Below are 57,671 nucleotides of genomic sequence, written 5' to 3'. Positions count from 1 at the left end.
TTAAAATTTATAAGGAATTGATTTTTCATTTTATTTTCTATATCCTTAATTACTTCTTTTAGATTTTCTTTTGCATTAATTAAGTCTTTTTGTTGATTTAAAATAAAATCCAGTCTTTCTTTCAAATTTTTATATTCCTCTATGGAACTTAAATTAACTGTACCTAGTTCTTTTATTTCTACCTTTAATCTTCTTGCCTCCACTATTGCCTCTTGAGTGTTTTTTATTTCATCTTCATAGACCAATGCTTCTTCATAACTTAATTCATAATCATCGGCTAATTTTTTATGATAATTTTCAAGTTGTACAGAAATTCTAGCTAATTTGACTTCATTAGAATTAATATTTTTTTCAGTATCCACAATTAATTTATTAATTTCTTTTAGCCTATCCTGTTCAGAGTAAAAACCTTCCATAAACTTATTTTTGTCAGATATCAAACCTTCTAACTCCTTCTTTGTATCTCCTTCTATAATATTTAATTCTTTTATCTTTTCATCTAAAGTAGCTCTATTCTCTATTATTTCTTCAATATTATCTTTATTAGATATTATTAGTTCATCTTTTTCTTTGATTGAATTATTAATGTTTTCAAATTCTGATTCATTTTTAGTTAGTTTTTCCTGTAAATTATTTATTTTACTATGGATTAAATTAAGATTAATTTTCATATCTGTAACAACTTTCACTTTATCTTCCCTAACTAACTTCTCCTCATTATAATGATTCGTTAAATCTTTAATTTTTTCTTTCTGATTTATACTGTCTTCATCTAACTGAGCTAATAAAGCAAGTAATTCTTTCTTTTTATTTTCATAGTTATTTATTTCAACATCTAGACTATCTATTTCTTTCTTAGACTTGTTTATAATTTCTTCTAGTCTAGTTGCTTCATTCATATACTTTTCTTTTTGATTCTTTACATCAATTATTGAGTACTCCGTATCTTTAATAGATTCTTCTAATTTAATTTTCTTTTCTCTAATATCCTTTTGTTTATCTAAAAATATATTTCTTTCTTCTTCTAAGCTTTCTTGAATTTTATTTAATTCATTAATATCCTCAATTAGTTTTTGTATCCTGCCTTTTCTGCTAATTATGCTTATTCCACCTGTGTTATGACTTCCTCCAGTCATAGAGCCACCTGGATTTAGAACTTCTCCTTCCAAAGTGACGATTCTATAGGAGTGGTTAGATTTATTTGCAAACTTAATTCCATAGTCTATATTTTCAATTACTATAGTCCTTCCAAGTAAAAATTTAAATATATTTTCATATTTTCTATCAAATTTAATTAGTTCAAATCCTAAACCATGAATCATAAAATTATTTCTATCTTGAGGATTTATATCTAAAGTATTACCTTTAATTATATTAAGTGGTAGAAATGTTACTCTTCCAAGTTTATTATGTTTTAAGTACTCTATTATATTTTTTGCATCCTCTTCTGTTTTAGTAACTATATTCTGTGCATTAGATCCTAATGCAATATCTATAGCTCTTTCAAATTTTTCATCTACATTTATAAGCTCTGCTACTACCCCCATAAGTCCTTCTTTTAATCTTATTTCCTTTTTGGCAGCCTTTAGTAAAGATTTAACACCTTTATAATATCCTTCATAATCTTCTTCCATATTTTTAAGTAACTTAAAGCTAGAAGTTTTAGACTGGATCTCCATATTATTAGTATTTATCTTTTTATTAATAATATCTAAATCATTGCTATTATCTAGTTCTAATTTCTTTATATTCTCTAGTTCATCTCTTAAAGTACATAATTGTTTTTTTAGTTCATCTTCCTTATTAACCAAATCATCATACTTTTCTATATTTATCTTCTTTTCAATATACATACTATTTATCTCTTTACTTAATTGAGATATTCTCTTCTCGATATTTTCATTAAAAGAAATAATACTATTTAATTCCGATTTTTTATCTGATGAATTATTATATATTTTAATTATATTATTTTTTTCAAGTTCAATCTCTCTCTCTTTCTCTTGCAGGACCTCAAAACTTTTTTCTAGTTCCAATGTTTTTTTATTATATTCTTCTAGAAGCTTATTATATTCTTCTTGAGTTATGTCTTTTTCTCTTGCTAAGTCAACATTCACCTTTTGGATATCTTTTAATCTACAATTTAAATTGTGCTTTTCTTCTTTTAATCTTTCTAAATCCTTATTAAAAAATTTATCCTTTTCTTCAATTATAGCAAGTTGATTTTGATTTTTATCTAACTCATTTATAATTCCCAAACTTTTATTTCTGCATATTTCAATTTTTGATTCTAAATCTTCAATAGTTTCTTTAAGTAAATTGAATTTATCCTCAATCTTTTGTCTCTCATCTGTTTTTCCAGCAAGCTGTTCTTCTAAATTAAGATTTTCCTTGTTTATTTCCTCTATCTGTGTATTAATTTTTTTATATCTTTTATAAATAAATTAATCTCTAATTTTTTAATCGATTATATAATTCAGTAAAGCAATTGGCTTTATGGGACTGTACCTCTAATGTCTCTAATTGACTAGATAACTCAAATACTAAATCCTTTATCCTTATTATATTTCCTTCTGTTTTCTCTAGTTTTCTTTCAGCTTCTTCTTTCTTTGATTTATATTTTACTATTCCTGCTGCTTCTTCAAAAATACTTCTTCTATCTTCAGGTCTATTGCTAAGTATTTCCTCTATTCTGCCTTGTCCAATAATTGAATATCCATCTTTTCCTACTCCTGTATCCATAAATAATTCTCGGACATCTTTTAGTCTACAGGAATTTTTATTTATATAATATTCCGATTCTCCTGATCTAAACATCCTTCGTGTAACTGCTACTTCAGTATAATCTATAGGTATTTCTCCATCCTTATTATCAAATGTAATAGTAACTTCTGAATATCCTAATGCTTTTCTCTTGCTTGTACCAGCAAAGATTATATCTTCCATTTTACTACCCCTAAGATTTTTTACACTTTGCTCACCTAGAACCCATCTTATGGCATCAGATATATTACTCTTACCACTACCGTTTGGCCCTACTATAGCTGTAATTCCATTTTTAATTTCAATTTCTGTCTTATCAGCAAAGGATTTAAATCCCTGTATCTCTACTTTTTTTAGTCGCAAGCAAAACACCTCTCTTATAACGAATAGGAAAGTTCTACTTTTGTCTTTTTCATGTTTAGAACTTTCCATAAATGAGTTTTAAGCAGATTGCCAAAATCTTTCATTTCGTGCAAGTCGCTTATGAAGTAACCAAGAAAAGCTTCCTTTATACCTTACCCGAAGCTTTTCTTATAATTAAAGGTTTCCTAGGCTAAAGGAAACCTTTAATACTAATCTAAATAATAGAACCGTCCTTTAAATAGGACTCCATTAACAATTTCATATCTATTTTATCATAAAATTCACCAATTGTAATGTCAATATAATTTGTATCTATTTCTTTTCTATATATTTTTATATTACTAAACTTATATCTATCAGTAAAATGCATTACATTACTTGACCTTTGACCAGCAATAGAGGATATGTTTTTACTATTAGAGTCTATAGTTAGTTTTTTATCTTCGGTTTTAATGTTATTTATATCAAAATAATACTCTAATAGAAGTTTAAATATATTTGATTCTACCATCTGCCTAAAAGCAGGATGAAATGGTCCTGAAACCACATCTTTCCCTAATTGAATATTTTCCGTAGGCTGTAACCCAATTCTAATAACATCAATGCTATTTATCTCAAAAAGCATAAGAAGTATAGAGCATGTATCTACTGCTTCTTCAAAAGATACAGGTGAATATTTCTCATTGAAAAATTGTCTTTCTAGATAAGTATCCTTTATTACTAAAGTTGGATATATCCTTACACAGTATGGATTTAGCTTTATAAATTCTTTACAGGTGTATATTGTCTTTTCTCTAGTATCCTCTGGAAGACCTACCATCATTTGCAGTCCAAGATTAAATCCAAATTCCTTTATTAAATCCGCTGCTTTATATACATCTTTCGAAGTATGTCCCCTTCCACTTGCAAATAGTACTGAATCATCTAAGGATTGAACACCTAGTTCAATAGTATCTACTAAATAGTCCTTTAAATTTCTTAGTATTATTTTATCTATACAATCTGGTCTAGTAGATAATCTAATACCACTTATCTTTCCTTCAATCTTATACTGGTATGGAATAGCTAGTAACTCTTTTTGAATATCTATATCTATTGCAGTAAAACTCCCTCCATAAAATGCAACTTCTATAGTAGACCCAGGCTTAAAAGTAACTAAATGTTCCTCAATGATATTTTTCACATCTCTTGGTGTTACATTAGTTGATAATCCAGTGATTTTTTTCTGATTGCAAAAAACGCAATCATGGGGGCAACCATAATGGGGAACAAATATTGGGATTATATAATGTTTACTCATCACCAGTTTCCCCCATTACTAGAAGTGCCTCTTTAGCAGCCATTTGTTCTGCTTCTTTTTTATTACGTCCTGTTCCTGTCCCAACAGTTTTATTATCAACTATTACATCCATATAAAATATTTTATTATGATCTGGACCTTCTTCCCTCACAACCTTATACTCTATTTTAGCTCTAGTTATTTTTTGAAGATTCTCCTGCAATTCAGTTTTATAATCAATAAATAATGCTCCTTTTGCTACTGCATATACTATATCAGCTTCAAAATTTTCAAGTAATAGTTTGTTTACAACTTGAAAGTCACTATCCATATAAACAGCACCCACTAATGCTTCACTGGCATCAGCTAAAATCGAATCCCTATCACGTCCTCCTGTAGCTTCTTCGCCTTTGCCTAATAGAAGATATTTGCCTAAATCAATCTTTCTAGCTGCAAACGCTAGAGAAGATTCGCAGACTACTTTTGCTCTGATTTTGGTTAATTCCCCTTCTGGATAATATGGATACTTTTTATATAAATATTGACTTACTATTAAGTTTAAAATAGTGTCACCTAAAAATTCAAGTCTTTCGTTATTATCAGTTATTTTCATCTTATTTTCATTTGCATAGGAGCTATGAGTCAGTGCAGTTTTCAATAAATTAATATTCCTAAATTTATAATTTAAGTTCATTTCTAAGGGTTCTAACCATTTAACTCCTTTAATATTTTCTTTCACTTTAATACCCCCAAATTTTCAAGAGTAATCAGGGCCAAACTTAGCCCTGATTATTATTCTTCTAGAGCATTTGTAATATATTCAACAGCATCTCCAACGGTTTTTATATTTTCCATTTCTTCATCTTCTACTTCAAGACCAAACTCATCTTCTAGTGCCATTATTAACTCTACTAAATCTAGTGAGTCAGCATTTAGTGTATCTTTAAAAGAAGTATCCTTTGTAATTTCATCCTCATCAATATTAAATTGTGTTGCGATTATAGTTTTTATTTTTTTATAAATCATATTATCTCCCTCCAAAATTATTATTTATTATCTAGTACATGCATATTTTCTTCTATTATTTTTATTACATCTTTCTCTATAAATTTTTTTAATTGATTGATTGCATTCTTAATAGCAAAAGCATCCGAACTTCCATGGGCTTTTACTATAGGTTTGCTTATGCCTAATAGTGGCGCTCCACCTTGCTCTCTGTAATCCATCCTACCCTTTATATTTTTCAATTCAGGCCTAAGTAGCATGGCACCCAATTTTGCTCTAAAATTCTTCGTAAATTCTTCTTTTAATATTGAAAAAATTGAAATGGCCATACCTTCAGTTAATTTTAAAACTACATTTCCTACAAAACCATCAGATACAATAACATCTACTATTCCACTAGGTAATTCCCTAGCTTCCACATTTCCTTTAAAGTTTAAATGTGATTTTTCAATAATATCATATGTTTCCTTAGATAGGGCATTTCCCTTTCCCTTTTCTATACCTATATTTACAAGACCTATAGTCGGAGATTTTATTCCCATGACCTTTTCCATATAAACAGACCCCATTAAAGCAAATTGATATAAATACTCTGGCTTACAATCTACATTTGCACCTGCATCCAGAAGCAATGAAAATCCATTTTTAGTAGGATATACAACAGATAATGCTGCCCTATCAATACCATCTATTCTTTTAACGATAAAGATTCCTGATGCCAATAGTGCTCCTGTACTTCCAGCTGATATAAAACCATCACCTATTCCATCTGCCAAAGCCTTACATCCCACTACCATAGACGAATCTTTCTTTCTTCGAATAGCTATAGCTGGATCGTCATCATTGGTTATTATATCACTAGCACCTAAGATTTCAACCTTATCTTTTGGATAGTCATATTTTTTTAATTCATTTTCTATTATATCCTCTTTACCAACCAATATAACATTAACACCATATTCATTTACAGCATCAACAGTTCCTTTAATCACTTCAATCGGTCCATTGTCTCCACCCATAGCATCAATAATAATTTTCATAATTACCCTCCAATGCTGTGTATTTTAAGACTACTGATATTAAATATATATTAGACTAAAATAAAATGCAATATTAAATTAAAAAAAGATAGTGATATCACTATCTTTTTTATTATTCTACTGCGATAACTTCTCTGTTTTTGTAATATCCACATGATCTACAAACTCTATGTGGTTGTTTTGGCTCATGACATTGTGGACACTCAACAACTGTAGCTTTGTTTAGTCTATAAGAAGAAGCTCTTCTCTTGTCCCTTCTAGCTTTAGAAGTTTTTCGTTTTGGTACAGCCATTTAAAACACCTCCTTAATTCTTAGGAAAAAAATTCTTTAGTTTTTCAAATCTTGGATCAATATTTTCTTGAATACAATTACATCTTGTATTATTTAAATCTGCTCCACATGTAGAACACAATCCTTTACAATCAAAGTTGCATAAGGATTTCATTGGTAAAGAAAGAATTACTTGGTTTAAAATATGTTCTCTAATATCTAAGGTATCATCTTCATAGTAGAAAACTTCATCATAGCCCTCATATTCCTTATCAGTTTCTTCCTTTCCCTTTACAAGTTTTCCAGATAAAATAGTTTTTATTTCATTAGTAGCAGGCTTTAGGCATCTATGACATATCTCATTGTAAACATAAGATATTCTAATATCTATAGCCTTTTCCCCGTCTATTTTAAATACTTCACCTTCATATTTTATAGGTTCAACTATTGCAATGCCTCTTCCATTTAAGTTTAAACTATCTATTTCTAGTTCTCCTTCAAAATGCAAAAGGTCATTGATCCCATCAAGAAAACTTGATAAATCAATTATCATATTTTTCACCTCTTAGACTAACAAAGATAATTATATAAAGGAGGCATCAATTTGTCAAGAATAATATTATTTAGATACTAAGCCTAATGTATCTCTAGCTATCATTAATTCTTCGTTTGTTGGAATAACAAGTATAGAAGCAGAAGTCAAATCTTTGTTAAGTTGAGCTTCTTCACCCCTTACGTTATTTAATTCAGTATCGATTCTAATACCTAGGCATTCTAATCCTTCACAAACTTTCTCTCTAATGTAACTTGAATTTTCTCCAATACCTGCTGTAAATACTAAAGCATCTATACTGCACATAGTAGCTACATAAGCTCCCACATATTTTTTAACTCTATTAACAAATACATCTAAAGCTAATTTAGCTCTTTTATTCCCTTCTTCCATTGCTATTTCCAAATCTCTAAAGTCGCTACTAATTCCAGATATTCCTAGTACACCAGATTGTTTGTTTAACATACCATTTACTTCTTCAAATGTCATATTTTCTTTATCCATGATAAATGGAATTATAGCTGGGTCTATATCTCCCGATCTAGTTCCCATTGCTAAACCTTCTAGAGGAGTAAAACCCATACTTGTATCCATAGATTTTCCACCTTGTACCGCACACACACTAGAACCATTTCCTAAGTGACATGTAACAATATTTAAATCCTTAATATCTTTGCCCAATATTTCAGCTGCTCTTAATGATACATATTTATGTGAAGTTCCATGGAAACCATATCTTCTAATTTTATATTTTTCATAGAATTCATAAGGAATAGGATATATATAATTATCTGCCTCCATAGTTTGATGGAAAGCCGTATCAAATACTGCAACCATAGGTGTATTAGGCATTAGCTCTTTACAAGCTTCAATACCGGTAATGTTTGGCGGATTGTGTAAAGGTGCTAATTCTATACACTCGTCAAGAACTTTCATGACTTCTTCATCAATAATAACAGATGAAGCAAATGTTTCTCCTCCATGTACAACTCTATGTCCTACTGCTCCAATTTCATCCATGGATTTTATTGCTCCATGATTTTCATCAATCAAAGCATTAAGTACTAAACCTAGAGCAACTTTATGATTAGCCATAGGCTCTTCAATTATTACTCTTTCTTTGCCAGTAGTATCATGCTTTATTCTAGAACCTTCGATGCCAATTCTCTCTACAAGTCCTTTACATAATACTTCTTCTCCATTCATATCTATAAGTTGATATTTTAGTGAAGAACTTCCACAGTTAATTACAAGAATCTTCATATTTTTTATTCCTCCTAATTTAATTAATTGTTCTTTTGTCTATAATTCATAATATTACATTTGTGTTAAAAAATCAACATGATATAATTAAAGAAAATATAATTTGGAGGTTATTATGACAGTTGTTGGATTCATTACTGAGTACAATCCCTTTCACTATGGTCACAAATACCACCTAGAGCAGTCTATAAAAAAAACTGATGCAGATTATTCAATTGCCATAATGAGTGGATCTTTCCTGCAAAGAGGCGAGCCATCCTTTATTGATAAATGGACTAAAGCCAAAATGGCCATAGATAACGGCATAGATTTAGTATTAGAATTACCCTTTATTTTTTCATCCCAAAGTGCAGAATTATTTGCCTATGGAGGAGTGAAGTTGATGGATAGCCTAAATATTGTAGATTATTTAGCATTTGGCAGTGAGTTAGGAGACTTGGAGCCATTAACCCAAATAACTTCTGTACTATCAGATGAACCAGAATACTATAAGGAAAAATTAAAATACTATCTATCCCGTGGACTATCATATTCAATATCAAGAAGCAATGCATTAGAAGAATACATTAATATTATTTCTCCAAATAATTATTATAATTATAAGGAAATAATTGGTAAATCTAATAATATATTAGGCATAGAGTACCTAAAAGCATTAAATAAAATTAATTCTAAGATAGTTCCTATAGCTATAAAACGTTCTGGTAGCAATTATAACGATTTACATTTATCTGATGGTTTTGCCAGTGCTACTGCAATAAGAAATTTAATAAAAAATAGCACCCTATGTTCTATCAAAAACTTAGTTCCTATTGAAACTTATTTTTGTCTACAGGAATATATAGAAAAATATAATCATTTTAATTATCTAGAAAATTACGATCAAATATTTCTTTATCTAATCCGTACCCTAGATAAAAGTAAAGTTAAGAATCTATTAGATATTGAACCTGGTCTTGAAAATAGGATGATTGAACAAGGATATAAGAATAATAGTATCAAAGAAATAATTGACAATATTGTAACAAAAAGATATCCAAGAACTCGTATACAGAGATTATTTGTTCATTTGCTAAACCAGCTTGATGGCAATACTTTCAAAGAGCTTTATGATCTTTATCCATCCTATATTAGAGTATTAGGTGCTAATAAAAAAGGGTTATTCCTATTAAATGAAATCAAAAAAAATTCTTCCTTACCTATTATAACTAAATTTGCTGATTATAAACATTTTAATAATGAGTCTTTAGAGAAAATTCTTATGTTCGATAAAAAAGCAACAGATATATTTTTTATTGGATTAAATTCTTCAAATCCACTATCAAATATGGATTATTATAATTCTCCTTATATTAAATAACACATCATATTAACCTCCTATAGTTCATAATATAAATTATAGGAGGTGCAAATATGAAAAATAAAAATGGGCATAAAACATTTAACTTTACATTATTTTTTCTATTAATAGTTATTATAGTTTTAATCGGAATCATAACTAACCCAAAACTTTCTTTAAGCAGTGCTGCATCTGGCATAGCAGTATGGTTTAATATTATTTTACCTTCTCTTCTACCTTTTTTTATTATATCTGAAATACTCATAGGGTTAGGATTTGTTGATTTTATTGGTAAATTGCTACAACCATTAATGAGACCTATCTTTAACGTTCCAGGAGAAGGAGCATTTCCATTGACTATGTCTATATTATCAGGATATCCAGTCGGTGCTAAATTAACATCTAGGTTACGAGAAGAAAGACTAATAACAAAAGATGAAGGTACTAGACTGATATGCTTTACTAGTACTTCTGGACCTCTTTTTATGCTAGGGGCAGTTAGCATTGGAATGTTAAATGACTCTAAACTTGCGCCACTTATCATTGTTCCTCATTATTTATCTGTATTAGTTTTGGGATTATTATTTAGCTTTTATAAATCCAATAATAGAAGACCTATTATCTCAAAAAAAAGAAATCTATTTGAAGAAGTTCAAGAATCCTATGTTACATGGATAAAAACAAAAAAATCCATAGGTTCTTTGATAACAAAGGCTGTCAAAGAAAGTATGGATACTATTATATTGATAGGTGGTCTAGTAATTTTCTACTCAGTAATAGTTGAAATATTATTTAATATGGAATTCTTAAATAATATAATCTATCATTTAAGCAATTTATTATCTATAGATATAAAATTAATAAAAGGTATAATTATAGGATTTTTTGAAGTTACTATAGGATGTAAAAATATTGTAGCTTCACAGTCAAGTTTGATTACAAAAATATTAATCCTTAACTTTACGATTGGGTGGAGTGGTTTCTCCGTTCATAGTCAAGCATTCAGCTTCATCAACAATACAGATATAAATACTAAGCTATATATAGTGTCCAAATTCTTACATGGAATATTATCAGTTTTATTTGGCTATGCACTATATCTCTTAAAATATCAGAACTATATACAGCCTACTATTTACTATCCGATGTATTATAATAATCAATTTAATTTGTCTAATTGGATTTATTTACTTACTAGTTCAACAAAACTTGCTTTAATTATGATTATATATATATTCTTATTATCAATGCTTGTTTCAACAACATTCAAGACGTTAAAAGGTTCTAATTAGAGCCTCTTAATTCTTTTCTATTTTCATTTAATAATTGAATTAACTCTTTCAGATTTTCTTGAGTCTCTTCTAGAAGACTATCAGCATAATCCATGGCACCAAGTCTAATTTCTTTGGCATTCGTTTGGGCTTTTGTAATTATTTCTTCTGCCCTGGAATTTGCTTTTTTTGTAATCTCATCTTCATCAACTAATTCTTGCAATCTGTATTCTGCTTCCTTTAATAATGTATCTGCATCCTTTTGAGCTTCTGCTAGAATTCTTTGTCTTTCTTCTTTTATCCACGTTGCTTGCTTGATTTCATCCGGTAACTTAATTCTAATTTCTTTCAATATTTCTAAAATTTCAAATTTATCCACCATAACTTTCCCTGAGAATGGTAAGCTTGTCCCAGCTTCTACAATATCTTCAATTTCATCAATTAATTTTAAAACTTCCATAAGTATTATAGCCCTCCTCTAAATTTATTCTTCAAAGCTTGTTCAACAACTTCAGGAACAAAACAGAAATATTTCCACCAAACATAGCTACTTCTTTAACAATGCTTGAACTTAAATATGCATATTTACTGCTAGATACCATGAAAAGAGTCTCAAGTTCATTGTTTATTTTTTTATTCACTAAAGCCATTTGCATTTCATATTCAAAATCAGAAACAGCTCTTAGACCTCTAATCATAGTTGTGCAATTCCTTTTTGTTGCATAATCAGTAAGAAGTCCAGAAAAATAGTCTATCTCCACATTAGGGAATTCTTTTGTAACTTCCTTCAACAATTGAATTCTCTCTTCTAATGAAAAAACACTTTTTTTTGATGGGTTATTTAATACAGCCACAATAAGATGTTCAACTTTTTTAGAAACTCTCTCTATAATATCTAAATGACCATAGGTAACTGGATCAAAGCTACCTGGATACACTGCTTTCATAAAATTTCCTCCTTAGTCCATTCTCTTATAAAATGATAAAGATTTGCTGCCATATCTTCTAAAATCTGATTTTAAAAATCCAGAAAAATTGTCTTCTAAATCTAATTCTTTTTCATGTTCTATTATTATTATACCATCATTATCCAAAATGCTTTCTCTATTAATTACCTCTAGCAATTTTTCAATTAAACCATTCTGGCGAAAAGGAGGATCCAAATAAATATAGTTAAATACCAATCGTTTTACACCAAATTTTTTTACTGTGGATAGAATATCAGATTTAATTACAATGCTTTGTGATAAAAACTTTGTATGCTCCAAATTTTCATTGATAATATTTATACTTTCTATAGAATTATCTACAAAATAGCAAGTCTTTGCTCCTCTACTTAGAAACTCTATACCTATAGAACCAGAACCCCCAAATGCATCTAATACTACACTCTCTTCATCAATATGTCCTAATATATTAAATAAAGATTCCTTAGTTCTATCCTCGGTTGGTCTTACACTCATTCCTTTAGGTACTTTTAATTTATGTCCTTTTCTTAAACCTGATATAACTCTCAAATATTTACCTCCTTAAAAACTATATCACTAGTATTTTATCATATATTGCCAATATTAAAATAGAAATTAATTAAATGTAGAATATTCTCTTAAATTTGAAAACATTTCTTGTATTTTTTTCTTTAATTCTCTGTATTTTTCCAGTTCTAAGTTTGGATCTTGATTTACTATATTTATAGCTTCTTTTTGCGCTACTTTTAAAATATCCATATCTGTAAATAAATTTGCAACTTTTAGCTCAGGTAATCCATGTTGTCTGGTTCCAAAGAATTCTCCAGGTCCTCTAAGTTCTAAATCTTTTTCAGAGATTTTAAATCCATCAGTAGAATTTTGTAATACTCTCATTCTCTCCCTAGATATTTGATTATTGCTTTCATTTATTAATATACAATAAGATTGATGTTCACCTCTACCAACTCTTCCCCTTAGTTGATGTAATTGAGCTAATCCAAACCTCTCTGCATTATAAATAACCATGATATTGGAATTTGGCACATTTACCCCTACCTCTATAACAGTAGTAGATACAAGTATATCAATTTTATGATTTTTAAATTCTTCCATGACTAAATCTTTTTCCTTAGGTTTCATTTTACCATGTAGTAGCCCTACTTTAAATTCTTTAAAAATATTATCTTTAAAATCCTTATATAGTTCTTCCGCAGCATTAACAGTCAAGGTTTCACTTTCCTCAATTAAAGGACAAACTATATATGCCTGCCTACTTTCTAAGATTTGTTTTCTAATAAAATTATTAATCCTTTCTATCATCTCAGGCCCAACAGCATATGTTTCTATTTCCTTTCTACCTGGTGGCAATTCATCAATAATTGAAACGTCTAAATCTCCATATAAAATAAGGGCTAAAGTCCTAGGAATTGGAGTTGCAGTCATAACTATTACATCTGGATTATTACCTTTCTGCGATAAAATAGCCCTTTGTTTCACACCAAATCTATGTTGTTCATCTGTTATAGCAAGACCTAATCTATTAAACTCTACATTTTCTTGTATTACAGCATGAGTACCAATTAATATATCTATTCTTCCCTCTTTTAAGTCCAGTAAAATTTCTTCTTTAGCTTTGGGAGAAAGACTTCCAACCAATAGTTCCGTCCTAATATTATAGCCAGAAAAAAACTTTCTAATTGATTCAAAATGTTGACTGGCTAATATCTCTGTAGGAGCCATCATGACAGCTTGATATCCAGAAGATATAGCTTTAAACATTGCAAGGACTGCTATTATAGTTTTTCCTGACCCCACATCTCCCTGCACTAATCTATTCATTTGAATGTCATTTTCCATATCTGCTTCAATTTCTTTAAAAACTTTAATTTGTGAGTAGTTTGTAAGTTTAAAAGGTAGTTTTTGGATAAAATCATTTATTTCTATAGTTTTATTAAACCTAATACCTTTATTATTTGTAAAATTTCTATTTTTAATAATAAAAAGTCCCATTTGTAAAGTTAAAAGTTCTTGAAATGAAAGTCTCTTCCTAGCCTTTTCCAATAGCACACTATTCATAGGAAAATGAACATTTGTGATAGCACCCCTTATATCCATAAGATCATATTTATTTATTATTTCCTGTGGTAAAAACTCTCTAATCTGATCTATATATTCTTTGATAGAATAATCTATTATCTTAATTATTTCGTTATTAGTTAATCCTTCAGTTAAAGAGTATATAGGAGTTATTCGGCCTACCTTATCCATAGTTCCTGATTTTTCGAAAACAGGACTCATTATTTGAATCTCCATACCTACCTTATTTATTTTACCATTTACTATTATTTTTTCACCAACTATAAATTTATCTTTTAGATATTCTTGATTGAACCACACTAAATAAGCATTATGAGAACTATCTTTGACGGGAACTTTTATAATAGATAAATTTCGTCTAGGTCTAAGTATATTGGCTTTACCAATTATTTCAACCTCTAAACTTACTTTTTCACCTATCATACATTCTCTCAAAGTCTTAAATTTTGATCTATCATCATAATCCCTAGGTATAAAATACATTAAGTCTTCTACAGTATTTATATTTAATTTTCTTAATCTAGAAGCTCTTTTGGGACCTACACCTTTTAAATATTGGATATTTACTGCCATATATGATCCCTCCAAAATTAATTATATTAAAAAACCCCACCAAAGGGCAGGGTAAATTATTCTACAGAAAATATATAGTAGTATATAGCTGACCACCAAATATTAATTCTATATCTATATCATTATAAGCACTAGATAAATGATTTTCTAAATCCTCAGCTAACTCTTCAGTTAAGTCACTTCCGTATAATATTGTAATTAGTGAAGTATCCTCGTCAACCATATTATCAAGTAGTTTTATAGCAACTTCATTTATATCCTTACCATTTGCTATTATATCTCCTTCAGCAATTCCAATAATATCATCTTTATATATTTTTGTATTATTAAATTCTGTATCCCTAACGGAATAAGTAACTTGGCCTGTTTTAACGTAAGCTATGGACTCTTTCATACTTTCTGTATTTTCATCTACAGATTTAGACTCATCAAAGGCTAGTAATGCAGCGATCCCCTGAGGTATAGTCTTAGAAGGAATAACTATAATATTTCTAGAACTAAGTTCCTTGGTTTGCTCTGCTGTTAAAATAATATTACTATTGTTAGGAAGTATAAATACATTTTTACCTGAAGTATTATCAATGGCCTTAAGTATATCCTCCGTACTTGGATTCATTGTCTGCCCACCAGAGACTAAATAATCCACATTAAGTCCCTTAAATACTTCATCAATTCCCTCCCCAATAGATATTGCTACAAAAGAATATTCCTTTTCAAAATCCTTATTTTCTACATTATTAGACTTAGATAATTCCGATTTTAATAAAATCTCCTCATGTTGATACCTCATATTATCAATTTTTATATCTGTAAGCTCCCCAATACTAAGAGCTTTTTCAAGTACTACTCCAGGGTTATTTGTATGAACATGTACCTTTATTAGACCCTCCCCACCTACTACAAGTAGTGAATCGCCTTGTAATGATAATTCATTTCTAAATAAATCAATATCCTCATATTTAGTATTAATTATAAATTCTGTACAATAACCATATTTAATATCATCAGTATCTATATGTTCATGGTGGATATATTCCTTCTGTTCCACCTTCTTCTTTTCTGGGGTCTTAACTTCGATTTTATCAATACCTGCTAAAGCATTATATGCACCCGTCAATACATAAATTAAACCTTTGCCTCCAGCATCTACAACCCCTGCCTGCTTTAAAACTGGAAGCATTTCTGGAGTTTTATTTAAAATTATTTCTCCATGATTTATTACTTTTTTAAGAAAAACTAAAATATCCCTTTCTTCTTTGCAAATAGAAATAGCATATTCTCCACACTCTCTAGCTACTGTTAATATAGTCCCCTCTGTTGGCTTCATAACAGCCTTATATGCTGTATCAGCAGCCTGTTTAAAAGCCTCAGCAAGTGTTCTAACATCAGCGGTATCTTTTCCATTTAAACCATTTGCGAATCCACGAAAAAGTTGTGATAAAATAACACCTGAATTACCCCTGGCCCCCATTAAAGATCCATGTGAAGTGGCTAATGCTATTTTAGAAACACTATCTTCATCGAGGTTAAGTCCTTGCTTTATAGCAGAATTTACTGTAAGCGACATATTTGTACCTGTATCTCCATCAGGAACAGGAAAAACATTTAAGGAGTTTACCTCCTCTTTATTATCTTCTAGGAACTTTGCTGCACCAGCTAAAGCTTTTTTAAGCATTGCCCCGTCTAGAATTTCAATTTTCAATTATAGTACCTCCTCAAACTACTTTTCAACTCTTATTCCTTGTACATGTACATTTATTTTGTCTATTTTTAGACCAGTTAAATTTTCAACATTAAACTTAACCCTATCAATTATATTTTCAGCAACTACAGAAATCCTTACACCATATTCCAATATAACATGTAAGTCAATAGTCAATTTATCATCCTTTGTATATACTTTTATACCTTTAGATAAATAGTCCCATTTCAATAGCTCAAATAATCCATCTGTCGCATTCTTTGAAGCCATACCCACTATACCATAACTCTCCATTGCAGATATTCCTGCAAGAGTGGCTATGACATTGTCATCTATACTAATTGCTCCATATTCTGTATTGGTCTTGGCTGGCATGTATAATCGCCTCCTTCTTTTCAATATACCATATTCTATATTTTACCCTAAATGTAAAAATAGTTCAACTAAATCCTATGATTATAATAAGATAATAATACATTTTGGTTGCATTTTTACTAATTATTGTGTTAGAATATAATGTGTTATTATTGAAATGTAGAAAATATACTTTAAAGTATTTTCAGTAGTAGATTAAGGAGGTGTTTTTCATGGCGAAAGTTTGTGAAGTATGTGGAAAGGGAAAAGTATTTGGTAACAAAGTTACTTTCTCAAATAAAAAGAGTTCAAGAAGTTGGTCACCTAACATTAGATCAGTTAGAGCTGTAGTTAATGGTGGAACAAAAAAAGTTAATGTATGTACTAGATGTTTAAGATCTGGATATGTTGAAAGAGCACTATAATTATGTAATAAAATAAGGCTTCCATATAAAAATGGTAAGCCTTATTTTATTTTTAGGATCAATGCTCCCATTATAAGTAATCCGATTCCAATTAATATTAGAAGTACTTCTATAGGTATAAACTTAATAATTATTAAAAAACCAACTGCAGCTAAAGTTATACCTATTATTTTTCTCATTTTTTGTATATACCTATAGTAAAACCTCTTCATAATCAACACCCCTATAATACTTTATTATATTGTATTCAAACATTAAAGAAATAGTTACAAAAAGCTTAGGATAATTATCCTAAGCTTTAATCTTTTGAAATAAATACTAATGCTTTTCCCTTATGAATTTCAATTATTCCAATTTCATCAATAATTTTATTGCTAATTCCATGAGTAGATCCAAATTTAATAAATTCTCTATCTAAATTATAGAAAAAACCCTTTAAAGATATAACTATTCCCTCTTCTACTATTGGTACAATAGAGACATATTTATCTTCTAAATACTGTAATTCCATATAGTTGTCTATTAAATAGATAATATTATTATCATCTATGATTTTTCCCTTAATTCCTTTATCATGTAAAGTGTTTAGCAGAAATATATTTGCCATGGTATGGTCTTGTCTAGTTCCTGTCACTCCCATTAGTATAATTTCCTTATACTCTTTCTCTATTAAATATTCCATAGCAAGAGCAGTATCAGTTGCATCTTTAATAGATGAATACTTTTCCACAGTTATATTGTTATCTCTTATATAATTTAATGCAGATTCGCTAATAGAGTCTAAATCGCCCATTACTAAATTAGGCTTTTTATTGATTTTTGCAAGATGATTCATTCCTCCATCTGCACATATAATAAAATCAGATTCCTTAACTACTAACTCTAATATACTATAATCTGTAATAGTCCCACTTGAAATAATTAACCCTTTCATTTACATCATCCTTTTTTATAACGAATAGGAAAGTTCTACGTTAATAGTATAGTATTAAGAACTTTCCGTCAATGAATTTTAGGCAAATTGCCAAAAATCTTTGATTTCGTGCAAGTCGCCTATGCAGTGGCCAAGAAAAACTTCCACTAATTTTCATTTAGAAGTTTTTCTTATTTTGCTTTTATTGCCTTATTTAATGGTTTCCAAATAATTGCGATTACAATGCAAGAAATAATTAATTCTGGAACTAAATAATAAGCATTATATTCAATTGAGTAAATCCAAGGATTTTTATCTCCAGCATATTCAGCAAAAAAAACTACACCTGATAAAACATGTGATATCATTCTTCCCAATATCCCTATAAATGCAGCTAAAAAAACATTTAAATATCCTTTAAAAGAATTCTTGTCCTTTATATAATATGCAATGCCAGCTAAACCTAGCAAACCAAAAGCTAGCGGATAGTCTAATACAAATTGAATTGGATGATAGAAATAAGGTTTTAAGATAAATTGTAATATACCATAAGTACTTCCTATGGCTAATCCCGGTATTAAACCCCAACGAATGGCAAATAAAATAATTGGAATCATACTTCCAGCAGTAACTGATCCTCCCATAGGTGCCTCATAGACTTTAATATAACTTAGTATAGTAGCTAGAGCAATCATCATACCACCTTCTGTCAACATCTTTACATCCCATCTTTTCTCCATAAAAACTCTCCTCCTTTAAATTAATAAACCCATTACCAACGTAGGCAATGGGTATTTAAAGGCTAATACACACTTCCCTACGCTAGCATTACCTAGGTCAGGTCATAAGGGTCGGGATAAATCCACTCTCAGCCAATTGGCTCCCCTAGTGTTAATCTTCTTCAATTAATTCTATTATAGCATACAATTATTAATTTACAACTGTTTAAATTGTCTAGTTCTATGTTCTATATCTTCTGCTCCAAATACATCTGAACCTGCTACTAATAAATCAGCACCACAATTTAAGATTTCCTTGGCATTATCTAATTTCACTCCACCATCTACTTCAACAATAATATTTAGTTCTCTTTCATCAATTATTTTTCTTAGTCTTTTTATTTTTCCCTTCATAGACTCAATGAAGGATTGTCCCCCAAACCCTGGATTCACTGTCATAATAAGAACTAAATCTAAATCCCCTAAAACATACTCTATAGACTCTAATGGTGTAGCAGGGTTTAGTGATACGCCTGCCATGATGCCATAGGATTTTATCTCCTGTATAGTTCTATGAAGATGAGTAGTTGCCTCTTGATGTACAGTTATTAAATCAGCACCTGCATCAACAAAATCCTTAATATACCTTTCAGGTTTATCTATCATTAAATGTACATCAAAAGGGATTTTAGTAATTTTCCTCAGTTTCTTTATTACTGGAGGTCCAAAGGTAATATTAGGTACATAGATACCATCCATTACATCTAAATGAAGATAATCGGCACCACCATTTTCTATTTTCTTTATTTCATCCTGTAAATTAGCAAAATCTGCTGAAAGTAATGAAGGCGCAATTTTAGCCATATTAGTACCTCCTAATGTTTTTTATTTCTTCAAGGAAAAGTAAATAATTTTCGTATCTCTCCTTAGCAATATTTCCTTCTTCTACTTGTTTCTTCACTTCACAATCTGGTTCATTTCCATGTAAGCAACTAATAAATCTGCAATTTTCTCCATATTTATATATTTCTTTAAAATAATTTTTTAATTGAATCTCTTCTTCAATAAAATCTATATTTAAAGAACTAAAACCTGGAGAATCAAGAACAAAGGCATTATCGTGCAATTCTAAAAGTTCAACATGTCTAGTAGTATGTTTACCTCTTTTAGTCTTAGTGCTTACATCACCAGTCTCCAGCTTGAAATTCCTATTAACTGCATTTAATAGAGATGATTTTCCAGCACCTGAAGGACCAGCAAATACTGATATATTATTATCTAATGCAATTTTTAATTCATCAATACCAATTCCCGTTAGTACGCTAGTATTTATCACTCTATATCCTATATTTTCATAAATAGTTTTCAGTTCTAATGCCTTTTCTGGCATTAAATCAGACTTATTTATACAAATCATAATTTCCAGTTTTTCATGCTCAGCCATTATAAGAAATCTATCTAATAGCCAAGTATTAACATCTGGTTTTTTTATGCTCATGACTATTATAGCTTGAGTAATATTTGCTACTGGTGGCCTTAAGAGCTGAGATGTTCTTGGATATATTTCTTCAATATATCCTGTATTATCTTCACTGCTTATCCTAATCTTTACTTTATCTCCTACGAGAGGAGTTAATTTCTCCTCTCGAAAGATACCTCTTGCTCTACACTCTACTATACCAGATTCTGTTTTTACATAGTAAAATCCACCAATACCTTTTATTATTATCCCATTTACCATAAAAGCCCCCTATTCATTTTTAGAAATTGTCTCTCGATGTACAAGCACATCATTATAATACACTTCAAACACAGTACCTATTTTTCCGCTAAATGTTTCATAAAATGATACCTCACTAGCTTGGTGTTTTTTATTATATACTACATCTGTTACACCATCTTGAATTCTTAAAATCCTAATTGCTGTCTCTTCTACCTCTGGCAATGGAGTCAATGTAATAGTTACTGGTATTGCTTTATCACCAATATTAGTATTTTCTTCATTATTTTCAGGTTTTTCACTTGGTCCACTACTTATAAATAAATCAACAGCTGTCTTTGTCTGTAATTCCGTACCTAATTCATAGCTTTGCCAAGTTACCTGATCCTTCGGTATAGTTTCGCTTGGATCGGGTGTTACATCTCCAACCTCAAGTCCTAATTCAAGTATTTTCTTCTTAGCTTCTTCAATATTAAGTCCAACTACTTTTATCATCTTTACATGTTTGATCTCTTCACCTTTGCTTACAACTAACTTTATTCTCGTACCTGGTTCTACAGAGCCACTATCTGGATCTTGACTAATTACTACATTTTCAGGTATAGTATCTGAATTCTCATAATCTACTTTTGTCTTTAATCCAGCATCCTCAAGGAGTTCTTGTGCATATTCCAAATCTTTGCTTACCACATTAGGAACTTTTACAAGATTATCCCCTTCACTTATGGTTACTCGAATAGGATAACCTTTCTTTACTTTATTATCTTCAGCTTCACTCTGAGAAATAACCTCACCAACTTTGAATTCACTACTTTTCGCTCTACCTTCAACTTCAAATTTTAAACCTAAATCTTCTATTTCTTTTCTAGCTTGTTCTTCTTGCATTCCAATTATTTTAGGAACAGTGATCAAATCTCCACTGGCAAAGAATTTTTTTAATTGATAGGCTCCTAACCAAATACTAGTTGCTAATAGAAATGCTAAAAATATTCCTAAGAAAATAATTTTTCCGCTACCATCTTTCTTACTTGTCTTCTTTGTCTTCTTTGTATTTTTTACCTGTGCCTTGCTTTTCACAATTTCATCATCCTCTACATCAACTATAGGAATTATTTTAGTATGGGAATCATAACCATTTATATCTTCAAAATCAGCATCCTCTATATTGTCTCTTACTTTTTTTAAATCCTTTATTAGTTCAGTAATATTGCTATATCTGTCTGCCTGCCTTTTTTGGACGCATCTTAAAATAATATTTTCAAAGCCTATAGGTATCTGACTGTTTAACTCTCTAGGAGGCTTTATATCTTCTTGAACATGTTTTAGTGCAACAGTTATTGGACTTTCCCCTTGATAAGGTAATTTTCCTGTTACCATTTCATACATAACTATACCAAGAGAATATATATCAGACTTTTCATCAGTATATCCTCCTCGAGCTTGTTCTGGAGAAAAATAATGAACAGAACCCAAAACATTAGAAGTGGTAGTCACTGTAGAACTTGTTGCTGCTCTAGCTATACCAAAATCTGTAACCTTAACTCTATTATCATCTGTAATCATAATATTGTGTGGTTTTATATCTCTATGAACTAAATGGTTTTTATGAGCATGTTGTAAAGCTTCTGCTATTTGATAGGAATAATCTAATGCATTCTCTATAGATAATTTACCTTTTTCTTTTATAAGTTCTTTTAATGTCTTGCCTTTTATATATTCCATAACAATATAATAAATCTGATTATTTCCATCGCTTTCCACACCAACATCATATATATTCACTATATTTGGATGAGAAAGACTAGCAGCAGCTTGAGATTCTCTTCTAAACTTTCTAACAAATTCTTCATCATTTACAAACTCATCTTTTAAAACCTTTATAGCTACAAATCTATCTAATAGCTGGCATTTTGCCTTATATACTAAAGCCATGCCTCCGCCTCCGATTTGCTCTATTATTTCATATCTTCCACCTAAAATCTTGCCTATCATCTTTTCACCTCATCTAATTAAATTTAATAGCCACTATGGTAATATTATCAAAACCACCTTTATTGTTGGCCATAGCAGCCAGAGTCTCACAGGCTTTTTGAACATCATTTTCTCCCATAAAAACATCCCTAATTTCAAATTCCTTTAACATATTAGAAAGGCCATCACTGCACAATAGTAATATATCATTTTTATTACATTCTCTAATTATCAAATCCATTTCTATAATGCTGCTAGAACCAACGGCTCTAGTTATCATATTTCTTTTTGGATGGATCTTTGCTTCTTCTTTTGTTATGCTACCAGTTTTTAGAAGCTCATTTACAAAGGAATGGTCTTCTGTTATTTGGCATATATTCCCTTCTCTAATCAAATAAGCTCTGCTATCTCCAACATGTCCTATACAAATTTTATCCTTAAATATGTAGGCCAACGTTATAGTTGTACCCATACCTTTATATTTTTCATCTTGTAGGGATTTAAGATATATTTTTGTATTAGCTTCTTCTATTGATTCTTTTATCAACTTGATTATTATATTTTCATGTAATAGATTATCTTTTGCCTTCAAAAAGTTACTTTCAATAATACTTCTTGCCATAGTACTTGCTACTTCTCCAGCTTTATGTCCTCCCATTCCATCGGCCACCATATATAAGGGAAAATATAAATCCTTAGATGCATAAAAAGCATCCTGATTATTTTCTCTAATCTTACCAACATCAGAAATAGAACCTATGACCATAATACCACCCCATTAAAATCTTTTATTATCATTACTTTGAGTAACAGTACGTCTCAGCTGTCCACATGAAGCACTAATATCTCCACCCATTTCTCGTCTTATAGTTACAGTAATATTAGGCTTACTTAATATTGCCTGCACTCTCTCAATATTTTCTCTACTTGGCCTGTCCTTTTTAAACTCTTGAATGGGATTTAAGGGAATTAAGTTAATGTGACAATTTAAACCTTCAAGAATTTTAATTAGCTCTTTTATATCCTTATCTCTGTCATTTACATTGTTAATTAAAGTATACTCAAAGGTGATTCTCCTATTAGTCTTTTCCGAATAAAATTTACATGCCTTTATTAATTCTTCTATAGAATATCTATTAGCTATAGGCATTATTTTTTTTCTATCATTATCAAATGGTGAGTGTAATGATATAGATAAAGTTATTGGTAAATTTTCTTTGGCTAAATCATAAATTCTAGGAACAACACCACAAGTTGATAAAGTAATATTTCTTAAACTAATATTATGCCCCTTTTCATCATGGATAACATCTATGAACTTCATAGTATTATCGTAATTATCTAGAGGCTCTCCACTTCCCATTAATACAATATTAGAAATACTCTTCCCTAAATCTTTTTCCATCATATAGATTTGATTTACCATTTCTGCTGGAGTCAAATTTCTTATTAGCCCTTCTTTAGTGGAAGCACAGAAAGAACACCCCATTTTGCAGCCTACTTGAGTAGATATACAAGCAGTTAATCCATGATTATATTCCATAGCTACTGATTCAATAATATTCATATCATCTAATAAAAATAAATATTTTTTAGTATTATCGATTTCTGAAGCAAAAACTTTGTAAATATCTATCTTGTTTGTTTTTGTATTTTCAATCAAATACTTTCTTAGTTTTTCAGGTAATATTTTTAAATCTTCAATAGCTAATTTTTTATTTCTATTGAAATATGAAAATACTTGCTCTCCTCTAAAGGCTTTTTCTTCTATAGAAATCATATATTTCTTCAGTTCCTTCAAAGTTAAACTATTTAGTTCAATCTTATTCAAATAATCACCTCAATGCTATCCTAATATAATATTATACATAATTATCAAATATATAACCACACTAATTTTTTTAATAAGCTCATTTAATATCATTCTTAATCAAAATAGATAAAATATACACTTATATAGTATGTTAGTTTTATATCTTTCTCATATTATATCATATTTATAAATTTATTTTTGACGATTTTTTGACGTCAAAAGAAATAGGACCTTAAATGGTCCTTTTCTATAAACAAAGCCTATCGTCTCAACCAATAATATTATGGCTACATTCCTCCAATTAATTTTCATGTAATCATCCCCCTAGAAATATATTCTATAAATCTTTAAAAATTCCTTCAAAAATAAATCATGACCACCCGTAAAACGGGTGGTTTGCTCAGCCCTATAAGGGCATGGTACTTGCTGTGTCTCAAGACACATTGAAAGGTCTGCCAACCGCTTTATTTTCTCAAGCAACCCCTAAAGGGGTTCTTCTTATATCTAGTTTTTTGTTTTCTCCCCTGTAAATGGGTCTACAAACTCTTTCATACTTAATTGGTCATATGCTATATCTTCTTGTAATTGTTTCTTTATATATTCTTCTATTACCTTTTTATTTCTACCTACCGTACTTACATAATATCCTTTACACCAAAAATGCCTATTCCCATATTTATATTTTAAATTGGCATGTCTATCAAATATCATTAGGCTACTTTTTCCTTTCAAATATCCCATGAAACTTGATACACTAAGTTTTGGAGGAATAGTTACTAGCATGTGTATATGATCTTTACATGCTTCTGCTTCTATTATTTCTACTCCTTTATACTCGCATAACTGTCTTAATATCTTTCCGATATCTGTTTTTATCTTTCCATATATTATTTGCCTTCTATACTTCGGTGCAAAAACTATATGATATTTACAATCCCATTTCGTATGTGATAAACTATTATTATCCATTATGGATACCTCCTTCGATTAAGTTTGGTTGGTCAGACCTAACTTTATTATATCAAAGGAGGTTTCTTATTTTCTGCTCACCGCTGAAAGCTCTTTGGAACCACCCGCTTAGCGGGTGGTATTCATAAACAAAAAAGACCAGGAAATTAATCCTGGTCAATATTCTTAATACTTTATGCTTAATTAAGGAAAAAAGAACTTACAGTCCAGTCTCCAACATATCTCTTTATAGAGACATATTCTTCAATTAATTTATTTAAAATACTAATAAAAAGCAAAACTAAAACGATATTGTTATTATCTTTTTATATATCTTAAAGATTATAAAAAACATTGTAGCTACTTGCCAGTAAAAGTGTTTGAAGCTTTAAAAAAACTATTGTATATTAATAGGATATATTTATCGATCCCGCTTCAACTGTAAATGGACCAAGGTTAGTCAACACCAACACATAATATCCTGATTGACCTACAGTCCCTGACATTTTTCCTCCCGATTTAATTACCTCCCCAACAGCACCACCAGTTTTAGTATTTTTTAATGAAAAACCAAGTTTAGAATCTTCTGGAAACCAAGAGCTACTTGTTATTTTGAATGTATCTCCTGCCCTTAAATAACCTAGGTCATATAACTCTATCTTTGCATCTACAGAAACATTTTCAAAAGAGCATACTTTATTTGCGAATAGCCCTATATCACGTTCACTATTTGCTAAAGATACAGTACCTACTAGCAAAATCAATAATCCTATTAATACTCCTATTATTTTTTTATTTTTATTCATAATATCTCTCCTTTCAAATTTGAAAAAACAAATTAAAACTTTAAATCGTTCTAGTTTTGCTTTATAAGCACCTCCTTCTATTTATCTAAATATAATATTCTACATGAAACATGATAATCCCTTCATTTTCTCATAAGAAAAATCCTGCAAACTATACTATAATTCATTAATTTTTTACAATATAACATTTTTTTAGAGTATAAATATAATTAAATGTCATAAAAAAATATAAAATATAGTATTTTTTCGTCGATTTTTTCCCATAAAAAAATACCTCCAAGTAGATAATCTAATTTTAATTAATTAAACTGTCTACTTTGAAAGTATCATATCATTTTTTACTCCAGGGTTTTTTCATATCTATATAATATTGTAATAAACCTTTCTAATGTGATAGGTTCCTTAGAATTAGATCCATCAGTTAGACCTAATTTTATAGCCCACTCCATTGCATCAACTGCCCATGGGCTATATACTTCTTCAATTTCTTTCTTATACTCAACACCAAAATACTTACATATGCTTTTCACTAAGGCTCTAGCACATTTCATCTGATAGTTTTCATCTAGCATTAGCTTAGCTTCTTCTAAATTATCCATAAATCTACATTCACATAAAATAGTAGCCATATTTGTTTCTCTTAATGCTTAGAAATCAGCTGATTTTACCCCTCTATTTCTTAATCCAGTTTCTTTAATTAACTCCTCCTAGACTAAATCCGCTAATTCTTTACCCTTAGTTGAGTTTGGATAATGGTAAGTTTCTATGCCTCAATAACTTCCCCATGTTCCCTGATATGCATTGAAATGGATTAAAATATAAGCATCTGCCTTTATATCATTAGCTCTATCAGTTCTAATTTTCAAAGGAGTATCTTCTTCTGTATCACTTACATATATGATATCTATCTTTCTTTAATTATTTTTGCAATATAAAATCCATCAGTATTGTGAATATGAGGAAATAACTGGATATACCCACTTTTTAAAGTTGTTATATCCTGCTTATTCTTTATTTTATCTTCTATATTAACTAACTTAAAATTTTTATTTTTCTCTAAAAACTTATTAATCAAATTAATATTTTCATCTTTTTCTATAGTACAGGTGCTATAAATTAATATCCCACCTATTTTTAAATAATCCTTTACATTATTTAAAATATCATATTGGAGCTTAACTAATTCATCTATATCTTCTTCTCTTCTATTTCGTTTAATCTCAGGTTTCCTTCTAATTAGGCCTAGACCAGAACAGGGAGCATCTAATAACAAATAATCTGCAATATTTACTAAAGATTCATCTCTTTTAGTTGCATCGGAAATAGAAGTTTCAATAATATTAATATCGAGTCTCCTTGCATTTTCTTCAATAAGCCTAATCTTATGTTCATAAATATCTCTACTCAATATTTTTCCTTTATTATTCATTATCTGTGCCAGATGTGTTGCTTTTCCTCCAGGGGCACTACAAAGATCGACAACTGTACTTCCAGAAATAGGATCCATGATTTGTCCCACTAAGGTACTACTCTCATCTTGAATAATAAAATGTCCTTTTTTAAATTCGGGAAGTTCAGTTATTCTAACAGGATTTTCTATGATTAAAGAGTCCCTAGCATAGATACCATCCTTAACTATAAATCCATAATCTATTAATCTTTCTTTTAACTCATCTTTATTAGTCTTTAAAGTATTTATTCGTATATTTAACTCAGGGGATTCATTATTTTTTCTACATAGTTCTTCAGTAAATTCATCACCATAATCTTTTATCCATCTTTTTATCATCCATTTGGGATGAGAATATTTTATCGAAATATAATCTATCTTATCTTTCACTTCGATTTTCATAAATTCATCTTTATTTCTACTTATATTTCTTAAAATTCCATTTACAAATCCAATAGTCCCTTTATGTCCATGCTTCTTAGCCAAGTTAACAGATTCATTAACTGCCGCACTAGGAGGTATTCTATCTATAAATATAAGTTGATATACTCCTATCTTAAGTATAATTAAAATAACCGGATGAATTTTCTTCAACTTTATTTTTGATGCTTTTGATATTATATAGTTTATGTAAATATCATTTTCCAAAACTCCATATACAATTTCTCTAATTAATCCCTCTTCCTTATGATCTAATCCTTCAACTAAATGTTTTTTTATAGTTATATTAGAGAATGCTCCATTTTCAAAGATTTCGTATAGTATATTTAATGCTATTTCTCTAGCAGATAAATTCATTCTAACACCTCTGTATTTTCTAATAATATTCAAAAAAAAGGGGGACTTATCCCCCAAATTCCTAGTCTCTTCTTCTACTTGTTAATGCTAATAACCTAAGAAGTTCTCCAATAGCCACTAATGTTGCAGCTACATAAGTTAATGCGGCAGCTTTTAATACATCTTTTGCTGGTTTAATCTTATCTCTTTCCATAATCCCATTTTCCAATTGAACTAATGCTCTACTACTTGCATTAAATTCTACAGGTAGTGTTACAATTTGGAATAGCACTACAGCTAAAAACAAGGCAATTCCAAGCTCAATGAAAAATGGAGATATTGCAAATCCAATAAAAATAAATAACCATACAAGCCTTGAACCAATATTTGCAATCGGTGCTATATTATTTCTAAGAATTAATGGAAAATACCCTTCAGCATGCTGAATAGCATGACCTACTTCATGGGCAGATACACTCATAGAAGCAATACTATTTCCTCCATAAATAGAACTGGATAATCTTACAACCTTAGTCCTAGGATCATAATGATCTGTCAATTTCCCCCCCACTTGTTCAACTCTAACATCGTGGAGTCCATTCCTATCTAATATCATCCTTGCAATTTGAGCACCAGTATATCCTGTTCCGCTAGAGACTTTAGAATATTTATTGAATGCTGAGCTAATCTTAAGCTGAGCATAGGAAGCAAATAGCATTGCAGGAAGAACAAATAATATCCATGAACTATAATATTCACCACCATAATAATTTCCTATCATTCCAATTCTCCTCTCTTATCTATTTTAAAATAATACCTTCTTCTATAGAGTTTCCTCTCAAATATTCTTCTACTTTTAATTTCTTCTTCCCAGGAAATTGAATTTCTTCTAAGATAACAATTTTATCCTGTGTATTTACATATATGCCTTCTTTGTCTACCTTTATTATCTCACCATTATTTCCTTCTTTGACTTTATCTGTTAGACTTGCTTTGTGTATCTTTATAATTTCATCTTGGTATTGTGTATATCCAGAAGGCCAAGGTTTTAGTCCTCTAATTAAATTTATGATATTTTCCCCTTTATCATTCCAATTTATTCTACCCATATGCTTATCTAACATATGAGCATATGTTGACAAACTATGATTTTGAATAGTCTTAGTTAATACTCCATTTTTAATACCTTCTAGAGCTTCAACTATTAAATCTCCTCCTAATATAGATAATTTATCATGTATACTAGGAAAATCATCATCTGAAGTGATTGGAATTGATTTCCACAGTACCATATCTCCAGTATCTAGTCCTTCTTCCATTTCCATAATAGTAACTCCCGTTTTTTCTTCACCATTTATTATTGCCCAATTTATAGGAGCTGCACCTCTATATTTAGGCAATAATGATGCATGAACATTGTAGCATCCATATTTAGGAATTTCTAGAATATCTCTTTTTAATATTTGTCCATAGGCAACAACAACAATGAAATCTGGATTTATTGATTTAATTTTACTAATAGCTTCTAGATCGTTGATAGAATCAGGTTGATAAACTTCTAATCCTAGTTCTAATGCCTTTTCCTTTACTGGAGTGTACTGAACTTTCTTTCCTCTCCCTTTAGGTTTGTCTTTTTGTGTTATAACTAATTCTATAGAATATTCTTTTGAAAATAAGGATTCCAAAGTAGGTACAGCAAAATTAGGAGTTCCCATAAATATAATCTTCATACTTACACCTCATTACTTAAATCTTCATCTTCTTCTATTTCTACTTCTTCAATTATCTTATCTGTATATAAAATCCCCTCTAAGTGATCAATTTCATGGCAGATAGCTCTTGCTAATAGTCCTCTTCCTTCTAATATTTTACCTTTTCCATCTACATCTGTATATTTTATTTTAACCCATGCTGGTCTACTTACTGTACCAGAACGACCAGGTACAGATAAACATCCTTCTATATCAATCTCTTCACCTTGCATTTCTAGTATAACTGGATTTATGAGTTTGATTGGACCTTCACCTACATCTATGACTACTACACGTCTGAGAACGCCTACCTGTGGAGCCGCTAATCCAACTCCTTCCGCCTCATTCATTGTTTCTATCATATCATCTAAAAGAATTTTTATTCTATCTGTAATTTCTGTAATTTCCTTAGATTTTTTTCTCAAGATTGGATCATTATATAGTCTTATTTCACGTAATGCCATTTGTATTCCTCCTATAGTATAGAATTTGGGTCAATGTCAATGCTAAATTTTACATCATCTATTTTTAATTTATATTTATTATCTATACATACCCTTTTTAAAAGAGTTTTTAAACTATTTATATCTTCTTTTTTAGATTTAATGAGTATTTGCCATCTAAAATTATTTTTAATCTTTTCTAAAGGCGCAGGATATGGCCCGATAATATGATTATTTAATATTTCTCTTTCAATCCACTTCGATTCTTCAACAAGTAAATTATATACCGCCTTAGCTATAGATGCAACTTTATTATTATTTTCTCCATATATAAGCAAACTAATAAGGTCTAAAAAAGGAGGATATAAAAACTCTTGTCTCAAGGATATTTCTGTATTATAAAAACTTTTATAATCATGTTCCTTAGAAAATTGGATACTATAATGCTCGGGATTATAAGTTTGCAGTATGACCTTACCGTTATAATCTCCCCTTCCAGCTCTTCCAGCTACCTGTGTAACCAATTGAAAAGCACGTTCCGGCGATCTAAAGTCTGGCAAATTCAAAGTGGTATCAGCAGCTATTATGCCTACTAAGGTTACATTTTCAAAATCTAATCCTTTTGAAATCATCTGTGTCCCAATTAGAATATCTATTTTACCATTTTTCATATCTTCTAAAATTGATTCATGGCTTCCTTTTCCTGTCGTAGTATCCATGTCCATTCTAGCTATTCTAGCATTTGGAAATAACTCTTTTGTAAGTTCTTCTACCTTTTCAGTCCCTATACCAAAATATTTAATATAGTTAGATTTACACACAGGGCAAATGTTTGGAGGTTTATAGCTAAACCGCAATAATGACATCTTAATTTATTCATATTTCTATGATATGTCATTGATATATCACAATTATCACATTTTACCACATATCCACAATTTCTGCATGATACAAAAGTAGAAAATCCTCTTCTATTTAAAAACAATATGGTTTGTTTTCCATTTTTTAAATTTTTACATATGGAATCATATAATTCTTCACTAAATATAGATTTATTACCATTACTTAACTCTTCTCTCATATCTACTACTATTACCTCTGGCAATGCATATTTATTTACTCTTTCTTGTAATTCTAAAAGCCTTAAATTCCCATTTAAACTATTATAGTAAGTTTCTAAGGAAGGTGTAGCTGAACCCATTACCAAAAATGCATTTTCAATATCAACTCTTTTAGCTGCAACTTCAACAGTATTATATTTAGGATTTTGAGATGATTTATATGTGGCTTCGTGTTCCTCATCAATAATTATAAGTCCTAGTTTTTTAAAAGGAGCAAATACAGCAGACCTAGCACCTACAACTATTTTAACCTTCCCCTCTTTTATTCTTCTCCACTGGTCAAACCTTTCTCCATAAGATAACCTACTATGTAATACAGCCACTAAATCTCCAAACCTACCAACAAACCTATCAATAGTCTGAGGAGTAAGGGATATCTCTGGAACAAGTATAATAGAACCCTTTTCATTTTTTATCATTTCTTCAACGAGCTGCAGGTATATTTCTGTTTTTCCACTTCCTGTTACTCCATGAATTAAAAACTTATTCTCCTCGTTCTCCTTATTAAATGATCTTACAATTCTATCAAAAACTTTTCTTTGGGCAACTGATAGATCATGTTTTTTATAATCACTAATATCCTTTTTTATTGGATCTCTATTAACTTCTTTTTCATATATCTTTAATAATCCTTTCTTTTCTATTGCTTTTATTGTAGATAATGTTGTATTCATCTTCTCTGAAAGTTCCTTAAAAGAAATATCTTTTACTTCATAGAGAAACTGGATTATCTCTCTTTGTCTAACAGCTCTTGTTCCAATACTATCATACATCTCTAGCAAAGAAAGTTCTCTTTGTAAGAGTTTAACCCATTTTTCCAGCTTCCTATCTATTTTTGTTTTTATATCTATTGTAGTTTCTATAATCCCTCTATTTTCTAAAGAATTTAATGTTTTATTAATATTAGGAAGCTTTAAGTTTTTCTTTAAATCTTCTAATAATATTTTTCCATTAATATCTAAATAAGAAATAATCTTTAATTCATCCTCATTTATATCCTTATTATAGTAATCTTCTACTTTCTCTACAAATGTATTTACTTCTTTAAAGTCTCCCGGAGGCAGTACTGGCTGAAAAGCATCTATATAGGATGATAAATAGTATTCCTTCATCCAAGTACTTAGGTCTATTAGTTCCTTCGAGATTAAAGGCTTATCATCTAATACATCAACAACTTTTTTTAGACTATATTCATCATTCCAATAATCAATAATTTGAACTACAATTCCTTTTATTAGTTTATTCCCTTTCCCAAATGGGATTATTACTCTCATACCTTCTTTCACAATATCTTTTAAATCATCATCAACAATATATGTATATGGTCGATCAACCTGCGATGCTCTATTATTTACTATAATTTGTGCATATTTCTTATTCAAATTAATCATTCCTTTTGTAGTGAATATTAAAAGCTAGATAGTGCAATCTAGCTTTTATTATCTAATATATATTTTACCTTATCCACTATGACTCTTGCAACTTCTCTTTTATTCATCATTGGATAATTGGTCTTTATACCTTCATTATCAATTATAGTCACTATATTAGTATCAACATCAAAGCCTGCCCCTTCTTTTGTTAAATCATTTGCTACTATAAAATCAAAATTTTTCTTTTTTAATTTTTCTAGTGCATATCTATCTAAATCATTAGTTTCGGCTGCAAATCCAACCATAACCTGATGTTTTTTTTGTTTACCAAAGTAAGCTGCTATATCTGGATTTTTAACATATTTAATGATTAATTCATCTTCTTCATTTTCTTTTTTCTTTATCTTAGTAGGACCAGTCTCAGGCTTATAATCAACAGGAGCAGCAGATTTTATTAATACATCACAGGAATCAAAATGCTTAGCAACTGCCTTTAACATATCTTCTGTGGTTTTTACTTTGACAAGTTCAACTTCTTTTGGCGGAGTAATGGATGTATGCCCAGAGATCAACACAACTTCTGCACCTCTAGATACAGCTTCCTTAGCTATGCTATATCCCATTTTTCCACTTGAATGATTAGTCATATATCTAACAGGATCTAAGGGTTCTATTGTTGGTCCAGCAGTCACAACTATCTTCCTTCCAGATAGATCTTTTTCTACAAGATTATCAATAATATATTCTACAATATCTACCGGCTCTGCCATTTTTCCCTCACCATAATCTCCACAGGCAAGCCGTCCTGCTCCTGGTTGAATAAAACTATACCCAAGACTTTTTAACCTATTTATATTTTCCTTTACAATAGGATTTTGATACATCTTAGTATTCATAGCAGGTGCAAATATTATCTTAGCTGTAGAGGCCATCACCACTGTAGTCAATAGATTATCAGCTATACCATTGGCTATTTTACCTATAGTATTTGCAGTTGCTGGAGCCATTAAAATAATATCTGCTTTTTGTGCAAGTGATATATGTTCTACATCATAGCTTGTAATCTCACTAAACATTTCTCTATGAACTACATTTCCCGACATAGTTTGAAAAGTTAAGGGAGTGACAAATTCAGTAGCTCCTTCTGTCATAATAACTTCAACATTGGCATGGAGTTTTTTTAACCTACTAACAATATCAGCAGCTTTATATACAGCAATTCCTCCTGTAACTCCAAGTATAATGGTTTTACCCTTTAGCATATAATTACCTCCTACTTTATACTATTTATAGGTGGCCTAGTATAAGTTATCTTCCCCTCTAAAACTTCCTCCAAAGCAATACTCACTGGTTTTTTAGAATTGGTTTCAACTAGTGGCTCAGCTCCTTCAATAATTTTTCTAGCCCTCTTAGCCGTAAGCATAACCAGTGTATACCTACTATCTCCCCTTTTCCCTAATTCATTAAAAGATGGATTTAACATATTATTTACCTCCCTGTGAAATAACTTTATCTTTAATATCAGAATGTCTCTTTACCCTTAATTTTTCCGCCTTTATTATTGTTTCAATATCTGATACAGCATCTTCTATCTTGTCATTTACGACAAAGTAATCATATTTGCCTACGAAGTCTAATTCTTTAAAGGCATTTTCAAATCTTCTATTTATATCCTCTTCAGTTTCTGTTCCTCTTTTAACTATTCTATTCTTCAATTCCTCCATTGTTGGAGGTAAAAGGAATACAAATACTGCTTCAGAGTAATTGTTCTTAATTTGCAAAGCTCCTTGTACATCTATTTCAAGTAAAACAATCTCCCCTTTGTTGACTTCATCCATAACAAATTTCTTAGGGGTTCCATAATAATTGGTGTGTACATAGGCATGCTCTAAAAATTCATCATTCTTCTCCATCCTCTTAAACTCTTCTTCATCTATGAAAAAGTAATTAACGCCTTCCACTTCTCCAACCCTTGGTTTTCTTGTAGTTGCAGAAATAGAATATATTATATCTTTATTTCTTTCTAATAATGCTTTACATACGGTACCTTTGCCAGTACCAGCAGGACCTGAAATAATAAGTAAAAAACCTTTTGACATTTGTATCTCCAACTTTCTATATTAATTATTCAGTATGTTCTTCTTTATCATGAAATCTATTTGCAACCGTCTCTGGCTGAACAGGTGTCAAAATTACATGCTGACTATCTGTAATTATAACTGCTCTAGTTCTTCTTCCATAAGTTGCATCTATTAGAAGTCCATTATCTCTAGCCTCTTGAATCAATCTTTTAATAGGTGCAGATTCAGAGCTGACTACAGCTATTATCCTATTGGCTGAGACAATATTTCCAAAACCAATATTAATTAGTTTTATTGACATAATCATCCTCCCTAACTACTCAACGTTTTGAACTTGTTCTCTTATTTTCTCTAATTCTGATTTTATCTCTACTACATTTTGAGAAATCAACATGTCATTTGCTTTTGAACCAATTGTATTTATTTCTCTATTCATTTCTTGAATCAAAAAGTCAAGCTTTCTTCCCACCGAATCTTTTTCATCTAATATAGATAAAAATTGTTTTACATGAGATTTGAGCCTTACGATCTCTTCATTAATATTACTCTTATCTGTAAAAATTACTACCTCAGAAGTAATTCTATCCTCGTCTATACTAATGTCCTTATCAAGCAATTCGCTAATTCTTTCTTTTAACTTATCTTTATACTCCAATACAACCAATGGAGACCTTTTCTCTACTTCCAATACTATCGCTTCAATTCTATTTAATTTTGAAATCATGTCATTTTTTAATTCTTGCCCTTCTACTACTTTCATACCCATAATATCTCTAAGTGCTATATTTAATGCTTCTTTTAGACAAGTCCATGCAGTATCTTCATCTAATTCTTTTCTTTCTGTTTTTATGATCTCAGATAAACCTAGTATATTAAATAATCTAACATTATCCTCTAGATTCAATTCTTCACATAAACCTTCTAAAGCAGATTTATAGGTTTTTGCCAAGGGAATATCAACTTTAATTTCTATAGCTGATTCATTTATATAATCTAGATTGATATATACATCAATCTTACCTCTGCTAATCTCTTTTTTTATAATTTTTTTAACTTTTTCTTCTAAATATGAAATATGTCTAGGCATTTTGACTATAATATCGTTGTATCTATGATTAACAGCCTTTATTTCCACCCTAAAATTATAGAATTCGTTACTAAATTCACCTCTACCAAAACCTGTCATACTCTTAATCATAATAAACACCTCTCTTTCACCACTTATTGTATTACAGTTAAGTATTATATATCTTATATTAATATTAATCTACTATATATTACAAATTTTTAATATTCTCTTTCTAATTCCTTTTAGTTTATTATTTCTTAATATAGTGGTATACTCTTAGTAGTCTTAGTTAATATTGGAGGAATTAATATGGCATTTGATGGTATTGTAACAAAAGCAGTTGTTAAAGAATTAAAAGAAAAATTAGTAGGAGGAAGAATTGATAAAGTTTATCAGCAGGAGAAAGATGAAATTCTAATCCATATTCATAATAAGGGGATTAATTATAGATTAATAATGTCTGCTAGTAGTAATAATCCACGAGTTTATTTAACAGATTATTCTAAGAAAAATCCTCCTGAACCACCTATGTTTTGTATGCTTCTAAGAAAACACCTTATTGGAGGAATAATATTAAATATTGAGCAATTTAACTTAGATAGAGTAGTTTTTATTGATATATCGGCTATAGATGAACTAGGCCAACCTACAGAAAAAAGAATAATCATTGAAGTAATGGGCAAACATAGCAATATTGTATTAGTAGATAAATCTTCACTTAAAATAATAGACTCAGTAAAGAGAGTTTATGAAGATATGAGCAGAGTTAGGCAGATATTACCAGGTATGGTTTATGAATATCCGCCACTACAGGATAAGGTTAATCCTTTAGATATTACAAAAGAAGTTTTCTTTGACCTTATGAATTCATCAGACAAAAATTTACCTTGTTTTAAATTTCTTTATTTTAGCTATCTAGGTTTAAGTCCATTGATAAGTAGAGAGATATGCTTTGATGCAAATATAGATATAGATAGAAATCTTGGTAGTATGTATGAAGAAGATAAGAATGCTTTATATCTTTCTTTTAATAAATTTATGAATCAAATATCTAAGGAAGAATTCGCACCTATTTCAGTCTTAAATAATAATAAAACCGAAATAGTAGCTTTTCACGCCATGGATATTAATCAATTCGGAGCAGAAAATAAGCTTTCATTTGATTCCATATCAAAACTCTTAGATAATTTCTATCGCAGGAAAGATATTATAGATAGAATAAGTCAAAAATCACAATCCATTAGGAAATCAATTCAGGTAAAATTAGATAGAACATTAAATAAATTAGGAAAACAAAAAGAAGAATTACTAGAAAGCCAAGATAGGGAAAGATATAAGATTTATGCTGATTTATTATCTGCTAACCTTCACGTTGTCCCTAGGGGAGCAAATACTATAGAACTTGAAAATTTCTATGATGAAAATATGAATAAGCTAAATGTTCCTCTTGATATAAAACTATCTCCTGTAGCAAATGCTCAGAAATATTATAAAAAATATTCAAAACTGAAAAATGCCCATCAGTTACTGTTAGGACAAATACCTGAGACAGAAGATGAGGTTTCATATCTAGAAAATGTACTTATGAGTATAGAAAATTCAACTGAAATTGAGGAGTTAGATGAAATTAAAGAGGAATTAATCAGTGAAGGTTATATAAAAGGTTCTTTAAAAAAGAAAAAGAAAAAAGATGATTCAGTTTCTAATCCTCTTCATTACATTTCAAAAGATGGATTTAATATTTACGTAGGAAAAAATAACAAGCAAAACGATTATTTAACACTTCGTTTATCTCATAAAGATGATTTATGGTTGCATGTTCAAAATATGCCAGGCAGTCATGTGATTATAGGGAAAGAAGGTAAAACTATTCCAGATTCTACTTTAGAAGAGGCGGCGATATTAGCTGCATATTATAGTAAAGGAAAAAACTCAAATCATGTACCAGTGGATTATACAGAGAGAAAAAACGTCAAAAAACCTAAAAATGCTAAAGCTGGAATGGTAATATATGAAAACTTTAAAACTATGATTATAAATCCTTCTAGAGATTTAGTAGATAATATTAAAAAGGTAGAATCCTAGGATTCTACCTTTTTAACTAATTATAAATACTTGATCTATTCCATCAATCTCTTTAAAATTTACCTTTACATTCTCAGATTTAGATGTAGGAACATTTTTGCCTACGTAGTCAGCTCTAATTGGAAGTTCCCTATGGCCTCTATCTATTAAAACAGCTAATTGTACTCTAGAAGGTCTTCCTTTATCTACTAAAGCATCTAAAGCAGCTCTAACAGTTCTTCCAGTATATATAACATCATCTACAAGAATAATTATTTTACCATCAATATTTATATCCATGTTATCGTTGACTATAGGTTCTTCACTAATTTCTGTTAAGTCATCTCTATATAAAGTAATATCAAGAGAAAATACTGGAATACTGTCTCCTTCAATCTCTTCAATTTTCTTGGCCAATCTCTCTGCGAAAGGACATCCCCTAGTCTTGATTCCGACCAAAGCAATATCCTTAATCCCTTTATTTCTTTCAATTATCTCATTAGCTATTCTAGTTGTTGCTCTTTGTATAGCTTTTTCATCTAAAATAACTGCTTTGACATTCATATTCATCCCTACTTCCTTTTGTTTTCTAAGGTATCTAATATATTCTTAAAATACTCAGGCAAATCAATTTGAAACTCCATATGTTCTCCTGTTGATGGATGAGAAAAGCCTAATTTATAAGCATGTAACATTTGTTTATCTAAGCCGAACTCATTTTTTCCTTTAGAATATACAGGATCCCCTACTACAGGATGATTAATATAAGCCATATGTACTCTTATTTGATGAGTTCTTCCTGTTTCTAGATTAACTTCTACTAAGGAGTAATTGTCGTATCTTTCTAATACTTTATAATGTGTTATAGCCTCTTTGCTGTTTTTCTGAGTTACTGTCATTTTCTTTCTGTCAGTTCCATGTCTCCCTATAGGTGCATTGACGGTTCCCTCATTATCAGAAAGTATTCCATGAACTAAGGAGATATAAACTCTTTTAACATTTCTCTCTTTAAGACTTTCCGATAAAATTCTATGTGCCTTATCATTCTTAGCTATAATTAATAAACCAGAAGTATCTTTATCTAATCTATGGACTATGCCAGGTCTTATAATGCCATTTATAGAGGATAAATTATCAATATGAAATAATAATGCATTAACTAAGGTTCCAGTATAGTTACCCGGTGCAGGATGAACAACCATATCCTGAGGTTTATTAATAATAGCTACATCTTCGTCTTCATAGACTATATCTATTGGTATATCTTCAGGAATAATCTCCAGTATCTTAGGTTCAGGAAGGTTTACCTTTATATAATCTCCTTCTTTAACTAAATAACTAGATTTTACATGCTTATCATTCACATAGACCAGGTCTTCTTTAATCAGCTTCTGTATATAAGACCTAGAGATTTCATCTAACTCTTTTGCAAGATAGGCATCTAATCTTTCATTGTCATCTTCATCAACATAAAATTCAACAATATCCATTATAACCTCCTAAATTTCATACCTATCAAAAAGTACTAAAATTAATATTATAAAAGTTCCTACCACTATGGAAATGTCTGCTATATTAAAAACGGGAAATTCAAACTTGTTAAACAACCTAAAGCTAATAAAATCTACAACATAACCAAATCTAACTCTATCAATGAAATTACCTATGGTACCTCCCAAGAACATTCCAAGTCCAAGTCTCATAAATATATTTAATTTATAATAATTTTTTATTAGAAAAAAGGAAAGAGAAAATATTACTATACAAGTTATAATAATAAAAAATATTTTTTATTCTGTAAAATCCCAAAAGCCGCACCAAAGTTTTCAACATAAGATAATCTAAAGAAATTAGGAATTATATTATAAGAAGCTGAACCCTTCAAATACTTAATAGCAGCAGATTTACTAAGTTGGTCTAATAAAATAATAACGGCAGATAAAATAAATATCAAATTTGATTCCTCCTAGTCATTTAAGTATACATTCTATTTTATATTATTATTATATTAATATCAATAGTTAGGAAGATTAAAAAAAACCTCTGAATAGTATCCAGAGGTTTTTTAATCTATAAAAAGTTTTCACTTTATTATCTTGTTAATAAGAACTTGGCATATAGAATAAAAGGCTATCTTGTAATGCTTCGATAGAAACTTTTTTTATTTTAAAGTATCATCATAATATTCTTGAGATATATTCTCAACTTCTTCAACTCCATCACCGCCGTCACCATCTTGTTCATCCATAATCCCTAGGTGGTCACCAGTAGTAAATGATGGGTCATCAGGAACCATATTAAATGACGCCACTTTTTGATAGGCATCCTCTCTGTCAAACTCTACCATATCTTCTGTAGTATCACTAAATGAATTGTGTTCTTCATCTATAGGAATAAATTGCCTACTATCCATTCTAGTATCCTGTGTAATTGTAATACTATCAGCACATTCTATACAATTCTTTAAATAAGGTATAAGATCAAGCCTTTCTTCATCGATTTTGTTCTTACATTTCTTACAAAGTCCATAACTACCATCTTTGATATCTTCTAAAGAACTATCTATCTCGTATAAGGTATCTTTCATTCTATTTTTAAATCCATTATCTTGTTCCATCATGAATAATTCAGTACCAATATCAGCAGGATGATTATCATAATTAGATAACTCACTGTAGTATACATCCATGGAACCGTATTCTTCCATATTATTCATATTATCTAATGTTTTTAATAAGTTTTTCTTCTCCTCTAATAATCTTTTCCTAAAATAATGAAGTTTATTTTTATCCATAGCTTCCTCCAATTCTAGCAATGATAAATTATATCTTGATTAATAATATATCCAGTAGAGTAATAAACATTCAAAATTTAATATAGAATAAAATTACATTATTTCAAAATCATTATTATAATTATGCTAACTTTGTATATAAATCCTTAAATCCTTCAAAGTCAAGAGATTGAAATCCGTCCGATAAAGCCTTATCTGGATTTGGGTGTATTTCTACAATTATACCATCTGCCTCTAAAGCTTTTGCAGCTTTTGATGCTGGAAAAACCAATTCTCTTATACCAGTACCGTGAGATGGATCTACGAATATTGGATAGTCTGTTTTTTCTTTTAATATAGGAACACTCATTAAATCTAAAGTATTTCTCGTATAATCTTCAAATGTTCTAATACCTCTTTCACATAAAATGATTTTTTCATTGCCCTCTATTCTAATGTACTCTGCAGCCATAATCCATTCCTTAATAGTGGCACTCATTCCTCTTTTTAGCATTACTGGCTTATGAGTTTTACCAACTTCTTTTAGCAATGAAAAATTCTGCATATTTCTAGAACCTATCTGAATAATATCAATGTAATTCTGTGATTCTTCTATATCTCTTGGATCCATTATTTCGGAAATTATTTTGAAATTATATTTTGTTTTAATATCATTTAAAATTTTAAATCCTTCTGATCCTAATCCCTGAAAGGAATTAGGGCTAGTCCTTGGTTTAAAAACACCACCTCTTAATATCTTAACTCCTAAATTAGATAGAAATCTACCAATATCCTCCATTTGTTTATAATCCTCTATTGCACAAGGACCTGCAATAATCGTAAAGGAACCATCCCCAATACGTATTTCACTATCTATTTCAACACTTCTAGTCATTTAAATTCCTCCAACTACTTTCAAATTTCCAATTAAAGAAAAAAGAGGCTATTATGCCCCTAAATGGTCAATCTCATCTAAATTTTCATCTATGGATTCTTCGTCAACATCTATCTTTTTAACCTGATTTTTATTCTCATAATCCTTATAGAATTCTTCTAGAGAAATGAGTTGCGCTTTAATAAAAGATTCATATCTAGTTTTAAAAATAAAAATCTCTTTTTTCAAATAGTCATACTCTTTCATTATATTTCTAACTTCATTAAGTGCTTCATTAGTTCTATTCTTAGCCTGAATTTCAGCATCTTCAATTATTAGCTCAGCTTTCTTTCTCGCAGCACTGGTTACATCATCCGCCGTACTCTGAGCAATTACTAATGTACTTTTCAACGTTTCTTCTAGATTATTATACTGTCTAATCTGGTCAGTTAATATCCCAATCTTATCTTTGAGCTCAATATTTTCTCTATATAGCTTTTCATAATCATCATTGATAGCATCTAAATAAGTATCAACTTCTCGTGTATTATAGCCTATTAAAGATTTCTTAAACTCCTTATTTTGTATATCTAGTGGTGTAATCATTTGTCTCACTCCATCTAAATTAATATTCTTATAGTAGCTTTTATTTTCCCCTTTTTACTTAATCCCTCAACAGAGTGAAGAATAGAACGTCCATATCCTCTAATAGAAATTACATCTCCAACTTCCAATTCCTTAGCAGGCTTATCTATAGGTTCCCAGTTAACCTTTACATATCCCGATTTTATTATGTCCATACTTTCTTGCCTTGATAAATTATAACTAGAGCTAATATATACGTCAAGCCTGTAGGAAGACAAGATTTTATTTATTTCCTTGTATAAAATTTCAACAGAAGATATAGAATTCAAAGATTTTTCTTCTATTCTGACCTTCTTATTTGATACTTTTTCTAGATTGAATAAAAGAAAGTCCCCTATATCCTTTTTTATTACTACATCTGTATAATCTCCATGTACTAAAATATCCCCTATTTTCGACCTCTTTATACCTAAATTAAGTATTGCCCCTAAAAAATCCTTATGAGATAATCCATCTAAATCACCATATATTCTTAAAGCAACAATATTTTGTGGCAAATTATCAGAATTATAATAGCTAGGATAAATAGTTATTATTTGTCTTTCAGCCTGTATAGTTCCACCATTTTCTAAGTAATCTATTTCATCAAATCTATTAAGGATTGATTTCGCTAATAACCTCTCATATGGATCAAGAAAATCTGTAGATTCATAGGAGTGGTTATTCATTACTATCTCAACTTTGTCTATAATTCTTCTCATATCTATAATCTTATCATTGTCTTTTATATGAGAAGTATATTTATCTTTATCAATTTTCATCTTAATACCTATCTATAGTAATATTCTGCCAGCAATACTATATATTATTCTTAAAAAGAGAATGGCTAATAGAGGTGAGAAATCAAAAATACCAGTATTTACACCTAGCTTTGCAATTAATTCTCTCGCGGGTCCAAGTACAGGTTCTGTTAATTCATAAACTAATCGAGTAAAAGGATTTTCACTATGAATATTTAAGAAAGAAAGTACAATCCTAACTACAATTAGTATTTCTATTAAATTAAGTAATATTATAATTGACCTATATAACAGTAACATTTAATATAATCTACTCCTTTTTCTACCAAGAAAATATACCTTTACTTTTAAGTTCATCTTTCAATCCATCAATTTCTACATTACTAGGCGCAAAAATAAAAATGTCTTTTGTAACCTTTTGAATGTTACCTTCCAAAGCATATAGACCGCCACTGATAAAATCAAATATCTGTCTCTTAATATTATTATCTAATTGTTCTAAATTTACAATAACTGTTTTTCTAGATTTCAAATCATCTATTATGCTAGGAGCTTCATCATAGCTAAGAGGTTCATGTACTATAATTTTCATGTTACTATTAGTATGGATGTTTACAACTTTATTATTTAACTTTTTTGTTTTAGTAGGTACTGCCACATCATAATCTTCTTCGTATTCTTCATAATCTTCATTCACTTCTTCATCTTCTAAGTCCTGTACACCTATGAAATACTTAATTTTGTCCATAAAATTACTCATTATATCCCTCCTAATAATTTCTTTTACCGAAAATGGCAGAACCAACTCTAATCATATTGGAGCCCTCTTCGATTGCTAGTTCATAATCATTTGTCATCCCCATGGATAAATAATCCATAGATAAATTCTCATAATTTTTATTTATTATATTCTCTTTTAAATTATACAAAGTTCTAAATACCTTCCTTAAAAGAATCTCATCTGTTGTATTAGGTGCAATTGTCATTAATCCCCTAACTTTAATATTTTTCAAATCTAAAATTTCTTCAATAAAGTATAAAACTTCTTCTACTTTAAGACCAAATTTGCTTTCTTCTTCAGCTACATTAACCTGTACTAAAACGTCTGTTATTATATCACTGTTCTTCGAACGCTTATCTAATTCTTTTGCTAATGATAATCTGTCCAAAGAATGTATTAATTTAGTCTTTCCAATAATATTCTTGACCTTATTGGTTTGCAAGTGTCCTATCATATGATAATTTACTGTATCGCCAATTAAGTCATATTTTTTTTCTAGTTCTTGAACTTTATTTTCGCCTATATTAGAAATGCCAACTCTAATGGTTTCATTTATTCTATCGATATCTATAGTCTTAGTAACAGCTATTAGTTCAACCTTTTCGCCTTCTCTGCCAGATTTCTTTAAAGCTTTTTCTATATTTTCTTCTATCATGATTATGTTACCTTGAATAGATATTTTCATCCCCTCCATCTTAATTAAGTATTTGTCCTTCTTTTATATTAATAGTATTTAAAAATATCTCATCAAATAAAGTAATAGTTTTTACTGGCTGTTTTTCACCTTCTATTGTAATGTTTCCACTATTGTCACCTGTATCAACATAAGTATAATTATCATCTTCCCCAATAATAATAATAGGTCTAAACTTCACTATACCACTTTTGTCCTTAATATATACCCCTTTTATAGAATCTTTATCTACAATTGATTTTGTAGGTATTTTATATCCCTCCTTTTTAGATTTTATAATATCTACCTTAGGAAATCTAATATTATAAAAATCATGTAGCATAGTGTTAAGTCTTACTACAACAACACCTTTTTTATCAGAAGGATTAATAGATACAATTTTGGCCTTAAGCTCATGCTTGTCCTTTTCTAATGTGATTTTAATATTATTTCCAACTTCAAAGCCTTCAATCTGTTTTAAATCTTCTATTTTCATAGCAATATACCATTCAAAATTATCTATGATTTTATAAATAGGTTCACCTACAGTTATAGCTGATTTTGTTTTTATATCCACATCTTTTAATTCCTTTAAAACTAATTTATCATAAGTATAGTTTTCAAAGTCCTTAGGTAAATAATTTTCTTCATAGCCATCCAGTACATAAGATATGATTCCTCCATGGCTAGAATAGTATTTTATATTGTTACTCTTAATTTCTGAATTAATACTATCTCTTTTTGATTTTAAATTTTCAATACTCTGTCCTACTAATGTATTAGAAAAAGAAATGTCTTTATTTTTTTCATCATACAAAGAAAGTTGACTCTTTAATAAATAAATTTCGTCAAAATTGCCTGCAGCAATTGCATTTTGTAATTCATTAACTAAGGAATCCTTCATCTCTATAATTTTTTCTTTTTCATTTAATATAATCTTAGTTTCAATTTCAGACTTTTCTAAAGCAGAAATCGATTCTTCTAGTTGGGAAAGCTCCTCCTTTAGCGATGAAGTATCATTTAAAGAGTTAACACTAGCAACCTCGACACCTGCAGATAACCGTTGTCCCTCCGTAGAAGAAGTTTGTAAGTCACCATTACTAGTTGATCTAACCACTGTCTCATTTTTTATCACAAAGCCTTGAGTAGAAAGTTTTTCTATCAAAGTCCCCTTTTCAGGTAATATTGTTTTTGCATTGCTTGCAAGTAAAGAAGGAACTGCCCTAAATATTAAATATATAAGAACAAATGATATAGTTGCAGTACGAAAAACTCTTCTTTTCCTTCTGTTTTTTTCTCTTTTCTCATAAGACATATATTTCACCCTTAATTAAAAAACTTTCCATATTTGCTTACTACCTTAAATTTTAAAATATTGTCAATTGCGAAAAGTTTTATTTCATCTCTATGTGTAACCATCAATATGGATTTATCCTTTTTCTTCGCTCCTAAAAGTATTCCATTATACTTCTTATTTTCTTTTGTAACAACCCTAATCTCATCTCCGGCCTTTACTCTTAATCCATCTAAAATAAATTCTTTCATATCTGCCTCACTTAAATGTTCTTGTGTAACTACTTTTTTATCAATTATTATTATATTATTTTTTAGATAGATTTTTTCTTTTAATATTACAAATATATATCCAAATATACTTGCTATAAATAGTAATACTAGCATGATTTGTAAATAATATAACAATCCTACACCTCCAAAATATTAAACATATTAATAGTATAACATAACTATATGCTGTTTTAAACTACTTTACGAAATCAAATTATGAATATTAAGTACTGATTTTTTATGTATTTTTATGTAATTCTATGTAAATGGATGTTGAATATAGAAGTTTTAGTAATATATTTGCAATATAAGAAGTTTTAGAGTATAATAAAAATGTTATCTCTAAAATAATATTTATTATAATAAAATATAGCGGGATGTGGCGCAGTTTGGTAGCGTACAAGTCTGGGGGACTTGGGGCCGCTGGTTCAAATCCAGTCATCCCGACCATTTTACGTCTTGGTATACCTTTGTAACCTTGCAAAATATACATTTATTTTTTTCTGAATTGTGTATATTTGGATATAATTTATTAAAATTGGCTCGAATAGTTCGCAAACTGTCATGTAAATATTAATAATTTTCAACAAAAAAATAGGACCTTAATGGTCCTTTCTATTTTATAAAATAACTATCGATTTAATTTTTATTTAATACTTTTAATGCTCTAGGAGAGTTTCCTTTTCTCTCTACAAATCCTTTTGATTCTAGATTTTTTAAATATTTATGTACTGTGCTAGGAGAGCTAAGTCCTATTATCTGACATATGTCTCTAACGCTAGGAGCATATCCATTCTCCTTTACATAATCTAATATTATATTTAATACTTGTGATTCTCTTTCAGTTAGCATATAAATCCCCCCTTTACTTGATTATATATGAACGTCAGTTCTGTGTAAAGGAGGAATTTGTCAATTTATGATGAAATAGGTTATATTATTAGTTTTGATTATTATATGATTTTTAGAAAAACTATATATCTTTTTTAATTTTTTTATTTTATTTTATTTCATATTGATATAGTTAAATTATTTATTAGATAATGTTGCTTTATCTTTTAATAATTATACTGTGTAATATCTGTGGCATATGATATTAACTTTTATCTTCAATTATTTTCCATTATATTTAATTTTGTTTAACACATCCTAATATGCAGGAGGTGCTAATTTTGTCTGAGATACAAGAATTACTTAAAGATATAGATACATTAAAGAAGAACTTAAATGAATTAATTGAGAAGAAAAATTTCAATCTACAGGATTCAGAAATCATTAAAGCTAGTCAAGAACTTAATATTGCTATTAGTAAGTATAATGATCTAATTGTTAAAAAGCTGTAATTATACTATTTATACAAGAGAAAGCCTTAGATTATTCCAAGGCTTTCTCTTGTATAATATTAAGTTCCTTTACTGCCGCCTCAATCATCATATCTAAATCTTCTACAGATATACTTATACCATGACTATTCAAATAATTAATAACATATTCCTTCTTTTGATTTCCAGTTTTAGATCCGTAAATCTGTTCCGCTGCCTGAACTGCAAGAGTAACTAAAAAATAAACGTTCTCTCTTTGCTCTCTTGTGGTCTTGGATTTAATATAAGGCACTAACACATAAGTTATAATGGTACATAATAATCCAATTGAAGCTAATATTATCTTAATCATCCCTTCATTCATCTTTACCAAATCCCTCCTTAAAAATATCAACTATTTTTATACCTGTCATGGCAATAAGCTCTGTTCCAGTAAATTTAAACCATTTTTCTATAAGTATAGAAGGTTCTGAGCCAGTCTTATAATATAAGAAAACTATAGTAGTAGTAAATAAGATATTCATTACAATTATTAATGTTACTATTCTTTTGGAAAACTTTGTTTTGATTTATTTTTTTCTTCTAGAACTAATATTTTCTTTATCTTATCTAATTCATCTGTAGACAAAGTATTCATGCCATTACCACTGATTTATCTTCACTTGGATTATATTTTATATCTCCATCATTCCACCAAAGAAAAGATTTAGTAAGTCCTATACAATCTACAACTCCCTTATTCATTTTTCTTTAATAAAAATTCTTGCAATTTAACTTTACTTGGATACTGTTTTAACTTCTGCTGTAATAAGGGCTCTGTTAATACAGTACTAAATGTACCATAAATATAGCCCCATCTCTCTTTTTCTGCCATTTTGCAATGCTCTACTAATTTAATATTATACAATATATCATCTCCTACAATAACTTACCTATTAAAAAACCTAATATTATTGTAATAACTCCACCTATAATTAATTTCTTATAATATTGAAGATCAGATGAAGGGGTTTTTTTGATCTCATCTAAATCATCTCTAATGATTTTCACATCTTCTTTTGTTTCTCTCATCTGCTCCACAAGTCTAGTTATATTTGTAGATAATTCTAATATAGTATTTTGTATATTTTTCAGATTATCTATCTCTTTAAATATTGTCTTATTTTCTGCTCTTAATGTGGCTATTTCTCCCTCTTTAGTACATTTGCATTCTTCCATATTCTACCTCCAAATCTGCATTTCAATTCAAAGTCACTTTTTATAAATTAATTTCATCAATTACAACCCTATCTGTATTTCCCCTTTCATTTATACTTCTACATAATGAGCCAAATCAAAATTTAACTATGCCATTTCTGGTATTCCTCCCGAAGTAATTGTAATTTTATCTCCACTTCATACAAATCCATAACAAACTAATTTATTCATAGTTTCTAAATCTCTTTAGGCACCCTTTAAGTCCATCCCCTTTGTCTAATCCTCCTCCCCTTTCTACAATAGCTATCAGATTTCATTAAATTTTCTATACTATCCCCTATCTTGATTTCTTTCTTTCCCTTATCTATATCTTTCTTATCTGTCTGCATTAATTTGTTGTATGCATCTATATCTGTTTGTCTTATATATTCTCCTATAATCATGACTCTGCCTCCTTTAATTTAACTATGTTAATATCTTTTTAAATACAAAAATAAGCGGATAGATTTCTCCATCAGCTTAATTATTTTTATATTTTCTTATTCTTAGAGGATAATTTTACAGCATATTTTGATTTTATAGACTAAGTATTTTCAGTTATAATGAACTTGTATTTGAGATATAATCTCATGTTACTATAATATCATCTACTTTGACTCAAAAGGTATCATATTCGTATCATTCTCTCCATATATTCCTACTACTAATTTATTTATAGCTTTTTTTCTTATTCTTTTGCTATGAACTTCGCTATATTTGACTAAATGGCTACTTGCCACCATTGCAGTCCTTCTATATATCTTTTTTCTATTACTAGTCTTTCTACTTCATTCAGTCCCTCCATTGCCCTATCTATAGATTCTAATTTTTCGCTAATTCTTTCTATACTATGTCTTAAATAATCTATTTTCTCTAATATGGATAGCATTGTACTTTCTGTACTACTACTGATTTTAAATGTAGGGCTTATCTTTACTGAATCATAGTTTATTGCAGTTAACCCATCCTCTCTTTCTAAACGTTTTATTTCTTCTTTCATATTTTTTATACTTATCTCAGACATTTTATAATTATATAATAATTTTTCTACAGCTTTATATTTATCCATTGTTTTGTTCCCCCTTAGATTCGTTTTCTTATGATTTCTATAATTTTTTAATCTTCATAGCTAATCCATCCATATTGGTCATATGCTCCAAATTTCTATATAGACATATAATTGATAGCAGTTAGAAACTTTTTATTATTTATTTTCCTTTATTCTTTTTAATTTTAGTTAATATAATCTTCCTTTTTTAACTTCCTTATAATACTCCTCCTTTATTTCTAATTGTATTTCCGTCATTTTTGATAAAAAAATTAATATCTAATCTTAAGCATGAAACCAATTTAATCAAAATTTCTACATTAGACATATACTTCCATTTTCTGTATCAAAAAGATAGCTTCTTGGTATTGTTACGTTTTTTTGTTATTTGTAATTATATTTTCTCTTTCTCAATTCTTTTATCTCTTATTTCTTGTCCTATTGTTTTTTTATTATTCATTCCTCTCACCTCTTACTTAAATTGTATTGTATATCCGTCCTCGTGTAAAATATCAAATATCTTAATTTTGGGTATAAAAATTGAATTAAATTAGACTCGCATTGTATAACCGTCTTTTTTCTTAATTTACCTTGTATTTACGTCTTTTTGTGTATTGTATTTCCGTATTAATTTGGATATACTAAATATAGTCGGTTCTTACGACATTAGGAGGTTGGTAAAATGACTATAGGGGAAAATATCAAAAAATATAGAAAAGAGAAGGGTCTTACACAAAAAGAACTAGCTGAAATAAGTAATCTTTCCCGTTCCTATTTAGCTGATTTAGAGAGAGATAGATATAATCCAAGCTTAGATTCCTTGAAACTAATTGCCGATAGTCTAGAGGTGGATGTAAGTATATTATTAGGTGAAAATAATTCTACAATAAAAATATCTAACACTTTAAAGGATGATAAAGAATTATTAGACTTCTGGAATATATTAAAAGAAAGAGAAGACTTACAACTGCTGTTTAAACAAACTAAGGATTTATCACCAAAAGGAATACAGCAGGTTATTAGAATAATAAAAGCTATTGAGGATGAAGAGGATAGAGATAACGAATAAAATGTATAAGGCAACAAAGGGGGTACTGCAAATGAAAATAGATATATTAGATGAACCTTTACTTAGATCATTAATTGACGGAAATATTTCTTTTCATGAAGTAATGAATGCTTATGATATTAGAACATCTATAGCATTTAATTTAGAATGTAGTGTACTAGGATTTGTATATCTTAGCCGGAGAAAGAAATATCATCTTATTTTAAATGGAAATGTAAGCTATGAAACTCAATGTAAAACTTTTGTACATGAAATAAAACACATTACACAAGATATGCCACAAATGGGATATATGATTGGGATTAATATGCAATATACATATTTTGAAAATGAAGCTGATATAATAGCAGAAAGAGTAATTAAATATATATAAAATCTAGATTTATTAGGGGGATAGTAAAATGTTAGGAAAGATATTAAAGATATTTGGATATTTTATTGTTATGATTTCTATAGTTGCCGCAGTATCAAGCATTATTAATAAAGATTTTGCCTTACTTGTTTTTCAAGTATTAGCTTTATTTGCAGGAATATTTTTAGTTTATGCATTAAAAGATACTAAGATATTTAAAAAACCAAATACCATAGAAATGGATTTATCTGAAGAAGATAAAAAGATCATTTAATAAACATGAAAAAAGGTAGAAAATCATTCTACCTTTTTTATTATATAATTATACAGATTAATCCTCCGCTTCCATCATTTATTATCCTTTCAAGAGCTCTTCTAAGTTTTTGCCTTGCATCTTCTGGCATTGTGCTAAGCTTTCCTTGAAGCTGTTCATTTACCAATTCATATAAGGATTTGCCAAATAAATTTGATTGCCAGATCTTTGAAGGCTCTTCTTCGAATTCTGATAACAAATATTGTATTAACTCTTCAGATTGTTTTTCTGTACCTATGAGCGGAGAAACTTCCGTTGCTATATCTGCCCTGAGTACATGAAAAGATGGTGCCTTTGCCTTTAATTTTACTCCAAAACGATTTCCCTGACGATAAATTTCAGGTTCTGCAAGCTCAAGCTCTTCTAAACTAGGGCTTACTAAACCATACCCAATATCTTTAGCCTCAATTAGTGCTTTTTCAATCTTATCATATTTCTTCTTAGTCTCTGCCAGCTTAGAAATTAAACCTAATAATTGATAGTCTCCTTCTATAGAATATCCTGTCATATCCTTTAATACACTATAGAATAATCCATCATCAATAACTATCTCAGAATGTACAATCCCCTCTCCTAATTTAATTTCAACTAATTTTACATTTTTTACAATATCTAATTCCTTTAGGGGATTTAAAAAGCTTGAAACTTCGTTTAGTTTTTGAAGACCTTCAATTGTTTCTTTTAATGAATTTAATATACTTGACTTTATCCAATGTTTCTTTGGTAATCCTTCTATCCATTTTGGAAGATTGATGGTAACCTCTTTCACAGGGAATTCAAATAATAATTTTTCAAAAATCTTTTCAATATCTTGAGCATCCATATTTAAGCAATCTACTACCACTACCGATACTCCATATTTACTTTGCAAACTTTCTCTAAGAGCAATTGTACTATCTAAGTTAGGATGCTTTGAATTTAAAATTATAACAAATGGTTTTCCTAATTCCTTTAATTCTGAAATTACCCTTTCTTCTGCTTTTATATAGTTAGATCTGTCTATATCAGTTATAGATCCATCTGTTGTTACAACTAATCCAATAGTAGAGTGATCTGTTATTACCTTTCTTGTACCTATCTCAGCTGCTTCTTCAAAAGGAATTTCTTTCTCATACCAAGGGGTAGTAACCATTCTAGGTATGAAATTTTCCTCATGACCTAAAGCTCCACTAACTAAGTATCCAACACAGTCTACCATTCTTACTTTAAAGTTCACATTTTCATTTAAAGTAAGCTCTACGGCTTCATTAGGTACAAATTTGGGTTCTGTAGTCATTATTGTTTTTCCTGACCCACTTAAAGGTAGTTCATCCTTGGCTCTTTCTTTTTTATGCTTATTGTCGATATTAGGCAAAACAAGTAGTTCCATAAACCTTTTTATAAAAGTAGATTTGCCTGTTCTAACTGGTCCGACAATGCCCGCATAAATATCTCCATCTGTTCGCTCTGCAATATCTTTGTATATATCAAATACCTCCACATCATTCCCCCCTTATGAATATAATTATTTAAATACAATACTTAACATTATATATATACGTCTAGTACTATGAAATATTACAAGCTAATGAAAAAAACCTGCTAAAAATAGCAGGTTACCATAAATTATTATTTTCTAATACTATATTTTCCATTTCATGCTTTCTATCTCTAATCATTAAATTAGAAACTGAGTTTTTAACATCCTTACCTTCATATATTACTCCATATATTTCTTCAGTAATAGGCATGTTAATATTATATTTCTTAGACAGTTGAAAAGTAGATTTTGCTGTCTTTATACCTTCTACAACCATTCCAATCTGTCTAATAGCATCATCTATTTTTATTCCTTGTCCAATTAATATACCAGCTCTTCTATTTCTACTATGCATACTTGTACAAGTTACAATTAAATCTCCTATACCTGCTAAACCTAAAAATGTGCTTGCTTGCGCACCCATTTTCTCACCAAGTCTAGCCATTTCAAATATACCTCTAGTCATAAGTGCCGCCTTAGTGTTATCCCCCCAGCCCAAGCCATCTGATATTCCAGCTCCTAATGCAATTACATTTTTCAAAGCTCCGCCTAGTTCTACACCTATAACATCTGGATTTGTATATACCCTAAAACTAGGAGTAATGAATATATCCTGAACATATTCAGCAACTTCTTTGTCCTTAGAAGCAGAAACAACTGTAGTAGGCATATCTTTGGCGACCTCCTCAGCATGAGAAGGCCCAGAAAGTATAGTATATTTACTATTTGGTACTATTTCCTCAACTATCTGAGATATTCTAAGTAAAGTTTCATTCTCGATTCCCTTAGAAACATTTACTATTATTTGATCCCTTTTAATATAAGGTTTTGAGTTCTCTAGGACCTCTCTAATTCCATGAGTTCCTACAGATAAAACTATTAAATCCTTTTATAGTTAACTTCTTCTAAATCATTTGTTAATTTTAAATTTGATGGTAATATTGCATTAGGAAGATATTTTTGGTTAATTCTTGAATTATTCATTTCTTCAATTTGATTCTTATCTCTTAACCATATTTGAACATCATAGCCCTTGTTAGCCAATAAAATTCCTAGGGCAGTACCCCAACTACCGCCTCCTAATACTCCAATTTGTTCCGTCATTTATAACACCTGCCTATATATTATTTCCTAGCTTGTTCTCTTCTCCTCTACATAGTCTAAATATATTAGCCTTATGTCTATACACAGATAGTGCCGCAAGCACCCATGTAGTAATATATAAATACTTATTTACTGAATCTAAAGTTAATACCATAGCAACAGGTGCAGAAATAGAAGCTGCAATTGAACCCAGAGATACATATTTAGTAAATATTATTATACTAGCAGCTACTAATAAACATGCTAAGCCTGCTTTCCAATTAAGGATCAATAAAACTCCGAAAGATGTTGCCACCCCTTTTCCACCCTTAAATCCAAGGAATATAGGAAAATCGTGCCCTAAAACAACAAAAATTCCCGCTAAAAGGCTTCCGTTAAATCCAAACATAGATTTCCCTATTAGTACAGCTATTACTCCCTTTAATATGTCTAAAGCAAAAGTTAATGCTCCAACCTTTTTACCTAGAACGCGAAGTGCATTAGTGGCACCAGCATTTCCGCTTCCATAATTTCTTATATCAATATTTTTCGATATCTTTCCTAAAAAATAAGCTGATGAGAAACATCCTATTAGATAAGATAATAATATAGTTATAAGTATTTTCATTATTTTTCTCCCTTTTGTCTAAATTCAAATTGGATAGGTGTACCTACAAAGCCAAAATGATTTCTTATTTGATTTTCCAAATACCTTACATATGAAAAATGCATAAGTTCCTTATAATTTACAAATATTACAAACTTTGGAGGCCTTACAGAAACTTGTGTACCATAATAAATTTTTGCTCTCTTACCTTTGTCACTAGGAGGCTGATTCATTAATACGGCCTCATTTACTATATCATTTAATACACCTGTGCTAATCCTTAAATTATAATTATTATTTACTACATTTATTAACTCTAATAACTTATCTACCCTTTGCCCTGTCAATGCTGAAATAAAAATAATCGGTGCATATGTTATGAATCCTAAAACCCTTCTAATTTCCTTTTCGAACTCTAAATGAGTATTGCTATCTTTTTTAACTAAATCCCATTTGTTAATAGCTATAATAATAGCTTTTCCATTGTCATGAGCATATCCTGCTATCTTAGTATCTTGTTCTGTGACCCCTTCTGTTGCATCAATAACTAGTACACAAATATCTGATCTATCTACAGCAGTCAATGTCCTTATTACAGAATACCTTTCGACATCCTCATAAATACTTCTCTTACGCCTTAATCCTGCAGTGTCAATAAATACATATCTATTATCACCAAAGTTAAAGTAAGTATCAATGGCATCTCTAGTTGTTCCTGGAATGTTGGTTACGATTACTCTTTCCTCTCCCAAGATATTATTGATTAAAGAAGATTTACCTACATTGGGTTTACCTATTAAAGCAACTCTTATTAAATCTTCATCATAATCAGTATCCTTATCTTCAGGAAAATGTTTCACAATCTCATCTAATAAATCTCCAATACCAAGACCTTGTTCTCCAGATATAATCATAGGTTCTCCAAGCCCTAATTCATAAAATTCATACACTTGATTTTTAAAATTGGGGGTATCAATTTTATTACAAGCTACTATTACATTTTTACCTGATTTTCTGAGCATATTTCCTATTTCTCTATCTGTAGAATTTAGCCCCTCTAATCCATCCACTACAAACAAAATAACATCAGCTGTGTCTATAGCCATTTCAGCTTGTCTTTTAATATTTTTCATAATTATCTCTTCATTTTCAGGCTCAAGTCCACCTGTATCTATTACTGTAAAATATTTTCCAAGCCACTCTCCTTCAGCATAAATCCTATCTCTAGTCACTCCTGGCGTATCTTCTGTTATTGCAATTCTTTTTCCCACCAATTTGTTAAATAAAGTTGACTTTCCTACATTTGGTCTCCCAACTATGCAAACAATTGCTCTATTCATTTATTCATCCCTCAATTCTTTATTATATCAATTAAATTTTTTCCCTCAACTTTAGATGAGATTACAGGAATATCTAATGCTTTAGATACTTCTTCAATAGTTAAGTTATCCAAAAAAATTTCCTCATCTCTCTTCATCATAGTTCTCGGAACAATGATCCCATCTACATTATCATATCCCTTTAATTGAGCAACTAAGTCCTGACCTGTTATTAGTCCAGATACAGTAATAGTCTCTCCAAAAAACTTATTAACTATTGGTATAACCATTAGTTCTAATCCATTAAATTTTTCAAGTATCTTATCTTTTATTCTATTCATAAAATCATATGCTAAAGTCCCAGTAGCCAAAATATATCTTTTCTTACTGTTAATTGTAGATTTTATTAGCCTAAGTTCCTTAATTACTTCATCTTCAAAGGATTTCATAAGTCCTACGCCATTTTCCAATTGAGGAAATCCTTCATATTCATCATGCTTAGGAAGTTCTCTCTTAGTAGATGCAAAAAACTCATCAGAAGCAAATACAAATCTGGTACCTAACTTTTCTAAAAAATATCTTTGTTTGTCAGATATAAAATCTAATAAATCATTAGCTGACTCTTTAGTATATGGTTTTAATTCTTGAAGCTTCTCTCTATATTTAGTTATACCTACTGGCACTACAGCAACACTTTCAATAGTAGGATATAACTCAGATAAGTCAGCTAAAGTTCTATCTAGTTCAGGACCATCATTTACTCCTGGTACTAATACTATTTGACAGTTAACTTCCAACTTAGCATCTTTAAATCTTTTTAATATTTCATATACATTTCCAGCATTTTTATTATTCAACATCTTTACCCTAAGCTCTGGATTAGTAGTATGAACACTTACATTTATTGGACTAAGTCTATAACTTATAATTCTATCTATCTCTTCATCACTCATGTTAGTCAAAGTAATGAAATTCCCTTGTAAAAAAGATAACCTTGAATCATCATCTTTAAAATATAAAGTTTCCCTCATATTAGGAGGCAATTGATCAATAAAGCAAAAGATGCACTTGTTTCTACAGGATTTAGCTTTATCTATTAAAGGATTAGTAAATACTAAACCTAAATCTTCATCAAAATCCTTTTCTATTTCAAACTCCCAAATATCTCCATCTTTCTTTTCTATGGCAACTACTATATAATCATCTGAAACCAAATATTTATAATCAATAATATCTCTAACAGGTGTATCATTTATAGATAATAATATATCTCCTGGTTCTATTTCTAATTCTTCTGCTATACTGCCTTTTGCAACTTCCTCTATAATATTTTTGTCCTCATTTAAAGTTTTTTAATTCCATTTTTGCACCTCAATTGATTTTAAGTATATGTTTATTATTCTAATACAGTATAGCTCATATGTAAAGATAAGCCTACAGAATTATCTGTAGGCATTTCATTTCGC

Annotated in this window: 67 protein-coding genes, 1 tRNA gene, 3 pseudogenes and 1 riboswitch (1 of these 72 running past the window's edge); of the genes and pseudogenes, 9 read left to right on the top strand and 62 right to left on the bottom strand. The window is 29.6% G+C overall.

The genetic code is table 11. The annotated features are described in order from the left end of the window. From smc to CIW83_RS06565, 9 genes are all read right to left on the bottom strand, one after another. Positions 1-2,399, bottom strand: partial view of a chromosome segregation protein SMC gene (gene smc, locus CIW83_RS06605; RefSeq protein WP_235601253.1) — the 5' portion only. Its footprint begins 451 nt before the window's first position; only the first 2,399 of its 2,850 coding nucleotides appear in the window; it begins with the start codon at positions 2,397-2,399; the stop codon falls past the left edge of the window. 52 nt (positions 2,400-2,451) lie between these two features. Further along, the gene (locus CIW83_RS06600; protein ID WP_158220038.1) at positions 2,452-3,126 is read right to left on the bottom strand and encodes a chromosome segregation SMC family protein; all 675 of its coding nucleotides are present in this window, start codon (positions 3,124-3,126) and stop codon (positions 2,452-2,454) included. Between the two features lie 214 nt (positions 3,127-3,340). Then, the gene (locus CIW83_RS06595; RefSeq protein ID WP_094900054.1) at positions 3,341-4,426 is read right to left on the bottom strand and encodes an elongator complex protein 3; all 1,086 of its coding nucleotides are present in this window, start codon (positions 4,424-4,426) and stop codon (positions 3,341-3,343) included. Next, the gene (gene rnc / locus CIW83_RS06590; RefSeq protein WP_201259709.1) at positions 4,419-5,144 is read right to left on the bottom strand and encodes a ribonuclease III; all 726 of its coding nucleotides are present in this window, start codon (positions 5,142-5,144) and stop codon (positions 4,419-4,421) included. The genes CIW83_RS06595 and rnc overlap by 8 nt, the downstream gene beginning before the upstream one ends. Positions 5,145-5,197: 53 nt before the next feature. After that, entirely contained in the window at positions 5,198-5,428 is a 231-nt protein-coding gene (gene acpP, locus CIW83_RS06585) for an acyl carrier protein (RefSeq protein WP_369819369.1), read from the bottom strand. 23 nt (positions 5,429-5,451) lie between these two features. Beyond that, the gene (gene plsX / locus CIW83_RS06580; protein ID WP_094900051.1) at positions 5,452-6,450 is read right to left on the bottom strand and encodes a phosphate acyltransferase PlsX; all 999 of its coding nucleotides are present in this window, start codon (positions 6,448-6,450) and stop codon (positions 5,452-5,454) included. A gap of 112 nt (positions 6,451-6,562) precedes the next feature. Beyond that, a complete protein-coding gene (gene rpmF / locus CIW83_RS06575; protein WP_072972552.1) occupies positions 6,563-6,742 on the bottom strand; it encodes a 50S ribosomal protein L32 in 180 nt (59 codons plus the stop codon). Between the two features lie 13 nt (positions 6,743-6,755). Then, the gene (locus CIW83_RS06570; protein ID WP_094900050.1) at positions 6,756-7,274 is read right to left on the bottom strand and encodes a DUF177 domain-containing protein; all 519 of its coding nucleotides are present in this window, start codon (positions 7,272-7,274) and stop codon (positions 6,756-6,758) included. A gap of 66 nt (positions 7,275-7,340) precedes the next feature. After that, complete coding sequence (locus CIW83_RS06565; RefSeq protein ID WP_094900049.1) at positions 7,341-8,537, bottom strand: acetate/propionate family kinase; 1,197 nt, start codon at positions 8,535-8,537, stop codon at positions 7,341-7,343. A gap of 115 nt (positions 8,538-8,652) precedes the next feature. On the opposite strand from CIW83_RS06565, the gene CIW83_RS06560 reads away from it, so the two are divergent. Both CIW83_RS06560 and ylbJ read left to right on the top strand, forming a co-directional pair. Beyond that, on the top strand, positions 8,653-9,897 hold the full coding sequence (locus tag CIW83_RS06560; RefSeq protein WP_094900048.1) for a nucleotidyltransferase: 1,245 nt from the start codon (positions 8,653-8,655) through the stop codon (positions 9,895-9,897). Between the two features lie 53 nt (positions 9,898-9,950). Continuing rightward, on the top strand, positions 9,951-11,168 hold the full coding sequence (gene ylbJ / locus CIW83_RS06555) for a sporulation integral membrane protein YlbJ (protein ID WP_094900047.1): 1,218 nt from the start codon (positions 9,951-9,953) through the stop codon (positions 11,166-11,168). Here ylbJ and CIW83_RS06550 read toward each other — a convergent pair. The 6 genes from CIW83_RS06550 to CIW83_RS06525 form a co-directional block, all read right to left on the bottom strand. Next, on the bottom strand, positions 11,161-11,607 hold the full coding sequence (locus CIW83_RS06550; protein WP_094900046.1) for an ATPase: 447 nt from the start codon (positions 11,605-11,607) through the stop codon (positions 11,161-11,163). The two genes, ylbJ and CIW83_RS06550, sit on opposite strands and share 8 nt — an antisense overlap. 31 nt (positions 11,608-11,638) lie before the next feature. After that, positions 11,639-12,094, bottom strand: a complete 456-nt coding sequence (gene coaD, locus CIW83_RS06545; RefSeq protein WP_143598528.1) for a pantetheine-phosphate adenylyltransferase — start codon at positions 12,092-12,094, stop codon at positions 11,639-11,641. Between the two features lie 12 nt (positions 12,095-12,106). Then, positions 12,107-12,664 (bottom strand): 16S rRNA (guanine(966)-N(2))-methyltransferase RsmD, encoded by a 558-nt coding sequence (gene rsmD, locus CIW83_RS06540; protein WP_094900045.1) that lies wholly within the window; start codon positions 12,662-12,664, stop codon positions 12,107-12,109. Positions 12,665-12,730: 66 nt separating this feature from the next. Continuing rightward, positions 12,731-14,785, bottom strand: coding sequence for an ATP-dependent DNA helicase RecG (recG, locus tag CIW83_RS06535; protein ID WP_094900044.1), 2,055 nt, complete (start codon positions 14,783-14,785; stop codon positions 12,731-12,733). A 61-nt stretch (positions 14,786-14,846) separates the two neighbouring features. Next, positions 14,847-16,487 (bottom strand): DAK2 domain-containing protein, encoded by a 1,641-nt coding sequence (locus CIW83_RS06530; RefSeq protein ID WP_369819367.1) that lies wholly within the window; start codon positions 16,485-16,487, stop codon positions 14,847-14,849. A gap of 18 nt (positions 16,488-16,505) precedes the next feature. Further along, positions 16,506-16,862: an Asp23/Gls24 family envelope stress response protein gene (locus tag CIW83_RS06525; RefSeq protein WP_094900043.1), complete on the bottom strand. Its 357-nt coding sequence runs from the start codon at positions 16,860-16,862 to the stop codon at positions 16,506-16,508. 212 nt (positions 16,863-17,074) lie between these two features. Between CIW83_RS06525 and rpmB the strand changes: the two genes are divergently transcribed. Further along, positions 17,075-17,266 carry a 50S ribosomal protein L28 gene (rpmB, locus tag CIW83_RS06520; RefSeq protein WP_094900042.1) on the top strand — a complete coding sequence of 64 codons (192 nt, stop codon included), beginning with the start codon at positions 17,075-17,077 and terminating at the stop codon, positions 17,264-17,266. 41 nt (positions 17,267-17,307) lie between these two features. Here the strand turns inward: rpmB and CIW83_RS22135 are convergent, their stop codons facing one another. From CIW83_RS22135 to CIW83_RS06420, 21 genes and pseudogenes are all read right to left on the bottom strand, one after another. Then, the gene (locus CIW83_RS22135) at positions 17,308-17,478 is read right to left on the bottom strand and encodes a hypothetical protein (RefSeq protein WP_158220037.1); all 171 of its coding nucleotides are present in this window, start codon (positions 17,476-17,478) and stop codon (positions 17,308-17,310) included. Between the two features lie 86 nt (positions 17,479-17,564). Next, a complete protein-coding gene (locus tag CIW83_RS06515; protein WP_094900041.1) occupies positions 17,565-18,200 on the bottom strand; it encodes a thiamine diphosphokinase in 636 nt (211 codons plus the stop codon). Between the two features lie 170 nt (positions 18,201-18,370). Further along, positions 18,371-18,919: an energy-coupled thiamine transporter ThiT gene (gene thiT, locus CIW83_RS06510; protein WP_094900040.1), complete on the bottom strand. Its 549-nt coding sequence runs from the start codon at positions 18,917-18,919 to the stop codon at positions 18,371-18,373. 57 nt (positions 18,920-18,976) lie between these two features. After that, positions 18,977-19,076, bottom strand: a riboswitch (TPP riboswitch). Positions 19,077-19,114: 38 nt separating this feature from the next. Beyond that, positions 19,115-19,762, bottom strand: coding sequence for a ribulose-phosphate 3-epimerase (gene rpe / locus CIW83_RS06505; protein WP_094900039.1), 648 nt, complete (start codon positions 19,760-19,762; stop codon positions 19,115-19,117). Between the two features lies 1 nt (position 19,763). Further along, entirely contained in the window at positions 19,764-20,639 is an 876-nt protein-coding gene (rsgA, locus tag CIW83_RS06500; protein ID WP_094900038.1) for a ribosome small subunit-dependent GTPase A, read from the bottom strand. Positions 20,640-20,648: 9 nt separating this feature from the next. Next, positions 20,649-22,610, bottom strand: coding sequence for a Stk1 family PASTA domain-containing Ser/Thr kinase (gene pknB / locus CIW83_RS06495; protein ID WP_094900037.1), 1,962 nt, complete (start codon positions 22,608-22,610; stop codon positions 20,649-20,651). A gap of 13 nt (positions 22,611-22,623) precedes the next feature. Continuing rightward, complete coding sequence (locus CIW83_RS06490) at positions 22,624-23,355, bottom strand: Stp1/IreP family PP2C-type Ser/Thr phosphatase (protein ID WP_094900036.1); 732 nt, start codon at positions 23,353-23,355, stop codon at positions 22,624-22,626. A gap of 12 nt (positions 23,356-23,367) precedes the next feature. Beyond that, positions 23,368-24,420: a 23S rRNA (adenine(2503)-C(2))-methyltransferase RlmN gene (gene rlmN / locus CIW83_RS06485; protein WP_255374296.1), complete on the bottom strand. Its 1,053-nt coding sequence runs from the start codon at positions 24,418-24,420 to the stop codon at positions 23,368-23,370. A 486-nt stretch (positions 24,421-24,906) separates the two neighbouring features. Next, positions 24,907-25,371 (bottom strand): IS200/IS605 family transposase, encoded by a 465-nt coding sequence (tnpA, locus tag CIW83_RS06480; protein WP_094900035.1) that lies wholly within the window; start codon positions 25,369-25,371, stop codon positions 24,907-24,909. Positions 25,372-25,757: 386 nt separating this feature from the next. Beyond that, on the bottom strand, positions 25,758-26,156 hold the full coding sequence (locus tag CIW83_RS06475) for a hypothetical protein (RefSeq protein ID WP_094900034.1): 399 nt from the start codon (positions 26,154-26,156) through the stop codon (positions 25,758-25,760). A gap of 338 nt (positions 26,157-26,494) precedes the next feature. Then, a pseudogene (locus tag CIW83_RS24825) lies at positions 26,495-26,788 on the bottom strand (hypothetical protein); the annotation flags it as partial. A gap of 272 nt (positions 26,789-27,060) precedes the next feature. After that, positions 27,061-28,404, bottom strand: coding sequence for a 16S rRNA (cytosine(967)-C(5))-methyltransferase RsmB (gene rsmB / locus CIW83_RS06465; protein ID WP_094900159.1), 1,344 nt, complete (start codon positions 28,402-28,404; stop codon positions 27,061-27,063). Positions 28,405-28,465: 61 nt separating this feature from the next. Then, complete coding sequence (locus CIW83_RS06460) at positions 28,466-29,164, bottom strand: zinc metallopeptidase (protein WP_094900032.1); 699 nt, start codon at positions 29,162-29,164, stop codon at positions 28,466-28,468. A 19-nt stretch (positions 29,165-29,183) separates the two neighbouring features. Further along, on the bottom strand, positions 29,184-30,113 hold the full coding sequence (gene fmt, locus CIW83_RS06455; protein ID WP_094900031.1) for a methionyl-tRNA formyltransferase: 930 nt from the start codon (positions 30,111-30,113) through the stop codon (positions 29,184-29,186). A gap of 2 nt (positions 30,114-30,115) precedes the next feature. Beyond that, complete coding sequence (def, locus tag CIW83_RS06450; protein WP_094900030.1) at positions 30,116-30,598, bottom strand: peptide deformylase; 483 nt, start codon at positions 30,596-30,598, stop codon at positions 30,116-30,118. Between the two features lie 11 nt (positions 30,599-30,609). Further along, positions 30,610-33,089: pseudogene (priA, locus tag CIW83_RS06445) on the bottom strand (primosomal protein N'). 38 nt (positions 33,090-33,127) lie between these two features. Continuing rightward, on the bottom strand, positions 33,128-34,333 hold the full coding sequence (coaBC, locus tag CIW83_RS06440; protein WP_094900029.1) for a bifunctional phosphopantothenoylcysteine decarboxylase/phosphopantothenate--cysteine ligase CoaBC: 1,206 nt from the start codon (positions 34,331-34,333) through the stop codon (positions 33,128-33,130). Between the two features lie 11 nt (positions 34,334-34,344). Further along, a complete protein-coding gene (gene rpoZ, locus CIW83_RS06435) occupies positions 34,345-34,554 on the bottom strand; it encodes a DNA-directed RNA polymerase subunit omega (RefSeq protein WP_094900028.1) in 210 nt (69 codons plus the stop codon). Position 34,555: 1 nt separating this feature from the next. Continuing rightward, a complete protein-coding gene (gene gmk / locus CIW83_RS06430; protein WP_094900027.1) occupies positions 34,556-35,170 on the bottom strand; it encodes a guanylate kinase in 615 nt (204 codons plus the stop codon). A 25-nt stretch (positions 35,171-35,195) separates the two neighbouring features. Continuing rightward, on the bottom strand, positions 35,196-35,453 hold the full coding sequence (gene remA / locus CIW83_RS06425) for an extracellular matrix/biofilm regulator RemA (protein ID WP_094900026.1): 258 nt from the start codon (positions 35,451-35,453) through the stop codon (positions 35,196-35,198). A 15-nt stretch (positions 35,454-35,468) separates the two neighbouring features. Then, positions 35,469-36,350 (bottom strand): YicC/YloC family endoribonuclease, encoded by an 882-nt coding sequence (locus CIW83_RS06420; RefSeq protein WP_094900025.1) that lies wholly within the window; start codon positions 36,348-36,350, stop codon positions 35,469-35,471. Positions 36,351-36,530: 180 nt separating this feature from the next. On the opposite strand from CIW83_RS06420, the gene CIW83_RS06415 reads away from it, so the two are divergent. After that, positions 36,531-38,306: an NFACT family protein gene (locus tag CIW83_RS06415; RefSeq protein WP_094900024.1), complete on the top strand. Its 1,776-nt coding sequence runs from the start codon at positions 36,531-36,533 to the stop codon at positions 38,304-38,306. Positions 38,307-38,318: 12 nt separating this feature from the next. Here the strand turns inward: CIW83_RS06415 and pyrR are convergent, their stop codons facing one another. The 12 genes and pseudogenes from pyrR to CIW83_RS06355 all read right to left on the bottom strand — a co-directional run bounded on the left by pyrR (position 38,319) and on the right by CIW83_RS06355 (position 46,472). Continuing rightward, positions 38,319-38,849 carry a bifunctional pyr operon transcriptional regulator/uracil phosphoribosyltransferase PyrR gene (gene pyrR / locus CIW83_RS06410; RefSeq protein WP_094900158.1) on the bottom strand — a complete coding sequence of 177 codons (531 nt, stop codon included), beginning with the start codon at positions 38,847-38,849 and terminating at the stop codon, positions 38,319-38,321. A gap of 8 nt (positions 38,850-38,857) precedes the next feature. Further along, entirely contained in the window at positions 38,858-39,775 is a 918-nt protein-coding gene (locus CIW83_RS06405; RefSeq protein WP_094900023.1) for an RluA family pseudouridine synthase, read from the bottom strand. Positions 39,776-39,784: 9 nt separating this feature from the next. Further along, positions 39,785-40,170, bottom strand: a pseudogene (gene lspA, locus CIW83_RS06400) (signal peptidase II). 276 nt (positions 40,171-40,446) lie between these two features. Beyond that, complete coding sequence (locus tag CIW83_RS06395) at positions 40,447-41,079, bottom strand: TraR/DksA C4-type zinc finger protein (RefSeq protein WP_094900022.1); 633 nt, start codon at positions 41,077-41,079, stop codon at positions 40,447-40,449. A 121-nt stretch (positions 41,080-41,200) separates the two neighbouring features. Further along, positions 41,201-41,953, bottom strand: coding sequence for a bifunctional 3-deoxy-7-phosphoheptulonate synthase/chorismate mutase (locus tag CIW83_RS06390; RefSeq protein WP_094900021.1), 753 nt, complete (start codon positions 41,951-41,953; stop codon positions 41,201-41,203). Between the two features lie 51 nt (positions 41,954-42,004). Then, on the bottom strand, positions 42,005-42,538 hold the full coding sequence (locus tag CIW83_RS06385; protein WP_094900020.1) for a DivIVA domain-containing protein: 534 nt from the start codon (positions 42,536-42,538) through the stop codon (positions 42,005-42,007). A gap of 14 nt (positions 42,539-42,552) precedes the next feature. Next, on the bottom strand, positions 42,553-43,338 hold the full coding sequence (locus tag CIW83_RS06380; RefSeq protein WP_094900019.1) for an RNA-binding protein: 786 nt from the start codon (positions 43,336-43,338) through the stop codon (positions 42,553-42,555). A 12-nt stretch (positions 43,339-43,350) separates the two neighbouring features. Beyond that, entirely contained in the window at positions 43,351-43,617 is a 267-nt protein-coding gene (locus CIW83_RS06375; RefSeq protein WP_094900018.1) for a YggT family protein, read from the bottom strand. 22 nt (positions 43,618-43,639) lie between these two features. After that, positions 43,640-44,077, bottom strand: coding sequence for a cell division protein SepF (locus tag CIW83_RS06370; RefSeq protein ID WP_094900017.1), 438 nt, complete (start codon positions 44,075-44,077; stop codon positions 43,640-43,642). Between the two features lie 10 nt (positions 44,078-44,087). Continuing rightward, positions 44,088-44,777: a YggS family pyridoxal phosphate-dependent enzyme gene (locus CIW83_RS06365; protein WP_162288514.1), complete on the bottom strand. Its 690-nt coding sequence runs from the start codon at positions 44,775-44,777 to the stop codon at positions 44,088-44,090. Positions 44,778-44,793: 16 nt separating this feature from the next. Then, complete coding sequence (locus tag CIW83_RS06360) at positions 44,794-46,086, bottom strand: HlyD family efflux transporter periplasmic adaptor subunit (protein ID WP_094900016.1); 1,293 nt, start codon at positions 46,084-46,086, stop codon at positions 44,794-44,796. An 11-nt stretch (positions 46,087-46,097) separates the two neighbouring features. Further along, complete coding sequence (locus CIW83_RS06355; protein WP_094900015.1) at positions 46,098-46,472, bottom strand: hypothetical protein; 375 nt, start codon at positions 46,470-46,472, stop codon at positions 46,098-46,100. Positions 46,473-46,710: 238 nt separating this feature from the next. On the opposite strand from CIW83_RS06355, the gene CIW83_RS06350 reads away from it, so the two are divergent. Further along, positions 46,711-46,787 (top strand) — tRNA-Pro (locus CIW83_RS06350). Positions 46,788-46,976: 189 nt separating this feature from the next. Here CIW83_RS06350 and CIW83_RS06345 read toward each other — a convergent pair. Beyond that, positions 46,977-47,189, bottom strand: a complete 213-nt coding sequence (locus CIW83_RS06345) for a MarR family transcriptional regulator (RefSeq protein ID WP_094900014.1) — start codon at positions 47,187-47,189, stop codon at positions 46,977-46,979. Positions 47,190-47,509: 320 nt separating this feature from the next. Between CIW83_RS06345 and CIW83_RS06340 the strand changes: the two genes are divergently transcribed. Then, positions 47,510-47,680, top strand: coding sequence for an aspartyl-phosphate phosphatase Spo0E family protein (locus tag CIW83_RS06340; protein WP_094900013.1), 171 nt, complete (start codon positions 47,510-47,512; stop codon positions 47,678-47,680). Positions 47,681-47,711: 31 nt separating this feature from the next. Here the strand turns inward: CIW83_RS06340 and CIW83_RS06335 are convergent, their stop codons facing one another. The 7 genes from CIW83_RS06335 to CIW83_RS06315 all read right to left on the bottom strand — a co-directional run bounded on the left by CIW83_RS06335 (position 47,712) and on the right by CIW83_RS06315 (position 49,964). After that, entirely contained in the window at positions 47,712-48,023 is a 312-nt protein-coding gene (locus CIW83_RS06335) for a phage holin, LLH family (protein ID WP_094900012.1), read from the bottom strand. Further along, complete coding sequence (locus CIW83_RS22715) at positions 48,016-48,183, bottom strand: hypothetical protein (protein WP_201259708.1); 168 nt, start codon at positions 48,181-48,183, stop codon at positions 48,016-48,018. Before CIW83_RS22715 ends, CIW83_RS06335 begins: the two co-directional genes overlap by 8 nt. 212 nt (positions 48,184-48,395) lie before the next feature. Continuing rightward, the gene (locus CIW83_RS22130) at positions 48,396-48,566 is read right to left on the bottom strand and encodes a hypothetical protein (protein ID WP_158220035.1); all 171 of its coding nucleotides are present in this window, start codon (positions 48,564-48,566) and stop codon (positions 48,396-48,398) included. 11 nt (positions 48,567-48,577) lie between these two features. Next, positions 48,578-48,877 (bottom strand): hypothetical protein, encoded by a 300-nt coding sequence (locus CIW83_RS06325; RefSeq protein ID WP_094900011.1) that lies wholly within the window; start codon positions 48,875-48,877, stop codon positions 48,578-48,580. A gap of 236 nt (positions 48,878-49,113) precedes the next feature. Beyond that, positions 49,114-49,299, bottom strand: a complete 186-nt coding sequence (locus CIW83_RS06320; RefSeq protein ID WP_094900010.1) for a hypothetical protein — start codon at positions 49,297-49,299, stop codon at positions 49,114-49,116. Positions 49,300-49,503: 204 nt separating this feature from the next. Beyond that, the gene (locus tag CIW83_RS24265; protein ID WP_255374294.1) at positions 49,504-49,638 is read right to left on the bottom strand and encodes a hypothetical protein; all 135 of its coding nucleotides are present in this window, start codon (positions 49,636-49,638) and stop codon (positions 49,504-49,506) included. After that, positions 49,617-49,964: a hypothetical protein gene (locus tag CIW83_RS06315; RefSeq protein WP_094900009.1), complete on the bottom strand. Its 348-nt coding sequence runs from the start codon at positions 49,962-49,964 to the stop codon at positions 49,617-49,619. The genes CIW83_RS24265 and CIW83_RS06315 overlap by 22 nt, the downstream gene beginning before the upstream one ends. Before the next feature lie 661 nt (positions 49,965-50,625). Here CIW83_RS06315 and CIW83_RS06310 point away from each other — a divergent pair. The 3 genes from CIW83_RS06310 to CIW83_RS06300 are packed head-to-tail and all read left to right on the top strand — an operon-like array spanning position 50,626 to position 51,638. Next, positions 50,626-51,012, top strand: coding sequence for a helix-turn-helix domain-containing protein (locus tag CIW83_RS06310; RefSeq protein WP_094900008.1), 387 nt, complete (start codon positions 50,626-50,628; stop codon positions 51,010-51,012). Positions 51,013-51,043: 31 nt separating this feature from the next. Then, positions 51,044-51,385, top strand: a complete 342-nt coding sequence (locus CIW83_RS06305) for a hypothetical protein (protein WP_094900007.1) — start codon at positions 51,044-51,046, stop codon at positions 51,383-51,385. A 28-nt stretch (positions 51,386-51,413) separates the two neighbouring features. Continuing rightward, positions 51,414-51,638 carry a hypothetical protein gene (locus CIW83_RS06300; protein WP_094900006.1) on the top strand — a complete coding sequence of 75 codons (225 nt, stop codon included), beginning with the start codon at positions 51,414-51,416 and terminating at the stop codon, positions 51,636-51,638. A gap of 40 nt (positions 51,639-51,678) precedes the next feature. Here CIW83_RS06300 and spoIVA read toward each other — a convergent pair whose 3' ends face one another. The 6 genes from spoIVA to CIW83_RS06275 form a co-directional block, all read right to left on the bottom strand. Beyond that, positions 51,679-53,157, bottom strand: a complete 1,479-nt coding sequence (gene spoIVA / locus CIW83_RS06295) for a stage IV sporulation protein A (protein WP_094900005.1) — start codon at positions 53,155-53,157, stop codon at positions 51,679-51,681. Between the two features lie 115 nt (positions 53,158-53,272). Further along, the gene (locus CIW83_RS06290; RefSeq protein ID WP_369819368.1) at positions 53,273-54,049 is read right to left on the bottom strand and encodes an NAD(P)H-dependent glycerol-3-phosphate dehydrogenase; all 777 of its coding nucleotides are present in this window, start codon (positions 54,047-54,049) and stop codon (positions 53,273-53,275) included. A gap of 26 nt (positions 54,050-54,075) precedes the next feature. Continuing rightward, on the bottom strand, positions 54,076-54,300 hold the full coding sequence (locus CIW83_RS24820; RefSeq protein ID WP_369819366.1) for a 2-dehydropantoate 2-reductase N-terminal domain-containing protein: 225 nt from the start codon (positions 54,298-54,300) through the stop codon (positions 54,076-54,078). 13 nt (positions 54,301-54,313) lie between these two features. Next, positions 54,314-54,907 (bottom strand): glycerol-3-phosphate 1-O-acyltransferase PlsY, encoded by a 594-nt coding sequence (gene plsY / locus CIW83_RS06285; RefSeq protein WP_094900004.1) that lies wholly within the window; start codon positions 54,905-54,907, stop codon positions 54,314-54,316. Then, the gene (der, locus tag CIW83_RS06280) at positions 54,907-56,226 is read right to left on the bottom strand and encodes a ribosome biogenesis GTPase Der (RefSeq protein WP_094900003.1); all 1,320 of its coding nucleotides are present in this window, start codon (positions 56,224-56,226) and stop codon (positions 54,907-54,909) included. The genes plsY and der overlap by 1 nt, the downstream gene beginning before the upstream one ends. 11 nt (positions 56,227-56,237) lie before the next feature. Next, a complete protein-coding gene (locus CIW83_RS06275; protein ID WP_235601252.1) occupies positions 56,238-57,506 on the bottom strand; it encodes a DUF512 domain-containing protein in 1,269 nt (422 codons plus the stop codon). Positions 57,507-57,671: the final 165 nt, after the last annotated feature.

This window comes from Tissierella sp. P1 (assembly GCF_002266425.1).
Lineage (GTDB): Bacteria > Bacillota > Clostridia > Tissierellales > Tissierellaceae > Tissierella > Tissierella carlieri.
This window is presented reverse-complemented; position numbering and strand designations above follow the sequence as displayed.

Coding starts and splice junctions, on each gene's coding strand:
- CIW83_RS06595 (WP_094900054.1), bottom strand. CDS start 4,426: ATGAGTAAACATTATATAATCCCAATATTTGTTCCCCATTATGGTTGC.
- plsX (WP_094900051.1), bottom strand. CDS start 6,450: ATGAAAATTATTATTGATGCTATGGGTGGAGACAATGGACCGATTGAA.
- rpmF (WP_072972552.1), bottom strand. CDS start 6,742: ATGGCTGTACCAAAACGAAAAACTTCTAAAGCTAGAAGGGACAAGAGA.
- CIW83_RS06570 (WP_094900050.1), bottom strand. CDS start 7,274: ATGATAATTGATTTATCAAGTTTTCTTGATGGGATCAATGACCTTTTG.
- CIW83_RS06565 (WP_094900049.1), bottom strand. CDS start 8,537: ATGAAGATTCTTGTAATTAACTGTGGAAGTTCTTCACTAAAATATCAA.
- CIW83_RS06560 (WP_094900048.1), top strand. CDS start 8,653: ATGACAGTTGTTGGATTCATTACTGAGTACAATCCCTTTCACTATGGT.
- ylbJ (WP_094900047.1), top strand. CDS start 9,951: ATGAAAAATAAAAATGGGCATAAAACATTTAACTTTACATTATTTTTT.
- CIW83_RS06550 (WP_094900046.1), bottom strand. CDS start 11,607: ATGGAAGTTTTAAAATTAATTGATGAAATTGAAGATATTGTAGAAGCT.
- coaD (WP_143598528.1), bottom strand. CDS start 12,094: ATGAAAGCAGTGTATCCAGGTAGCTTTGATCCAGTTACCTATGGTCAT.
- recG (WP_094900044.1), bottom strand. CDS start 14,785: ATGGCAGTAAATATCCAATATTTAAAAGGTGTAGGTCCCAAAAGAGCT.
- CIW83_RS06525 (WP_094900043.1), bottom strand. CDS start 16,862: ATGCCAGCCAAGACCAATACAGAATATGGAGCAATTAGTATAGATGAC.
- rpmB (WP_094900042.1), top strand. CDS start 17,075: ATGGCGAAAGTTTGTGAAGTATGTGGAAAGGGAAAAGTATTTGGTAAC.
- CIW83_RS22135 (WP_158220037.1), bottom strand. CDS start 17,478: ATGAAGAGGTTTTACTATAGGTATATACAAAAAATGAGAAAAATAATA.
- CIW83_RS06515 (WP_094900041.1), bottom strand. CDS start 18,200: ATGAAAGGGTTAATTATTTCAAGTGGGACTATTACAGATTATAGTATA.
- thiT (WP_094900040.1), bottom strand. CDS start 18,919: ATGGAGAAAAGATGGGATGTAAAGATGTTGACAGAAGGTGGTATGATG.
- rpe (WP_094900039.1), bottom strand. CDS start 19,762: ATGGCTAAAATTGCGCCTTCATTACTTTCAGCAGATTTTGCTAATTTA.
- rsgA (WP_094900038.1), bottom strand. CDS start 20,639: ATGGTAAATGGGATAATAATAAAAGGTATTGGTGGATTTTACTATGTA.
- pknB (WP_094900037.1), bottom strand. CDS start 22,610: ATGATAGGCAAGATTTTAGGTGGAAGATATGAAATAATAGAGCAAATC.
- CIW83_RS06490 (WP_094900036.1), bottom strand. CDS start 23,355: ATGGTCATAGGTTCTATTTCTGATGTTGGTAAGATTAGAGAAAATAAT.
- tnpA (WP_094900035.1), bottom strand. CDS start 25,371: ATGGATAATAATAGTTTATCACATACGAAATGGGATTGTAAATATCAT.
- CIW83_RS06475 (WP_094900034.1), bottom strand. CDS start 26,156: ATGAATAAAAATAAAAAAATAATAGGAGTATTAATAGGATTATTGATT.
- rsmB (WP_094900159.1), bottom strand. CDS start 28,404: ATGAATTTATCTGCTAGAGAAATAGCATTAAATATACTATACGAAATC.
- CIW83_RS06460 (WP_094900032.1), bottom strand. CDS start 29,164: ATGATAGGAAATTATTATGGTGGTGAATATTATAGTTCATGGATATTA.
- fmt (WP_094900031.1), bottom strand. CDS start 30,113: ATGAAGATTATATTTATGGGAACTCCTAATTTTGCTGTACCTACTTTG.
- def (WP_094900030.1), bottom strand. CDS start 30,598: ATGGCATTACGTGAAATAAGACTATATAATGATCCAATCTTGAGAAAA.
- coaBC (WP_094900029.1), bottom strand. CDS start 34,333: ATGCTAAAGGGTAAAACCATTATACTTGGAGTTACAGGAGGAATTGCT.
- rpoZ (WP_094900028.1), bottom strand. CDS start 34,554: ATGTTAAATCCATCTTTTAATGAATTAGGGAAAAGGGGAGATAGTAGG.
- gmk (WP_094900027.1), bottom strand. CDS start 35,170: ATGTCAAAAGGTTTTTTACTTATTATTTCAGGTCCTGCTGGTACTGGC.
- remA (WP_094900026.1), bottom strand. CDS start 35,453: ATGTCAATAAAACTAATTAATATTGGTTTTGGAAATATTGTCTCAGCC.
- CIW83_RS06420 (WP_094900025.1), bottom strand. CDS start 36,350: ATGATTAAGAGTATGACAGGTTTTGGTAGAGGTGAATTTAGTAACGAA.
- CIW83_RS06415 (WP_094900024.1), top strand. CDS start 36,531: ATGGCATTTGATGGTATTGTAACAAAAGCAGTTGTTAAAGAATTAAAA.
- pyrR (WP_094900158.1), bottom strand. CDS start 38,849: ATGAATGTCAAAGCAGTTATTTTAGATGAAAAAGCTATACAAAGAGCA.
- CIW83_RS06405 (WP_094900023.1), bottom strand. CDS start 39,775: ATGGATATTGTTGAATTTTATGTTGATGAAGATGACAATGAAAGATTA.
- CIW83_RS06395 (WP_094900022.1), bottom strand. CDS start 41,079: ATGGATAAAAATAAACTTCATTATTTTAGGAAAAGATTATTAGAGGAG.
- CIW83_RS06390 (WP_094900021.1), bottom strand. CDS start 41,953: ATGACTAGAAGTGTTGAAATAGATAGTGAAATACGTATTGGGGATGGT.
- CIW83_RS06385 (WP_094900020.1), bottom strand. CDS start 42,538: ATGATTACACCACTAGATATACAAAATAAGGAGTTTAAGAAATCTTTA.
- CIW83_RS06380 (WP_094900019.1), bottom strand. CDS start 43,338: ATGAAAATTGATAAAGATAAATATACTTCTCATATAAAAGACAATGAT.
- CIW83_RS06375 (WP_094900018.1), bottom strand. CDS start 43,617: ATGTTACTGTTATATAGGTCAATTATAATATTACTTAATTTAATAGAA.
- CIW83_RS06370 (WP_094900017.1), bottom strand. CDS start 44,077: ATGAGTAATTTTATGGACAAAATTAAGTATTTCATAGGTGTACAGGAC.
- CIW83_RS06360 (WP_094900016.1), bottom strand. CDS start 46,086: ATGTCTTATGAGAAAAGAGAAAAAAACAGAAGGAAAAGAAGAGTTTTT.
- CIW83_RS06345 (WP_094900014.1), bottom strand. CDS start 47,189: ATGCTAACTGAAAGAGAATCACAAGTATTAAATATAATATTAGATTAT.
- CIW83_RS06335 (WP_094900012.1), bottom strand. CDS start 48,023: ATGAATGAAGGGATGATTAAGATAATATTAGCTTCAATTGGATTATTA.
- CIW83_RS22715 (WP_201259708.1), bottom strand. CDS start 48,183: ATGAATATCTTATTTACTACTACTATAGTTTTCTTATATTATAAGACT.
- CIW83_RS06325 (WP_094900011.1), bottom strand. CDS start 48,877: ATGGAAGAATGCAAATGTACTAAAGAGGGAGAAATAGCCACATTAAGA.
- CIW83_RS06320 (WP_094900010.1), bottom strand. CDS start 49,299: ATGATTATAGGAGAATATATAAGACAAACAGATATAGATGCATACAAC.
- CIW83_RS24265 (WP_255374294.1), bottom strand. CDS start 49,638: ATGGTGGCAAGTAGCCATTTAGTCAAATATAGCGAAGTTCATAGCAAA.
- CIW83_RS06315 (WP_094900009.1), bottom strand. CDS start 49,964: ATGGATAAATATAAAGCTGTAGAAAAATTATTATATAATTATAAAATG.
- CIW83_RS06310 (WP_094900008.1), top strand. CDS start 50,626: ATGACTATAGGGGAAAATATCAAAAAATATAGAAAAGAGAAGGGTCTT.
- CIW83_RS06305 (WP_094900007.1), top strand. CDS start 51,044: ATGAAAATAGATATATTAGATGAACCTTTACTTAGATCATTAATTGAC.
- CIW83_RS06300 (WP_094900006.1), top strand. CDS start 51,414: ATGTTAGGAAAGATATTAAAGATATTTGGATATTTTATTGTTATGATT.
- CIW83_RS24820 (WP_369819366.1), bottom strand. CDS start 54,300: ATGACGGAACAAATTGGAGTATTAGGAGGCGGTAGTTGGGGTACTGCC.
- plsY (WP_094900004.1), bottom strand. CDS start 54,907: ATGAAAATACTTATAACTATATTATTATCTTATCTAATAGGATGTTTC.
- der (WP_094900003.1), bottom strand. CDS start 56,226: ATGAATAGAGCAATTGTTTGCATAGTTGGGAGACCAAATGTAGGAAAG.